Source organism: Microcoleus sp. FACHB-672 (assembly GCF_014695725.1).
Classification (GTDB): Bacteria; Cyanobacteriota; Cyanobacteriia; order Cyanobacteriales; family Oscillatoriaceae; genus FACHB-68.
On sequence record NZ_JACJOU010000022.1, the window covers coordinates 57,672 to 115,342 of the forward strand.

The following is a 57,671-nucleotide window of genomic DNA, read 5'->3' on the forward strand; positions in this document are numbered from 1 at the left end:
TACAGTGAGACTGTCTTGCCAAATGGTTTTAATCAGCGAAGGTTTCAGCGAGGTATCAAAGTTCACAGATGCTAGAGCGTTGAGATTGTTGATCCGTATTGTTACATTTCTCAATGCTCCAACTTAAAACTTTTAACTCAACACTGACGTTAGAACGGATGTTGAGCTAGTTTGCCACTCATATTTTTTTGTACTTGTCAATAATTCCCCTTTTCTTCGCCCTTGTGAGAACGCCTTTACTCAGCACTCCTTATTAATTCAGCCAAGGAGGATTGGTAACATTGTGAGGATTTGAGAGCCACAAATCATAGCGAGTGAGTGTTTCTCCTGTTTGTAGGTTCTTGATGAATGGCTTAGCCATCCAGATTTGGCAGCCGCACAGAGGTTTCGGTTCCTTAATTTCAAAGCCGCCGGCTGCCGGTTGCACCTGAAAAAATTCAATATGCCAGTGAGCCGGCTCAACGGCTATGTGGGTCGGGGTTTGCGTCCCAGCGGCAACGCCTGCCTGACGGTTATCGGCTTTAATGGCGGTTGTAAAAAAGTCAATATCGAGCAAATAAGATTCAAACCCTTGCTTGCCGGCAACTGCTAAAATCTGCTGCCAATCATAAACAATCGGTTGCTCACCCTCCCAGCACGTATCTGTGGTGAAGCAGTAGCCCCCCAGAAGCCACACCAATTTTGACAAAATGCTTTCGACTCTGGATCGGTCGCGTTGCAGAAGTTCCACATCCTCAGGTAGTAGCAGGCGACCGGGTACGCACCACCAGTATTCCCAAGCAACTAAGGCGTCTAGCGGAATAATCCGTTTGACGATGCCGGGAACGCGATCACGTAACTGAATTTTCTGAATTTCTGCCGGCGTTGCTTGTCGCGGGTCAGGAATCGGCAGTTCCAGGTTTTTGGCTAGGGGATGGGAATGAGCGATGGCCATTTCATTTGGGATGAACGAGTGCATATCCAATAGCAGCGCGTCAGTATCTACCATGATCCATCCCTCAAGTAATGATTACCTAATTCATAGATAAGTAGGCGGAAAAAATTCAACCCTCCTAAAGAGGGAAAAAGGCTTTTGATGTGATCATCATTACACCCGTAGCTTGCTTAGTGCGAAACGCTGGAATCGGGCAAGGCTGCACCATCCTAAATATATGATGACGAGGTGAAGCAGTTGCGTTTATCGATATCCGCCTACTTAACTTATGATTTTAAGTTTAGAACCTTATTAGAGAGCAATCTTGGAACTTTATGACAATTTAAAGATTTTTATAATTGATTTACCAAAATAGATATTGCTTTTATATAAAACTTTGGCGTCCACCGGCTTGGAAGAGAAATATCTCTAGCACCCTTCACCTTTGAGGGAGCGCATAATGGCTAATTTTTCGGTATTTTATCTGCCTAAGTCGTATCTTTTTCTGAATTTTATACCCTTAAAACCGGCAATGGGGTGATGACAGGTTTCACCTCCTACCCTATCCTGACTTCCCAGGCTTCCATTTTATGGATAGATTAATGCAGTTATTTGCACCCAATTTATTAGGGCAACTCATAACGGTTTTTTTAGATTTAATGGCAACTTCACCGTAAATGTTGTGCCGCTTCCAGGTTCGCTCGTCACTAAAATTGTGCCCCTGTGTAAATCTGTCGCTCGTTTCACAATAGCTAAACCCAGACCCGTTCCTGGCATTTCGCTAGCATTTTGGCCGCGATAGAAAGGTTCAAACAATCGTTCTTGGTCTTCTGGAGTAATGCCAATCCCCTGGTCTTGAATGTGAAAGACTGCCTCGCCGTCCCACTCTGCGAGTTTAAAATAAACCTTGCTATTGGGTGGCGAATACTTCAGCGCATTTGAAAGTAAATTACTGAGAATATGCCGTAACAATTTCTCGTCCATACAGGCTTCGCAACTTTCCCCTTGCCGAATAAAGGAAATTGTCGTGTTATTGACTGCACCCATTTGAATTTCTTCAACCAAATTGCAACAAAAATTATCCAAATCTATAGGTGCTGGATTAAACGCTAGTTTATCCACATCTGAGCGCCCGACGATTAGAACATCCTCTAACAAATCGGTCATTCTTCTAACCGCTTCCTTAATTCGACCGAAATATTTTTTTTGTTGCTTTTCAGTCAATTGTTTGCTGTGATTTTCGAGTAATCCTGTAAAACCTAAAACGACTGTTAGGGGGTTGCGAAATTCATGGGTGACCATGTAAACAAAACGAGATTTAAGTAAATTGAGTTCTTTTTCTTTAGCTAGCGCTAAGCGAATTTCGGCTTCTAAGCGCTGGCGTTCGGTAATTTCATAACGGAGTTGCTCATTTACCAGAGTGAGAGCGGCGGTGCGTTCCTCAACTTTGGTTTCGAGCTGTTCATTGAGGTGTTGCAGTGCTGCTTCAGCCCGCTTGCGCCCGCTAATGTCTCGCACGATTGCTAAAGCCGAGCCATCGGTTTCGATCTCTACATCTTCTGTATTAACGATTCGCACCTCGTAATCGCGCAGATTGTTATTGAGGGGGATCTGGTACTCAAAGATTTGCGTCTCGCCGGTTGAGAGCGCTTGCGTCGCATAGTGGGTGATGGCACTCGCTACTTCCACCGGCAGGATCTCCCGCACATTTTTACCTAAAACGTCACACTTGGACACCATCGGCTGAAAATCATCTGCCGGCAAAAAATCCAAAAAAGTACCATCTTGACTGATGCAAAACATGGTATCCGGGATAGCGCTAAGAATGGCGCGATTTTTAGCCTCGCTGTTTTTCAGTGCCGCCTCTGCCTGCCGGCGTTCCCGTCGCCCTGCTGCCTCCCGTAACTCGCGCTCAATGGCGGGAAGTAGTCGGGCAAGCTTGTCCTTCATCACATAATCATGGGCACCGGCTTTCATTGCGGCAACCGCTACTTCCTCGCCAATTCTGCCTGAGACGATAATAAATGGCAGATCCAGCCCTTTGTCACGCATCAGATGCAAAGCGGCTAGGGCGTTGAAGTGAGGTAAAGAATAATCCGCCAAAATAATATCCCAGTGTTGCCCCTCAAGGGCGGCGCTCATCGCCTGTGCTGTTTCCACCCGTTCTACAAAAGGCTGGTAACCGCCACGTCTGAGTTCGCGCAGCATCAGAACCGCGTCGTTTTCCGAATCTTCTACAATCAAAACCCGCAACGACACACTCATAGGGTTTACAGCCGCACCGGCGGGGCTTCGTTGAGCAACAACCAATACAGCCCCAACTGTTGCACGGCTTGGGCAAATTCTGTAAAATCAACAGGTTTGCGGACGTAGCTGTTAGCACCCAAGCTGTAACTCTTGATCATGTCTTGTTCCTCACGCGAAGTCGTGAGAACCACCACCGGCAGCAGTTGTGTGCGCTTATTCGCCCGCAAGCGTTGCAGCACTTGTAGTCCATCCAGTTTCGGCAGCTTTAAATCTAGCAAGATCAGCTGTGGCATGACGCTAGGATCTCGCCCCGCATAATTGCCAGTGCTAAAGAGGTAATCTAAGGCTTCAACCCCATCATTAACAACAATTACCTCATTAGCGATATTACTTTTTCTCAGGGCACGAAGGGTTAAAACTTGATCGTCCGGGTTGTCTTCTACGAGCAGGATAATTTTGTTGTCCATTGTTTCGTTGTTTGCTGTCTCTTGTGTGGGGGCGGATGCCGGTCAAGATAGATTGTCTAAAGTTAAGCCAAATGTGAGCTGTCTAGTTGTCCTTTCCAGTCTCTAGTCCCAGTGCCTCTTGCCCTGTATTCCTTTTTGGCACTAAGTTTTAAAATTTAAGCAGTAAAAAGTCGTGTTAGCCTTGCCCTTGCGTTTCTGCACAAATCAACCAGCCGGTTAATTTTGAGAAATATCGTAAAGTAATCGCACATCCCTGAAAAAGTACAACAAAAGTAACTGAGCTTTCAGTTCAGTAAGAGCCAGCTTGGCAGAATCTACAGATGGCCGGCTGGCAAATCTTCTAGACTACTTGCTGGTAGGTTAACATCTGCCTTACCCCGAATGCCAACCCTTTGTAGAGTTTGGTTGCTCAGATGGCCATAAACTGGCAAATATGAGAGCTAGCCATTTGGCTGATTGCCGGTGTCATGATTTTTTTTGCCGGCACTACGCTCACAATCGAAACCCATCAGGCAACAACTCGGCTGCCGGCATTTCTGTGAAACTTTCCCGTCCTTGAAAAATTACAAGCGCATCTACCCCAAACTCAAAAATAACTTGCCGGCACGCACCGCAAGGAGAGCAAGGCACCTTTTGTTGATTAACCACAGCAATTGCGTGAATTTCCATTTCCTCACCTTCCGCCGCAACCGCCGAACCAATCGCCACCCGTTCCGCGCAAATCGTTAAACCATAAGAAGCATTTTCAACATTGCAGCCGGCAAATAAATTTCCCTTTTTCGTGAGAACCGCCGCCCCAACCTTAAATTGAGAATAAGGAGCATAAGCCCGTTTAACCGCCTCCAAAGCTGCCGATAACAGTCGAGAACGATCTTCAGTCGAAAGACTTAAACAAGTCATATTAATAAATTCAATAAACCTTCCAAAAAAACCTTAAAAGTCGGCAAATCTTGTATTTTAGTAGCTAATAACAACTAACCGCAAAACATACCCATTCCCTCAGTCATTAAACCCTTACAAAAATCCAAAATAATCTAAATTCTTATAAAACAGCCCATAACCCATCTGTGTTTATCTGTGGATGCAGGTGGAACTTGAATAACGAGCAAAGCAAATTCCAGTTTCACCTGCGGAATCTGTGGGTAGAAAACTCTTTCACTAATTTCCAAACTCTTTCCCACCACTTTTGCGCTCAGGCGATCCTGCCGGCACCGGCATCACCAGCACCTTATCAACCCGGTTGCCATCCATATCCACCACTTCAACCCGTAAATTATGCCACACAAAATGATCAGCAGAATTGGGAATACGCCCCAACTGCGTAATCACAAACCCCCCCATTGTGTTATAATTTTCGTCCTTCTCTTCCCGACTATCCTCAATTCCAAATAGTTCAAAAAACTCATCCACTGATAACATCCCATCCAGCAACCAAGAACCATCCTCACGTTGCACAATTTGCGGATCATCCGACTCATCAATAGAGGGAATATCCCCAACAATCTCAATTAAAATGTCATTAATGGTCACTAATCCCTGGATAATGCCGTATTCATCCACAACGAGTACGATGTGAGTGCCCGTTTGCTTGAATAACTCTAGAACTTTCAATCCTCGCGTGCTTTCTGGGACAAATAAAGGCCGGCGCAACAGCATGGTCAAATCGAGTGGTTCCCCAGCCAAACAACGAGATAATAAATCCGTCACTTGCACAACACCCAGCACATTGTCAAGCTCGCTCTGACAAACTAAAAGCCGAGAATGGTTGCTGTTGATCATCTTTTGTCGGTTTGCCTCAGCCGAGTCCTCCAAGTTCAGCCAGACAATTTCTGGTCTCGGTGTCATCAGCGCACTGACAGGGCGATCTCCTAGGCGAAACACCCGTTCCACCATGTCTTGTTCGGCTTCCTCAAACGTTCCCGCCTCAGTGCCTTGCTCAATTAAAACTTTGATCTCTTCCTCTGTCACTTGTGGCTCTGTAGAGGGTGTAATGCCCATCATCCGCACCACAATATCTGTCGAAGCGCTTAACAGATAAACAATGGGAGAAGCTAATCTAGCCAGCATCCGCATCGGAATGGCGACTACAGCAGCCAGCGGTTCCGGGTTATTCAGCGCCAATCGCTTGGGCACGAGTTCACCAATAATCAGTGTCAGATAGGTGATAATCAGCACTGAAATGATAGTCGCGAGTAATTCTCTGTATGGATTCAGGAAGGGAACAAGACTGAGCAGGGGCGTTAGTATTTTAGAAAATGTGGTTTCACCGAAGGCACCGGAGACGATCGCCAACAATGTGATCCCCACCTGAACCGTTGGCAAGAACTGATTCGGGGCATTTGCCAGTTCTAGCGCTGTACGGGCCTTAATATCACCTTGGTTGGCTATCTGTTGCAAACGTGCTTTGCGGGAAGAGACGATGGCCATCTCTGACATAACAAAGAGGCCATTTGCCAAAATTAGCAGGAGAATAATCAGAATTTCAATGGTTGGGGACATTGCTAAAGGTGCCGGGGGTTAGGGGCTAGTTTGACGTGAAGAGTGTAGAGCCGATCTTTAATTTCACTGTTTACTCGTTACTGTTCACTCTCCAGACTCCTGACTTCTGAGCTTGCAACTAAATTAGCATTTTGTGCCCAACAGTAAATATGTCACAAGCTCTGTTGCGCTGCGAACCGGCTTCTAAAATGAGGAAAGTAGGCAAATCACCTCCTCCTGTGTTGTCCCTTACCTGTTAAACAATTTCTACCACTGCTTTAATATCCGATTGATTCGTGATAAAAAAACAGTCCACCAAAAGCTAGAACCTAAATCTATCAAGGATTTCAACAATTCTCTTCATCTAGAATCTAAACTGTAAAATCGAGACTATGGCTTTCTCTTCTATTATTCGTGCCCTTGGGCGAACCCAGCTAAGTACAGAACTCCTGAACAAACTGCACCGGCAGCGTTCCCTTGCCCTCAATGGCTTCCCTCGCTTGCCCAAAGGCATGGTGGCTTCAGCCTTGGCACAGCAAGAAGGGCGTAATTTGTTGGTTGTGGCAGCAACCTTAGAAGAAGCCGGTCGCTGGGCGGCTCAGATCGAAGCAATGGGCTGGCAAACGGTACATTTTTACCCCACCTCGGAAGCATCGCCCTACGAACCATTTGACCCAGAATCCGAGACGACTTGGGGGCAAATGCAGGTGCTAGCCGATTTGGTGCAAGGAGAAAAAAATTTAGCTATTGTCGCCACAGAAAGGGCACTGCAACCTCATTTACCCCCTGTTGAGACGTTTAAACCCTACTGCCTCACCCTAAATCGAGGCATGACATGGGATTTAGCCACCTTCAGCGAGAAGCTAGCGCAGTTGGGCTATGAGCGCGTTCCCCAAGTGGAAACAGAGGGACAGTGGAGCCGGCGTGGGGATATTATTGATATCTTTCCCGTTGCTGCTGAATTGCCGGTGCGCTTGGATTGGTTTGGCGACGACTTAGAGGATTTACGCGAGTTTGACCCCGCAACCCAGCGATCCCTCGATAAAGTTGACCGGCTGGTACTCACCCCCACAGATTTTGCGCCCATTGTTATCGAAGCGCTGCCCAGCAATTTTAAATTTTCCAGCGTAGATTTAGAACTGGAGGAATCAAACGGGCAATCGAAAAATTCCAAACCTTTAGAAGGGGTTCGCCGGCTCTTGGGTATGGCGTTTGATGCGCCGGCATCCCTCCTCGACTATTTACCTGAAAATACTTTAGTTGCCATTGATGAGCCAGAACAGTGTCAAGCGCACGGTGATCGCTGGTATGAACACGTCGAAGAACACTGGCAAACCGTAGGCGCACCCCTATCACTGCCCAAAATTCACCGCTCTTTTACAGATTCCCTGGCAGCCGCCGGCAGCTTTGAATATTTAACCTTATCTGAACTCGCAGAAACCTCTGCCACCCAGCAATCCGCGCTCAACTTGGCCAGCCGGCCAGTGCCGGTGACGCCCCACCAATTTGCGAAAATCGCCGATATTGTGCGGCAAGAGCGAGATCGCGGCTTTACCGTGTTCCTTGTCTCCGCACAGCCTTCGCGCTCCGTTTCTCTGCTGCAAGAACACGACTGTCCCGCCCAGTTTGTCCCCAATCCCCGCGACTATCCCGCGATTGATAAGTTAGCGATCTCGCACACGCCGGTGGCGCTGAAATATAGTGGACTTGCAGAACTCGAAGGATTTGTTTTACCCACGTTTCGCTTAGTTGTTGTTACTGATCGGGAGTTTTTCGGACAGCATTCTTTAGCGACACCCAGCTATGTTCGTAAGCGCCGGCGTGCGACATCCAAGCAAGTTGATCCCAACAAGCTCAGTCCCGGTGATTATGTGGTTCACCGGCATCATGGCGTCGGCAAATTTCTCAAGCTGGAAAGTCTCAGCATCAACAAAGACACCCGTGAGTATTTGGTGGTGAAATATGCAGACGGCTTGCTGAGAGTTGCCGCCGATCAGTTGGGTTCCCTGTCGCGCTATCGTACTGCTGACGGAAGGGCACCGGAACTGAATAAATTAACCGGCAAAGCTTGGGAATCGACGAAAAACAAAGTCCGCAAAACTGTTAAAAAGCTGGCGGTTGACTTGCTCAATCTCTACGCCAAGCGATCGCAGCAGCAGGGAACTGCTTACCCGCCAGATATGCCTTGGCAGCAGGAATTAGAAGATTCTTTTCCCTATCAACCGACAACGGATCAATTGAAGGCAACGCAAGATGTGAAGCGGGATATGGAAAGCGCTCGCCCGATGGATCGCTTGGTGTGCGGCGATGTCGGGTTTGGTAAAACAGAAGTGGCGATCCGCGCAATTTTTAAAGCCGTGACTGCCGGCAAACAAGTCGCCCTCCTGGCACCGACTACGATTCTGACGCAGCAGCACTATCACACGCTCAAAGAACGTTTTGCCCCTTACCCGATTCATATTGGTTTACTCAACCGCTTCCGTAGTGCTGAGGAACGCCGCGAAATTCAGCGCCGGCTGGCGACGGGCGAACTGGATGTGGTTGTCGGCACTCAGGCAATTTTAAGCAAGGGTGTCAGCTTCAAGGATTTGGGGCTGATGGTGGTGGATGAGGAACAGCGTTTTGGGGTGAACCAGAAGGAAAAGATTAAATCCCTGAAAACGCAAGTGGATGTGCTGACGCTCAGTGCAACGCCAATTCCTCGCACATTGTATATGTCTTTGTCGGGAATTCGGGAGATGAGTTTGATTACAACGCCACCGGCTTCTCGGCGTCCGATTCAAACCCATTTAGCCCCTTATGATGGGGAAACGGTGCGAACTGCGATTCGTCAGGAGTTGGATCGCGGGGGTCAGGTGTTTTATGTGGTGCCGCGTGTGGATGGCATTGAAGAGGTTGCCGGTCAGTTGCGGGAAATGCTGCCGGGAAGTCGGATTGCGATCGCACATGGGCAATTGGATGAGTCAGAGTTGGAAGCGACGATGCTGGCGTTTAGTGCCGGCGAGGCGGATATTTTGCTTTGTACAACCATTATTGAATCGGGTTTAGATATTCCCCGCGTGAATACGATTCTGATTGAAGATGCCCAGAAGTTTGGTTTGGCGCAGTTGTACCAGTTGCGAGGACGGGTGGGACGTGCCGGCATTCAAGCTCATGCCTGGTTGTTCTATCGCAAACAAAGTCAACTGACGGATAGTGCGCGGCAGCGTTTGAGAGCGATTCAGGAGTTCACTCAGTTGGGTTCTGGCTATCAGTTGGCAATGCGGGATATGGAAATCCGGGGCGTTGGCAATCTCTTGGGTGCTGAACAATCGGGGCAGATGGATGTGATCGGCTTTGATCTCTATATGGAAATGCTGGAAGAGGCGATTCGCGAAATTCGCGGTCAAGAAATTCCACAAGTGGACGATACGCAAATCGATCTGCACTTGACTGCGTTTATCCCGGCTGATTATATCCCGGATTTGGATCAGAAGATGAGCGCTTACCGGGCTGTGGCGTCTGCCGGCTCTAAGCAGGAATTAAAGCAAATTGAGGCAGATTGGCGAGATCGCTATGGTGCCATGCCACGCGCTGCAGAGCAGTTGGTGCGGGTGGTGGAACTGAAACAGTGTGCCAAAAAGCTGGGCTTTTCGCGGATTAAACCGGAAGGATCTCAGCACGTTGTTTTGGAAACGCCAATGGAGGAACCGGCTTGGAATTTACTCAAGGCGAATTTACCGGAACATTTGCAGTCGCGATTTGTTTACAGTGCCGGTAAAGTGACGGTTCGAGGCTTGGGTATTTTAAATGCCGATAAGCAACTGGAACACTTGATAGATTGGCTGGGCAGAATGCAAGGAGCACTACCAGAGCCGGCACTGGTTTAAATATTGAGGTTGAAGCCGCAGTTTTTTTGCCGGCTTCAACCTCTGCGCTCAACTTTTTGCCACTTTCAAGGCGTCTGCTTGCGCCTGAGTTGTAATCATTGCTTTTTCTGGCACTTGCGCCCCGTCGCGCAGTTTTACGCCAACCACAATTGCGCCGGTTCCAATCTTCACACGGTTTCCGACTTTAGATGTATTTAACGTTTAATTTTGTCTGTCTGTCAATCAAAATTCTATAACGTCCAGGTCAGTCCCTCAGTGTCTCTACACTGGGTTAGGTATCCGTTGTTATTTCGCCGGCACTTCTAAGCACTAAGAAATAACCTCTAAACCTCTTTGTTACCTTTGAAGTGATTGAGACGATTTCAATTGGTAGCAAAAATTACACTTTAAATTTATGAAGTGATAATAATTATATTATAACTTAAATATTTTTATGCTTCAAGGCAAGTCAATCTTAGGTTGTACTATTCATAGCTGTACTTTCAAAAAATCTGACTCTAGGTACTCCTGCTTTTAGTAAAAAAGGTTTTATATAAGATAGAGAGCTTCCTTCTAAGCTTCGGACGCAGTAGCCAAGTTTGATAACGACTTGTTTAAGCTCGGCTCAGAAATTCTAATCAATTGTTTTGAGCGGAAAACCCAACTGATTTTTCGCACAGTCTATATGCTAAATTATGGCTGAGTTTGCCAATTTTTCTCGCTTGACTGACACAGCTCATGCTGTGGCTCGTGTTACGGTGCAATAACCTAAATTTATTAAAAGGTTCGGATTTTTCTCTATCAGTTTCAGGAACAATCTATTGGTGGGTGTGTCAAGATAAAGAGGAATGTTACAAAACATTAAGCTCAATCCATCAAACCGATTAGGTGAAACTATGGGCACCATCTGGACAAACTCTCACTCAGCCTCTTTCTCTAGTTTAAAGGGAGCTGGAAAGCGCTTAAAAGCGGCCAAACACGCGAAACTTTCCAAACTAAAAATCGATCTGCTGCAACCTGTGCGTCAGCGGCTTGATCAATGGGAAATTCGCGATCCTGAACTTGCTAAGTTTCTGTATAAAGCGATTCCGGCACAGTGTCCCTTTGAGCGAGATATCAAGATTCTTGGCCATAAAGTTGGGCATATTCCTCCATTGTGCAAGCTCAATCCCCTGTACGATCAATTGGTTGGTTTGCGTTTTCGCGCCTTGTGCTATTTAGTTGATGAGTGCGGTGTAGATATTCAATCTTGCGCTTGAAACTAACGAACAAAACCACAAAATTAAAACCAACCACTCTTGAAACAGTTCAACTCATTAAGGATAGCCGGCATCCCAAAACCTTTGCACTTTCTTTTCCCCCGTTACACAGTTAAATTGTCCATTGGGGAATAGCGGGAGGGCCGGTAGAAAAATCGATAGAGTCTCTACAGTGATAAGGCTCTAAAAATATAAATCACCACACAACTGACTCCAGAATCGCTCACAACACGCAACGCGGTTCCCTGGCAAAATATTTCTACTAGCAATCATATTTCACCCATTTGGGTGATGCAAAAGCATGACTTCAAAATAAGGGAAGTCGAGAGACAATCATTGCAAAGGAAGTGAATCACATCACACTATTTCACTTCTGCCATAAACTCTCTTCAGACATGGGAACTTCTTAAAAGCGATTCTCCTCAAATATAGAGAATCAAGCAATAATTAGCCTTAACCTTTTGGAGTGATTTAAATCATGAAACGGTTTGCTAGCCTTCTCTCACTTACAATGCTGTTGCAATTCTTGCCGGCTATCGCTCAAGCTCAAGAAACGTCTGATCCCATCCAAGAAGTAGTTGCGGCTGGGTTAATGACGAACTTCCAAGATGGAAACTTTTACCCAGAAAAACCTTTAAGCCGCGCCGAACTCGCAACGATTTTGGTAAAAACCTTTAAGCTGGATAAACGCGCTGCCGCCCAAAAAGAAACAGTGCTGGAAGTTCCTGATGTTCCCACTTCTCACTGGGCATCTAACGACATTCAAGTTGTTTTAAAAACCGGCATTATGAACGGCTATCGGGATGGAATGTTTTTCCCGAACCAAAGAGTGAGTCGGGCAGAAGCCTTTGCAATTTTCGCGCAAGCGCATGGCGTCTTTCAGTTTCCGGATGAAAACGTTGCCGCCATTATGGGCAAATATCCGGATTCTGCAACGATACCGGCTTGGGCAAAAAAATCAATGGCGACAGCGTTGTATGAGGGATTTGTAAATACTGATGCGAGTAACAGTATTAATCCTTTAAATCCCATGACACGGGCAGATATGGCTTACGCATTAAGTCAATACTTGGAACGGCAACAAAAACCGGCTTCTGTTCCCAGCGCAGAGAGTTAAAATCGTGCCGGTGGGGTGATATTCTTCCTATGAAAGACCCGTAAAGGAGGCAGTGGAAGTGAACCAGACGATGGAAATTAAAGTTGATCGTCAACCTAGTGAAGAACACCTCAACCGGCTGGGTGCTTTTAGCTGGGGAATTTGGACGAAAGAAGCCTCTGAGTTTCCCTGGACGTATGACGAAGCGGAAACTTGCTACTTCTTAGAAGGAGATGTGGTGGTGACACCGGCAGAAGGTGAGCCGGTTGAAATGGGCAAAGGAGATTTAGTCACATTTCCAGCTGGAATGTCTTGCATTTGGAACATTCGCAAGGATGTGAAAAAGCATTATCGATTTGGATAATTTGCTTTAAAATTTAGCACTCTGCCGGCATCCGCCAAAAACAATAGTAAGGCGGTGCCGGCAAAGCGCTTTAAGCTTTTTGACTGTTGTAGTAATTCATACTGCTCCTAGACTACAGCATCTCAGTGGTTTACCATTATCTTATCAATTTAGAAAATCTTCCTAGTAAGTGCAGAAATGAAAAATTTTGAACTTCCTCTTGGTTTAGAAAGGTTTAGAAGTCAATTTGAAGCAACTGTCAAGCCCTATATTGAAATCCAAACTCACGTGACAAGAGAAGTGAATCCTTGGCAAAGTAAATTTGCTGGATTTCCCTACTTGCCCAAAAACTTTGATTATCCCAAAACTCCAGAGGGTGAATATCTCTACCTCCTTGCCCAAATTAACTTCGAAGAGGTTCCGCACTTGGAGGGATTTCCCAATAAAGGAATTCTCCAATTTTATATCTCTGAACCAGGAGAGTTTTACGGTTGTGATTGGGACAAACCGACGATTCAGGAAGGTTTTCGCGTTCTTTATTTTCCCGAACCTGACTTTAACGAGAATAACCTTCTCACAGACTTCAGTTTCTTACCAACTTTGTGGCATAGAAACTATAGTCCTTTCGGCAGCTATTCTTCATATACGCCAGACAGAAAAGACTGCTTTGCTTTAACTTTCAAATTAAACTCTTCTCCTATCACACCCGAAGATTTTAATTTTAACCAATTAATTAAAGGTGAAATAGAGGAGGTACTTAAAGAGAATAACTTCTTGCTATGGAACGAATATCATAATCAATTTGAGTTAGGACATCGGTTAGGAGGTTATCCTGAATTTATTCAAAGCGATCCCAGAGAAAACTTGCCAGAAGAAGCAGATCCGTACATTCTACTGTTGCAAATTGACTCTGATGATAGCGGCACTGACAAAATTTATATCCACTGGGGAGATGGGGGTATATGCAACTTTTTTATCAAAGAATCAGCCTTGAGAAATCTTGATTTTTCTAGCGTTTTGTATAATTGGGATTGTGCATAAATTGGACTTTTATACAGGGAAAGGGGAAGAAGAATTCAAGATTTTGATTTTTTGCCTAAAATTGCGAATAGCGTTCGCCTTAGCTGTCAGCCAATTTCTGATCAAAACCAACAGGGGTGACTTAGAGGTTCAAAACCCACACTTGTATACGTTAAACGATCTTGCGTACCACACCCTCAAAAATACAGCCGTAGCAGTCATTCCAGCGATTTGCCAAAAGATGATAACCGCGAAACCACGGGCGCAATCGTAACAAAGGCTACCAAACAGAAAATTTAGTTTATCAAAGCTTCACAATCTCAAGGGGACTTTTCTTTCTTCCTTTACCCAACTATTTATTGAAATTTGTATCGTTGTAAGTAGAAACAGTAAAGAAACAAGCGACAGCCCACTCACTGGTAGGTGAAGTTATGACTCAACATAGATTCGATCTCCTGAACCCCCTGCGTCAACGGCTTGACCAACTGGAGATTCGCAATCCTGAGGTCGCTCAGTTTATTTATAAAGCGATTCCCGCTCAGTGTCCCTTCGAGCGAGATATCAAAATCTTGGGTCGCACCCTGTTTCACATTCCGCCAATGTGCAAGCTCAATCCTCTCTACGATCAACTGGTTGGCTTGCGATTTCGAGCAATGTGCTATCTCGTGGATGAGTGTGGTATTGATTTACAAGTCTGTTCTTAATTTCAGATGGCTCTGATTTTAGATTTTAGATTTCAGATTTTAGATTCACCACAAAATCCAAAACCCAAAATCCAAAATCTAAAATCGAACATTCAACGAGCCTGTTTCAGAATTTAATCGGCTGTGACTAATTCGGTGCTGCCACGAGCGCGGCGGCGCGTTAGAGAATTAAAGAGCATGAGACCAATTGCTTTGATCAAATTGCCTTCTAATTCTTGGAAAAGCTTCATATTCATGCCAAAGGCATCATTCGCTTCAGTCACAATGCGCTCTGCCGTGGCTTCATCAATCGGCAAGTCGTTCATTGCCTGCCGGTAGGTGGCTTTGAACGCTTTTTCGTCAGGAATTTCTGCAAACTCGTAGAAAGCGGTGCCTTCACCCTCTGTTAAGTTCATTCCCCGTTGGGCAATCCCTTTGAGGATTTGGCCACCAGACAAGTCACCTAGGTAGCGAGTGTAGGAGTGAGCGGCTAAGAGTTCAGGCGCAGAATTAGATACGTTGCGAATTTGCTGCACGTAAGCTTGAGCTGCCGATGAGGGAGCCACTTGTTCGCGCCAATTCGGGCCGTAGTAGTATTGCAGATCCTGCTCTAAGCTGGCCTTGCGGTTCAACTCAGGGAAGTAAAATTTAGAGACGATCGGGTGCTGCCGGTTGCGCTCCATCTCTTCTTCCATTGCGGAGTAGACGAAGTAGAGGTTGCTAACGAGCTTCCGATAAGAGGTTTTCTCAACGGTGCCTTTTAAGAAGCACTTGATAAATCCGACATTTTCTGCCATCGTGTGGGACTTCTTAGTGCCCTCACGCAATTTGGTCGCTAGATTACTGCTCATGCTAAATTTCTCAACAAAATTGACGGTGCAGGACGTTTGATGCGGCCCAAAGTCAAAAAGCCACCCCAAATTGTTAGGTTAAAGCGATTTGATGAGAAATTTCATTAAGATTTCTGAAGCAAATGCTTGGGGAATCTGGGAAAGGCTGCCGGTGCTTGGAAAAGAGCGTTTGCTGCCTATTTACAACTACGAGCGAACTCGTCTGATAGTTTGGTTTCACCCAGAGCGAATATGCCAAGTATTGCTAGCCTGTTATGGCGAATTTTTGACTTGCGCCGGCACTTCTATGTACAGCCGAACTTCAGCAAGTTTAAAGTTAACTGTTTTTGGTGTTGCTAAATGACTCATGATTTAACTAGGCAGAGGAACCGCCCCATACTTCAAATAGTGCCGCATTAACCGCAGTGAACACTTCAAGATCAAGCGCCAACTTGGAATAGCACAAGGTTTTGCGAGGTCATCGGCTCAGGTAATGCCTCAGTATTGTATTTTCCCCTTCGATACGAATCATATTGGTCTTGCTAACGATCTCGCAAAAGCTTTCGGTTTAGCGACGAACACTAGATTAAATTGGAACATTTGCGCCTTAAATAAGTGCAAATCCCCTCAAAGACATTTTTCTGCTGAGGGGATTTGAGGTGATCGCGTAGCAAGAAACTGACAGCTTTTTTTGAAACCTAGTCAATAATTTGTGGGCTGGGAGTTTGGGCATTGACATCTGCCTGAGACAAGCTAGGAATTGTCCAATTTGTCTCACCGGCTTTAAACACCTGAGCAGGAACCACATTCACTTCAATTACACCTGTCGCAGAACTTGTTCTTACAATCGACTGAGTGCCATCTACAAACTTGATCGCTACCGGCTCTGTCAACACTTGTGCTTCCGCATTGGGGCCGAGAACTACCTGAGTTCCCGCAGGTAGATAATATCCATCGCAATCCCAATCATCATCGGTTTCCTCACCCGCAGCCAGGTAATAGAGTTGTGTGGGAGACTTCTTCGGCTTGTTGGCATACACCGCTAGCGTCCCGGTGGTTTCGTTATGGCATTGTGCCCGCTTTTGAGCTGTTTCCATCACGTACTTCTGCTGTTGCAACTGGCTAAGTTTTTGCTGATAGGTTTCAGGTGTGTAACCGGCTTGCTCTGGATTGTTCTTAGCTTGCAGTAATTGATTGATGGCTTGCGTTACTTCTGTGTAATCCGTTCCCTTCGTGAAATCCTTGCCGGCCCAAGAAGGAGGGGCAATGATGAGGTTGGCCAGAAGCACCAGTGCGACGAGAGCAAGTTTGAGAAATTTCATGGAATACTCCTTCCTTTGAGATTACTGGACATTTCTACTAAAAATGTGGGGCAAAAGTTAGAAATGAGCTTGTGACTTTTGCCAGATGTGCAAGAAAGAAACATAGGTTTAGACTCGCACACCACTTGTCTACTTCTGAACTTTCAATAGTGATGCTTGGGTTTGTAGCGTTTGACTGATCGTTGTTATTACCTTCAGCAGGTAAAGACCACTAATCACGAGTGTCAGTACCGCTAATCCTGGATTTTCTAAAGTGCGGCTATCAACGAGAATCAACACACCTAAGCTAATCAAAACAAAGGGGACTAGATGATTGCCGTGACGAGTTAGATTGTCGGCGATTGCAGGAATTTTGGTTAATTGGTAGGCAGCAAGACACCACACACCTACTAGCGAGAAAAACACTCCTAGAATGATAACTAGATTTTGCCAGGTACAGCTGGCAAACAAGGGCATATAGATTCCAATGTTGTCACCGCCATTAGCAAAGGTTACCGCTGCCACACTATACGCCTGGGGTGAGATGAAACTGCTAAACCAAGAAGGCTGCGCTGGCGTTTCGTCTGATTCAGCATCATTTTCTGTATTGGCATTTACTAATCGGCTGATGCCGATTGCAATCGGAACCAATCCTAATAGCCCAATACAGGGACGCGGCAACAACAAACTCCCAAAGAAACTGGGAAGGCTGGCTCCAACTAGGGCGGCAAAGCCAAGATACTGTCCGGCAACGATGTGGCGCTTGCGAAAGATGGCGTTGACCTGGGAAAAGAACAACATCAAAATCAAAATGTCATCCAGGTTGGTTGCCGTGAAGGCGGTAAAGCCGGTTGAAATTGCCGTGATTAGTCCGTTCATGTTAGTTGATGCTCTAAATTCTGTTGTGCCTAAAGTCCGGACTCTACATCAACGTTGTAAATGTTAAGGGCTTCTTCTGTGGTGGTTGAATCTTTGCAGATTGTGGCTGTTTCAGAACGACAGGGGCTTGTTGCTTAGCGTTGATACCGGCTTGCGTGGATGCAACTGAGTTCATGTGTTACCTCTTGCACATTCAAATTCGTTTCATGCCTGTATGAGTGCGACCCTTCGTTTGTTTTATCTGTGCTGCACTCGGTATAGTTTCACAATACGCAGGTTATTCAATAAAATCAAATATTCTTATTTGTTCAATCGATAAATTAAAATAATGACTTGAATTGGCCTTATGCTCTGTAATTTTTAACCCCCAGTCCCCATAAGAGCATTGCTCCGATTCAAGGGTATTCCAGCCCCCCAGTTTTCCATCAACTCAGTTTATCCATTTAAAAAAAAAGAGTATTTGCTCTTATCAGTGGAGATGCATAGGATGAAGTTATGCTTTTTTGATGGATTCTTGTCAAGCAAGACCATCACTTGGGATAAAAGACAGAAGAACTTTTGGCAAACCTCTCTAGTTATCACAAGAGAACAACATGAAGAATCTTTTCAAGATGGTGCTAGTCCTACTAATTTTTGTGGTAAATCTAGCGATCGCCCAACCCTCTCTAGCAGATCGACCTAAGGTTTCTAAAAATCCTGACTATGTTCAGGTGACAAGAACACTAAACGGTTTGTCAGCACTTCAGGAAACTCAGGATCTTACTCCAGAATTGCAACAGCGAATTGAGGAGTTGACTTTGCAAAAAGCTGCAATCGAGTCGGGTGTCACCTGGGGGCAATGCAGTAATGAAACCGGCAATACAATCGCTATCATTGGCCCCGCCTCGGAGGAATCGAACACTGGTAATAACAATCTCTACTTCTTGGCAAACGGTGAGACAACTCCTGAAGGCTGGGATTGCCAAGGAATTTACCTACCCAGTGGTATCAACGTTGCAGGTATTGAGTCAACACCAGCTGTGTTCAAAATTCTGGATGGTACCCGTTTAGTCGCGAGCATTAATCCTGACAGCTCTGCGATTGAATTTAATCTGCCGGCGCTCAAGTCGTCCCAGGAGAATGAGCTGACAATTCCCAACGTATCGCAGAGATTTATTGAATCCCGCATTCCCAGTACGTTTACAGCAGTGGAACTTGACGATTAATGGGAGGAGTACAGGTGGGTTGACCGGCAAGCTCTTCAAATCAACCTGCCGTACAAAAAGGTATTTATTCTCCTAGCGCTCGTTGCCCTAGAAACAGTTCTCTCGGCTGATAATGCGGTTGCACTAGCGGCATTTATGCAACCCTTATCACGCCCAAAACAGCAAGGACAAGCGTTAAACTGGGGATTAGCAGATGCCTTCGTTCGACGGATTTCGTTGCTTTTCACGGCAACCTGGGTCATGCAATTCTGGCAATTTGAATTTGTTGGTGCGCTCTATCTTCTCTGGTTAGCCGGCAAGTATTTCTGGGAGCAATTTCGCACCGCACAGGAGATGATCTACATGGAGCCATCTCTAGAAGCTGCACCCACCTTTTGGCGAGTCATTTGGAGGGGTGTTTGCTTGGGGGTTCTCAAGACGAGCAGAGGCTCAAATGTCAGCCAAGCCATTCACAGTTTTGGTGGACTCAGTCACATTTAATTCCTTTGATTAACTAGCTCATTGTTACTCACTCATTAAGCATTATGGATTCTTTAATTGGATCATTAGATTCGCAAACTGTGTTAGTGGTTGCAGCGCTCGCTGTGTCATTTTTGCTCGTGATGTTGCTATTTAGAATGTTAAAAGCGGGTTTTGGGCTGATTTTGACAATTTTAGCGCTCGTAGTGGTATTGCAATCTGTCTTTGGCATCAGCCCCGGACAGTTGTGGGGTGAGATCGGAAATTTACCTCAAGATGCGATCCAGCTGGTAAAAAGCCTTGACTTGAATTCTCTGGTGTCTAGCTTCAATGGCTGAATACAGCATTCAATCACTTCTAATTATTAGCATTGCTGAAAAAGTAATGATATTTTAACCAAACTATTGCGTGGTTACATCATTACTCCTTCAGCAACACCCTGTTTTTCTCCGGTTTTAACCGTTCTGATGTCGTTATTCGTTCGGCTGGGGAGAATCTGGCTGTGGGGACTCGACTGGAGGAGATTTTTCCGCATTCCCATCAGGATTTTTAACAGCGCCTTCAGCATTATTTTTAGGGCTATTTTTAGGAGTGATAGAAGCACCGGCAGGCGTTTTATCTGGAGAAGTGCCTTGCGGTTGCTTATCCTGAGAAGGGTTCTGCGGTTTTTTATCCTTAGGGGTGGTTTCAGGTGGTTTAGAGTCTTTGTACTCCTTTTTCCATTCTAAGAGCGGTCGATCAACAGCATTTTCAAAATCTGTAGGCACCAGCAGCACCTCAATCGCTTCAAGCCGGTTCTCTGAGGGATTGGCTTGGGCGTACAAGAAGCTTTGATTGAAATCCGGCTTGCCCAAGATTAAGCGATGGGTTTGCTGATTTTTGAGCTTGACTTCTACAGTCCCCACCGGCTCATCTAAACCAAAGTCTTGGCGCTGCTTGGCTGGGTTCGTCATCACAATCGTGCGAGCGCTTTTACTACTGCTGAGCAAACTTAACAAGTAAGCCACTGATGCGTCACTTGCCGGCAATTTAGCCCCAGGCTTGGGTAAGGCGGCAGGTGTGGGAGAGGCTGTTGGCTTGGGAGAGGCTGCCGGCGAAGTTGTTGGTGCCGGCGTAGGTGAAGTTGTTGCTGTCGGTGAAGTTGTTGGTGCCGGCGTGGGTGAAGTTGTTGCTGTCGGCGTTGGTGAAGTTGCCGGCGTGGGTGTTGGTGCAAAAACCTGACCGGCAGTCGGTGGCTGACAGGTGGCTGGATTTGGGCTTGTAGCGGGCGTTTGAGTGGCGGCTGGAGTTTGTCCAGGTTTTGCGGCTGGGGTTAGAGCCGGTGGCAGGCAGGCTGCAGGAGCCGGCTGAGGTTGATCGGCCAAATCTACAACCGTCATCATCCAGCTTGTCTCTCCTGGTTTTGCCGGTTCTTTGTGACTCACTCGCTCAAACGCTAGGGTTTGTTTTGCGGTTTTTACCCTCAGAGATTGCACGTCATCTTCTTGAAAGGAAAAGATTTGCTGCTGCTTCGTCTTTGCCGCTTCTCGTTTAGGAGCCTCTTGAACCTCATAAACGTAAACAACCCCGCCCAAAAGCACTGCCGAGAGCATCAGAATTAGAGTAGATCGCTGCAATTTCATGGTGAATTCTGACGGTTAAAATGTTAGGGTTTAGTAAGCTTTTTATGTACAAATATAGTTAAATATCAAGTTCAGATTTTAGAATTTTAAATGGGATAAAAAGTCTCGCATCTAAAATCTAAAATCTAAACTTGTTAGCGCCGGCTCCACCACAAAGCCCCGGCAGAAAGCAAACCGACTGCCGGCAAAATCCTCCGAGACAACCAATCCAGTAAGGAGGCTTGCTCTGCAGTCATTGCGATTCTGCGGTTGGTTGTTTCTTTTGGGCGAATGGAAAGCGTTTGTGCATCCTGCTTGCTCAACCAGCTAATGGAATTGAGGAAAACATCTCCATTTAACTGCTGCTCGAACACGCCATCTGTAGCAAATTCAGAGTTACCGAAGACAACCATTCGAGCCTCTGTATTTGTCTGCGCCGGCTTACCTGCTGCCGGTGTTGGGGTTGGCGTTGGGGTCGGCGTTGGACTTGCCGGTGATACTGTTGGCGTTGGGGACGCTTCTATTGCCGGTAATGCCGTTGGGGTTGGCGATGGGGACGCTTCCGTTGCCGGTGATTCTGTTGGTGTTGGCGATGGGGACGCTTCCGTTGCTGGTGATGCCGTTGGCGTCGGCGATGGGGACGCTTCCGCCTTTGGCTTGTCTGTGGCTGCCGGCGAGGGTTGAGCTGCCGGCACCCCATCTTGGGCGATTTTTCGACTCAATGCCACTCCCAACATGAGTGGGCCTTGGCCATCAGTTTCAGCATTAAACTTTAATGGCTGGTTCTTCGGGTTGCTTTCCGCCCAACTGCGCTCATTGGTGATTAGCAGGGGAGTTTCCTCAATCCCCGGCACCTCGTTGGTTTGAATGGATCGTGCCCCTCGGTAGAAGGAGTAGCCCCCACTAAAATCTTTGGTGATGGGATGATTGCCATAATTCGTAATTAGAGGTTCAGCCGGCCCGAGTCCCACCAACTGTCCCTGTCCGGAAGCATCAATGACTAAGCGATTATCGAGGGTGACGCCCCAATCTTGCAACAGTGTATTTAACTTGGGATCGGTCGAGGGATCTACCATAACCAACACACTGCCACCCAGTTGCAGATATTGCCGCAGGGCTTTGCTCTCACCTTCAAACAGTGCCCGTTTTGGGCCGGCGATCACCACCACTCCCGCATCTGCCGGCACATCCTGCTGCTCAGCTAAATTGAGCGGTTCAATAATAAAATTTCTGTTTTCTAAAGACTTAACCGCTTGGTAAATTCCCCCATCTGCGGGCTTTAGAGAGCGCTCTCCGTGGCCTTGAAGGAAATAAACTTTAGTTTTTTCATCGCTGATAAGTTGGGCGATCCCATTGGTCAGTTTTACTTCGGTTAAGCGACTTTGTGGGTCAACATTTCCCAGAAACTGCTGCCGTTCGTTTGATTTGAGATGTACCTCTCCAAAGCGTGTCACGCCGTACTCTTGCGCTATCGCCGGCTGCAGTTGGGGATCAACATACTCATAACTAAACTTTGAGCCTCCCGAACGTTGGTAATTTTGTAGCAATAATTGGTCTGAAGGATTCGGCACACGATCAAAGATCGAAACCTTCACAGGTTGCTCTAAATTACTCACCAATTGCTGAGTTTGAGGGGCTAAGCTAAACAGTTGATTTTCTGTTAAATCCACTCGCACTAAATAGCGATTGGCTAAAAAATTCATTAGCCCCAAAATCACTAGCACTGACAGCGTAGCCGCCACAGCATTCGTACCGGCTTGGGTGGAGCGCTTACCCAAAAAGCTCAGTACCAAACGGCCTTGAAACAACAGCCACAACCCTAAAATTACAATGCCGGCAATTGCCAGTGCTGCCGGCACCGGCAGCCAACTGCCTGAAACAAAGGCAGCCGATAAGCCCATTACAATCAAAAACGGGCCTATCCAAAAACCGCCTGATTTCCAAAAATTTTTTAACTGTTTCATCGGGTGTCAATCCACCTAAAGTTTCAACTGCCCCATCCTAAATCCCCTAATTTTGGGGCAAAACTAAGAGCGCTGAAATCTCAACGTTTCAATCGATTGAGCCGTTAGAAATACGCCTAGAATAATGTAACTTGCAAATAGAACCAGATTGCTAGTATCAACGACCCCTCGCACCAAATTTGCGTAGGGCTTGAGTAAGGATAGCGATCCCAGTACCTGCCAAACTGGGCCACCTACTCCGCTTGCGAGCAAATCGATCACGGATAGGAACACAACCACAACAAATGTAATAATTGCCGCCAAAATCGTGCTGTCTGTCAGAGAAGAAATGAACATTCCCAAGGATAAAACACTGGCAGCTAGCAACAGCAGCCCTAAATGCCCTAACAAGGGAACGCTCAGTGGCATAGGTGGGTTGGCAGCACTCAGGGCGATCAACTCACACGCTAAAATCGGCAGCATCATGGTGGCAAAAAAGGTCAGCACTCCTAGTAATTTACCTACTGCTACTGCCCAGTTCGTAATCGGTGAAGTTGCCAGCAGCTCTAAGGTACGGCTTTTGCGTTCTTCGGCATATAAACCCATTGATAGAATGGGCAAGATGTAGAGTGACAGCTGCCCCATAAATCCTAAGAAGAACTGCAAAAATTGATAGGGCACATCGACTGGCGGCATGACAACGCCGGTTTGCTGTACCTGAATATCCATTAAAGCCGCTTGCCGAATTACGCCTTCTTGCCCCAGTAAAATCGCTGTAAAAAATACCCCAGCGATCAGCCAAAAGAAGCCGGCGATTGCATAAGCGACCGGCGAGACAAAGTAGTTCTGTAACTCTTTGCGGTAAATCGCGATAATATTTCCGAGCATTACTTTCATTTACAGCCCCGCTCTCACAGTCAAAATGCAGCTGGGCAAAATCAATTACCCTTGTCTGAGCTTTACACCGGCATCACGCCCACAAGTCTGAGCGGACATCGTCATTCTCATTTTCTGGTGTCTTGGGCGCTGCTTCAACACCGGCAGATTCACTTTCTGGCGTTTCTTCGGCGATTTTCCCACCCGAATCTTGGACAGACGACTCCTCGCCCGTTTCTAAGACTTCTGGCGTTTCTGGCGCTTGTTCACCCCCGGAAAATAAAGATGCCGGTGGTTCTTCTTCTCTGGTCACTTCTAAAAATACATCTTCCAGGCTGCTGCGCGTGCGTCGCATTTCGTATAAATTCTGCCCTGCTGCCACTAACGCTGCGACAATATCTGGTGCCGGTTCAATCCCAGATCGCGATAATACGCGCAGCCGGTGGCGATTTTCCAAGGCGCGTTCAGTACGGATTGGTTCGACCGAAATCACGCCTGGGATAGCTTGCAGCCGCTGCTGAGCTTCCCCCATATCTCCTTTTAACTCCAATTCATAACCGGCGGCACTGTCCGAGGTATCAGTTGCCACGACGCGCCCACGATTGATAATGGCCCACCGGCTGCACGTCATGCTAACTTCCGGCAAGATATGGGTGGAAAGAATAATCGTATGTTCGCCGGCCAGACTTTTGATCAAATTCCGCATATCGATAATTTGGCGGGGATCAAGTCCGACTGTGGGTTCATCTAAAATAATCACCGGCGGATCATGAACAATGGCTTGAGCGATGCCGACACGCTGCTTGAACCCTTTGGAAAGCTTGCGAATCAAAACTCTACGCTTTTCAACAAGATTGCAGCGCTTTAATGCTGAGTCTACTTGCCGATCCCGATCTCCTGCCGGCACTTGTTTGAGCCTTGCAACCAAATACAAAAATCCCTCAACCGTCATTTGCGGGTAAAGCGGCGGGAGTTCCGGCAAATATCCGATCCGCTGCCGGACTGCCATTGAATCTTCATGCACTTCAAAGCCGGCAATTCGAGCGGTTCCAGTTGTGGCCGGCAGATATCCAGCCAAAATCCGCATCGTTGTTGTTTTTCCGGCTCCATTTGGCCCTAAAAACCCTAAAATTTCTCCTGGCGGCACGGCAAACGTGACATCTTGAATTGCCGCTGTCGAGCCGTAGATTTTGCTTAAATGCTCAACTTCAATCATTTAGAGTCTAGCTTTTAAATTGTCATTTGTTTGCGGCTAATGACTCTACGCTAATTGTGATCAACGATGAGTGATTCGCCCTTAAAAATTAACAAAATGAGGTTCTTGTTTCTTTGCCGCCAGTTCGGCAATCGGCTTCCAGTTAAGAGCATCTTGCAGTAAGGCTTGATAGCCGGCGACATTTGGATGCAGTCCATCCGCACCTAAACGCGATCTCTGCCATTCCTCGCCACGAGCCATCCACTGCTCGAAAATGTCTAGATAGGGGATTTGCCGGTCTAAACAAGCTTGCCGCGTGGCTTCTTTGTAACGGTACTGATCGGTGTGATTGTAGTAGAAACAATTTAAAAATGGCATTTTTGTTTCATCCACCGGCACCATGCCAACAAACAATACCGGACACAGCCTTTGTGACAGGTCTAGCAAGTTGGCCAAATCTTCTTGAAACACATCAAACTCAATATAATTTCGCCCATTCGGTCGGGATAGCCGAGCGCAATCATTCAAGCCGACAGATAGAAGCAGCACATCCGGTAATCGATTGCGGAGTTCGCCGCGATGCCGGAACTCCATTTCTAACCGTCCGGCGACTTGACGGACGCTATCACCGCGCACGCCTAGATTATAAAGCACGTGGCCGGCGCTGTCGGGGAACATCCATCGTCGGCGTAACCGCTCTACCCAGCCGCCCCCTTCCGGATCGCCGAATCCATAGACTATACTATCCCCCAAAGCCACGATCTTGAGTGGGTGGGGATTGGCTTGGTGTAAGGATTTAGAAACAGGAATTTCTAGGGTTTGCATGAAAAAACTACAACTTTAACGCAACAACCAATTGAATGAGACTCTAACGTTGGATTGTATCGTTTTCAAATCTTCATTTAACTATAAAAATCTATATAAAATCTGGGGGAAAAAGTGCTTTATCCCACAAATGTCCCTCGATTTAGTCCTTCATCGCCTGTTTCCTAAAAGTGTATGCACCTAAATTGCATTGTAACTTGACCTTTTCCAAGAAATGCGCTCCTTGCATTTTAATCATGCAAGCATAGCATGGGATGCGCGATGAGTTATAAAATGCAAACTAAGTGTCAGGGGCAGAGCGGTTTTTATAAGGGCTTCATAAGAAATTCAAATAAACAGCCCAAATCTGAGTGAGAATGGGGCGGTGATGTCAGGAACCCTCAAAATCTTCTTGAAAACACCTGATAAAATGGAGCGAGCGTCCAACAACTCAAAATTTTTATGCTTAAGCGTTCTCCCTTTGATACCACTCAACTGATGCGGCGGGCTGAAGAGCTGATTGGTGCGGCATCCAATCGCTACCGGATTACAGTGCAGGTTGCTAACCGCGCTAAACGCCGGCGCTTTGAAGACTTTGATAATCCAGATGACCCGATGATGAAGCCGGTGCTTCGAGCGATTATAGAGATGTCGGATGAGCTGACTCACGACGAAATTATTAGCGACTCGACGAAATTATCGGCGACTCGACACAGAAGCGATTGAGAAAGCACGCGCTACAACCGGAAAGTGGGGATCGAGTGAGGAAAAGCATCAGCAAGCAATGCATGAAAACCAAATGGCTGCCGGCTTTGAACACTCAGCAGCGAAGGTGGTGTTTGGCGCTTATGGCGGTGCTTGCTGTAGCTGTAACGTTTATGACACCGGCACTGAAGGAACTGGGAAACTTTGGGATGCTGCGCCCCCAGCCGGTTTTTGCTCAGCAAGCTAAATCAGTTGAGGCTGGGGCGCAAGTATACCAGCGCCTGCCAGATTTCCCTCTAGAAAACAGTTACGTCAACAAGGAGACAGGACAAGTCGATCCGGATAACACGCTCGTCAGTCGCTTGATCCGGTATCACATATATGTAAAAGGGCGTCCTCCTAACTATCGGTTGGATTGGAAACTCACGCTGGCAGACTATTTAGGTGCAAATGAGTTGATCGAAGAGACGCTGTATCCGGGACGGGATGTTTTGCAAGAAAACCCGATGGATAAGGATCTCGCTGCAATTAGCCGGTTGAATCGCACCCAGCGGGATGCGTTGATTCAAGCTCTCGTGACGATCTTCAATCCCAATTATGAAAATATTGCCGAACCGTCACCGACTCTGAATCCAGCACCCGATCCTCCACAAACACCGAGGCGCAAACCTCTTCCTCAAGCGGGAGATGCCGATCTGCTCAAGCATCAAAAATAACCGGCAGCCAAATCTGTAGGGGCGCTAGCGCAGCGTGCCCCTACAGAGGTTCGCCGCTTTACCCTTCCGGATTGCCTGAGCAATCGATTGAAATCACTACAGACTTGAGGGGGCACCGGCATCTCAATAATTAAACCCTCAATATCTCTTAGCTATAAGTAAATTTAATTTCTACAGATGAGAGCAGGGTGCCCCGAATCATACATCCTTAATTTGTCGCCTCAACGGGGTGATTTTCCTCTACCCATTCTGTAGCAAGCAAAATTATGCCCACGCTTTACGTCAACCCAGCCGGCGGGAACGATTCGGCTGCCGGCACACAGTCTGCCCCTTTAAAAACGCTTTCTAAAGCCCTTAAGCAAGCACCAACCGGCACCACCGTTCAGTTAGCAGCCGGCGCTTACAGGGCTGCCGGCGGTGAAGTGTTTCCCCTTCTTATCCCATCCGGGGTTACAGTTGTCGGCAACGAAGCCAAAAAAGGCAGCGATATTTTAATTGAAGGCAGTGGAGTTTATAAAAGCCCGACATTTTCAGATCAAAACATCACACTTCGGCTAGAAAATCAAGCCCAACTGCGGGGAGTAACCGTTACAAATTCCGCCTCTCGCGGCACCGGCGTCTGGGTGGAATCGACAAATCCCACAATTGCGAACAATACCTTTACTAATTGCGCCCGTGAAGGGGTCTACGCCACCGGCACAGCGCAGCCCCTCGTCATTGATAATATTTTTGTCCAGAATATCGGCAATGGTATTTCCTTTGTGCGGACTGCTAAGGGGGAAGTGCGGCGCAACGTCTTTAAAAAAACAGGTTACGGGCTAGCAATTGGTGAAAATGCGGCCCCTTTAGTGGCAGATAACCAAATATTCGAGAATCGCATCGGTTTGGTACTGAATGGTGAAGCCAGGCCGGTACTCCGCAAAAATTTAATCGAGAAAAATCAGCAAGATGGTCTCAATGTCTCGGCTAAATCCTTCCCTGACTTAGGCAACAGTCAAGACCCCGGTGGCAATATCCTGCGCGGTAATGGCCTATACGATCTGCAAAATGCCACATCAACTCAGCTCATTTCTGTAGGGAATCAGCTAAATCCGACGCGAGTTAAGGGATTGGTGGATTTTGTGTCTAGTACCGTGCCCACTCCCACCCCGACTCCAACCCCAACGCCGGCACCCGGATCTGTCAGCTTAAAAGATATTGCCGGTCACTGGGCACAAGCTTTCATCCAGGCAATGGTCAGCAAAGGGTTTATCAGCGGGTTCCCCGATGGCACCTACAAGCCAGAAGCGAATATAACTCGCGCCCAATATGCCGCCTTGGTTGCCAAGACTTTTAACCTCCCAGCGCAGAAACCGGCGATCACATTCTCGGATATCGGGATTGATTTTTGGGGCTACTCTGCGATTAAAAAGGCAAGTGAGATGGGCTTTATCTCTGGGTTTCCAGATGGTACGTTTCGCCCCAATGATAATTTGACTCGCGTGCAGGCGATTGTGTCTTTGATGAGCGGTTTGCAACTGGGCGGCGGCAATCCGAATTCGCTGTTAGTTTACAGTGATCGCGCCCAGATTCCCAGCTACGCCACAGACAAAGTGGCATCTGCGACTGAAAAACGCATTGTGGTTAATTATCCGCAAGTGAAGCAACTCAACCCAATGCGGGATATAACCCGCGCTGAGGTTGCAGCACTTGCTTATCAGGCGTTGGTTGCCACCGGCAACGCGAGTGCAATCAACTCTAGCTATATCGTCACCGCTTAATTAAGGGGTGGGACTGCTCACTCCTGTTGATCCCACTGAACCGGGGATCGAGAAATTAAGGGCGTACTGTTGTGTGCGCCCTTGAGTTTTATCATGGAAAGATACTTACATTGCCCTTCTATAAAGTTTGATTGCGGAATTATGGCTCACATACAATTTTCAAAGGGAATCACAGAAGACGCGGTGCCTGATGTGCGGCTGACTCGTTCTCGTGATGGCAGCAATGGGGCCGCTACCTTTTATTTTCAAAATCCGAAGGCGCTCAGTCAAGATAGCACCGATGAGATTACGGGGATGTACTTGATTGATGAAGAAGGCGAGCTTTACACGCGGGAAGTCAAAGCCACATTCGTCAATGGCAAACCTGAAGCCTTAGAGGCGATTTATGTGATGAGATCGCCGGCTGATTGGGAGCGGTTTATGCGGTTCATGGAACGCTATGCTGAAGAAAATGATTTAGGTTTCACAAAATCTTGATTTCTAGGTGAACTTAAGGGCTATTTGCCTGAGTTCCCAGGACAATTAAGAATGACGAAAAAATTCTTAATTCTTACGTCTCAACGTTTTATTCTGGCTTCGCGCTAGTAAATGCGATGGTGGAAATTCCTCACCCCGACTCAGATAAAATGACAGTGAATTGTGCTGTCATTACGGTTAGTGATACACGCTCCCTAGAAACTGACAAAAGTGGCCAGTTGATTCAGCAGTTGCTGATTGATGCCGGTCATACAGTGGGAGCGTACACCATCGTTAAAGATGAGCCTGAACAAATTCAAGCGCGGCTGCAAGCGTTAAGCGCTCGCGCTGATTTGGATGTTGTAATTTTTAATGGGGGCACCGGCATCGCTAGGCGAGATACAACGTATGATGCGATTGCCGACTTATTAGAAAAAACTTTGCCTGGATTTGGCGAGATATTTCGCTGGTTAAGCTATCAAGAAATTGGGTCGCGTGCCATCGCTTCGCGTGCGATTGCTGGGGTTTTTCAATCTAAATTAGTGTTTTCGATTCCCGGTTCGTCCGGTGCGGTGAAGCTCGCTGTTGAGAAGATAATTATACCTGAATTAATTCATTTAGTCAAACAATTGCGGCAACCTTCTTGAGTGTTCAAGCCATTAAAAATCGCCGCGATAGAATAGTAAGATATCCCTCATCGATTCTGTAGACAGATTCAGAAACCTGGCTTGCCGGCTAAGCTCTGCAATTTTATAGAATTAGTAAAACTTGCATAGTTTATAGATTATGTTATAATTACTACAGAAATTAATTTTCAGAAACCTTTAAAATTACCGGCGCTTCGAGAGCGGTAATGATTTCTGAATAATTGATGACAGTGTGCGTCTGCCTTTCAAAAACTAACCGTTTTTAGGCAGAAAAGGTCATTTCTTATGAGTCAAGCGTTTATTGATCGAATTGTAGAACTCACCAACCTTGAGCGCAGTAAAGCAGGGTTGCCGGCACTACAATTAAACAGCCAGTTGACGAGTTCCGCTCAAGGTCACAGCCAGGAGATGGCGCTGCAAGACTATTTCAATCATACAGGATTAGATGGTTCTACAGCATCGACTCGCACTAAAGCCGCAGGGTATCAAGGTTCCTATAGTGCGGAAAATATTGGGGCCGGCTACTCCACACCCGAAGAAGCGATACAAGGCTGGATAAATAGTTCGGGGCATGCGGGAAACATTCTCAATCCTAATATTAACGAAATTGGGGTTGGTTACTACTATCTTCCCAATGATACCGGCAGCACAAATGGGAACTACTACTGGACACAAGTTTTTGGGAAAAGTGTCGGGGTTTCTCCTACACCCTCGCCGACTCCGATACCCATTCAAAGGATCGGAACTAATGGCAGTGAAGCGCTTACAGGCAGCACCGGCAATGACATCATTTTGGGATTAGGTGGCAATGATACCGTGAGTGGTGCTGCCGGCAATGACTATGCAAATGGCAATATTGGCAACGATACTGTGAAAGGCGATGCCGGTGACGATACAATTCTTGGGGGTCAAAATGAAGATTTTGTGATGGGAGGTGCCGGTGATGATCAGATGGTAAACGGCAACAAAGGTAACGATCAAGTCTATGGGGGAGATGGCCACGACATCGTACATGGAGGGCAAAATAATGACTCGGTTTTTGGAGAAGCCGGGGATGACGAGCTCTATGGAGACTTAGGTGCAGATACTTTAATTGGGGGTGCCGGTGCTGATACCTATGTTTTGCGAGCGGATGCTACTGATATTATTTACTTCACCGATGGAGAAGATTTTATTCGTTTGCCGACCTTTGTATATTTTGATGAGCTCCGGTTCAATAAAGGCTCCGATCAATACGTTCAAGATAACCAATTAGAAACACAGATTCTCAATACGACGACGGGTCAAGTGTTGGCTGTACTCCCCGGCATTGACCCTTCTTCGCTCAATTGGAGTGATTTTCAATAATAGGGAGTGATTTTCTCCTAGGAGTTTAAACCGCCTTTTTCTGAGTGCCAGGGCGAACCTTAGCTTCGCCCTGACTCATTACATCACTGAAACCAAACAAGTTTTTGCAGCACAGAATTTTCAGGAGTACAAACATGAAAAGCTTAAGCAAGTTTGCCGGCAGGAATGTGAAGCACTCGCCTTTATATTTTTGATGCCCGAAATTCGTCTAAACGCGGCACAAAAAGAGCGACTTTTTCTGCCGTTTCCAGGTGAATGACCTTAAAAGATGTAAGTTTGCCAAGCATGGCATTTTCTAAGAGTACTTTTTGGTTTTTTTGATTTAACCGGGAAAAATCGCTGAAATTTTAAGCAATTTTAGCGATTATCAACCATCCACTTAAATCTCAAAATGCTATGAATCAGCCGGCTTCCCCACAAACTGGCGCAGTGCCTCAATAATCTTCACATTCGCTGTGGGAAACGGATATTGATCAATCTCATCCAACGTTACCCAGCGAATTTCATCACACTCCAAAGGCTGGGGAATCCCGCTAAGGTGCCGGCAGTGATAAACATTTAGCGTCACCCGAAAATGAGTGTAGGCGTGTTCAATCGTTATTAAATGTTCGCCTACTTCAATATCAATCGCCAACTCTTCCTGAATCTCGCGCTGAATACAGGCTTCCAGCGTTTCCCCTTCCTCTACTTTACCGCCCGGAAATTCCCACAAGCCGCCCAGCAGTCCAGTTTGCCGGCGCTTATCAATCAGAATCTTTCTTTCGTCATTCCAAATGACGGCAACACCAATAATTTTATGGGGGATAGGAGCAGAAACTTCTCGCATGGGTAGCTCAGATTGCATCCCTAAATTATAAGCCTCACAGTGCGACTGCCAAGGACAAAGTAGGCAAGCGGGATTGTGCGGCGTGCAGATCGTTGCCCCTAAATCCATCAATGCTTGGTTGAAGTCTCGCGGATTTTCGGGATCAAGAAGCGTTTCCGACATCTGCCATAATTGCTTGTTTGCCTTCGCCGGCGGCACCGGCAGCGCCATTAATCTTGCCAAAACTCGCTTTACATTCCCATCCAGAATTGCCACCGGCAGATTAAATGCCAAGCTGAGGATGCCGCCGGCAGTCGTGCGCCCAATTCCTGGTAAAGCTAAGACTTCCTCCAGCCGGTGGGGAAACACGCCCCCGTGATGATCTACAATCTCCTGAGATGCCTTGTGTAGATTCCGCGCACGGGCGTAGTAACCCAAACCTTGCCAAGCCTTCAAAACATCTTGCAAGTCTACGGCTGCCAGATGTTCAATGCTGGGAAACTTTGCCAGCCAACGCTCATAATAAGGAATCACCGTCTTTACCTGCGTCTGCTGGAGCATAATCTCCGACACCCAGATTTTGTAGGGTTCAGGGGTGAGCCGCCAGGGTAAATTTCGATGGCTGTAATTATACCATAAAAGTAGCGATTTTCGCAAATCTAAAACAGTAGAATTCGGCAGACTATCTTGCGTGTCTGCCGAACCCTTGGGGGAATAGAATTTTAATGGGGCTTTTGGCAAGCGCACCTTAACCTGAACTCTACTTACTCTTCGTCAGAAATACTGCTTTCAGCCAACTGTAATGACTTCTCAAAAGTCATTCTTTGCTCAGCGTTGCGGAGAAAGTAGCCGCTCATCATCGCTGAAGCTAAAAGTCTGCCGAGGTGTTCGCGGCTAGTCGTTACGTTAACATCGAAGTGTTCTGAAGGTAAGTTCCCTAACAACCCGACAATGTTGCGTTCCATTACCTGAAACACTTCAGTAGAGCTAGGTTTAGATAGCTGAGCAACGATTTCAGGATTCATCGATTGCACATAGTGCCACAGCAAATTGCCAACTTCAGGCTCGCCAGTGTAATTTTCGGGAGTGCGATTGGATTGGTTATTCACCTTAAGTACCTCCTAGCAGCAGAAGCTCCCGTTTCTCTCAGTAAAGTCGTTGATGTCAGGAACTTCAATTACGTTAACTTTACTTTTCTACATACTAATGTAACAGTCTCAATGAAGCTGGGCAGTGGGTGCAACCGAACCTAAAGAGACGGGTTCCTCACCGATTTTCAAATTTTAGATGAGTGGCTTTAAAAAAGCGATCCCCCCTAGCACTGAGCGAGGGGGGATCTACAACCTAAAATCGATTTAGCTGGCTACATATTCGCCCATATCGGCTTTGCGCTTGCGAAGCTTAGTCAGCGCCTCGCGTTCGATTTGGCGCACCCGTTCTCGGCTAATATTGAGCCGATCGCCAATTTTTGCCAGCGTCATCGCTTGTCCATCTTCCAACCCAAAGCGCATCGACAGCACTTGCCGCTGTTGGGGTGTCAGATCAGCCATAATCGACTCTAGATCAGCCCGCAAAGAAGACTGTACCGCGAAATCTTCCGGAGAAGGGCCGGTGTCTTCCAACAAGTCGCCAAGTTCAGTATCTTGGTTATCGCCAACGCGTAAATCCAAGGATAGCGGTTGACGTGCTCGTTCCAGGTATTCTCGAATTTGCTTAGGCGTTAATTCAAGTTCCTGAGCAAGTTCAGTAACTGTTGCGGCGCGTCCCAAGTTTTGGGCGAGATAGCGCTGCGCCTTTTTAATTTTGTTGAGTTTTTCGGTAATGTGGATGGGTAGGCGAATGGTACGGCCTTTTTCCGCAATGGCGCGGGTAATGGCCTGACGAATCCACCAGTAAGCGTAGGTGGAAAAGCGATATCCTTTAGTAGGATCAAATTTTTCCACACCCCGCTGCATTCCGATCGTGCCTTCCTGAATCAAGTCCAGGAGATCCACATTGCGCTTAATATATTTCTTAGCAACGGACACGACCAAACGCAAATTAGCCTCAACCATCTTGCGTTTTGCGACTTCACCGACTGCTATCGTCTGCTGCAAGTCTGCTTCAGACACTCCAGCATACTGCGCCCACTCAGCCTCTGTTGGCTCATAGCCCAGGTTAGCAGCCAGTTCTTCTCTTTTTTCTTGCAGTGCCGTGGAGCGCTGAACCTGCTTCCCCAGCAAAATTTCCTGCTCGTGAGTCAGCAGGGGCACCCGGCCTATTTCTCGCAGGTAAGTGCGGACTAAATCCGTGGAAGTCTGAGCAGTCTTCATGGCAGTATGTCGGAGTGTAGATAACGAGGGGTTGGAGTCATGATGCTAGTGTAGCCAGCCGATTGGGGGTATTGGCAAGCTTTCCGACAGCTAAGGAATATCCGGCAACCCATCCGCTGAATCAGGGGCGCTGAACTCCAGCTGACATTACGACCGTTCGTGGATCTTAACAGGAATTGGAACGAGTTCAGATTGAGATTCAGCCTGAGCTTGAGTCACTGACTGGATTACAAGCGCAGCCAGAGCAGCTGCAGCGACCAAGATAATTGCGAATGTCATATAGTTTCTTAACTGGAATTGTACTATGTTAACTATTGTAACATTTCTGAAAGGATTGTCTACTCCCCCGGATCAATTTTCCGGATCGACCCTTTAAAAGAGCGTGTAAAGAATTTATTTGTAGAGATTAGCCAAAAATTTTTTTTCTGAGTGCATCAAGGGAAACAAAATAGTAGCAATTTTCTCCAGGCGGCTGTATCTGCCTAAAGATCGGTTATGTTAACTTTTCTAAAAATCTACCGATCTCAAAAAAAAAATCCCCTGCTATGGATGGCAGGGGAGAGGAGTTTGGGAAGCTTTTGAAGAATTAATTAAGAAATTCTTCCTTTATGATATTTTGTGCTAGTTAAATGTAGTCTTGCAAAGCTTTGACTTCTAGCGGTTGAGAGGTGAGAGAGCGGATGCCAGAGGCGGTTGCTTTGGCACCGGCAATGGTGGTGACGATGGGAATTTTGTAATTTAAAGCAGTGCGGCGGATCAACCGGCCCTCGGCTTGGGCGTCTTCCCCAGAAGGCGTGTTAATAATCAGCTGAATCTGCTGGTTTTTAATCGCATCGAGGACATTAGGCCGGCCTTCATAAAGCTTAAGCACCAGTTGCACCTCTTTCAGCCCGTGTTCTTGCAAAACGCGACGGGTGCCGGTGGTTGCCAAAACCTTAAAGCCCAACTCCATTAAATCCTTAACAACCGGCACAACGGCAGCTTTCTCCCGATCCGTCATTGACACAAACACAGTGCCAGACAGGGGCAAACGCTGGCCGGCTCCTAATTCCGCCTTCGCAAATGCCGTACCAAAATCGGTATCAATGCCCATCACCTCGCCGGTGGAGCGCATTTCTGGACCCAAAATTGTATCCGAGCCGGCAAACTTATCAAACGGCAGCACCGCTTCTTTCACAGAAATATGCTGGGGAATAATCTCCTCAGTGAACCCTAAAGACTCCAGGGTTTCACCAGACATCACCCGCGATGCCATCTTAGCTAAGGGAACGCCAATCGCCTTCGAGACAAACGGCACCGTGCGAGAGGCGCGGGGGTTAGCTTCCAGAATGTAAACCTGTTCGCCCTGGACGGCATACTGGATATTCATCAAACCCACCACCTTCAGTTCCTTCGCCAGTTCCACTGTCCAAGTCCGAATGGTGTCTAAGACATCCGACGAGAGGGTGATGTAAGGAATTGAGCAAGCCGAGTCCCCAGAGTGAATGCCGGCCTCCTCAATGTGTTCCATGATGCCACCGATGACCACACGCCCTGTATGATCCGCGATCGCATCCACATCGACCTCAATCGCATTCTCCAAGAACTTATCAATTAAGATCGGGTGATCTGGCTCCACCTGAACCGCAAAAATCATGTAACGTTCTAGCTCAAGGTCAGAATAGACAATTTCCATTGCCCGTCCACCTAACACATAGCTAGGACGCACCACCACCGGATAGCCAATTCGCTTGGCTACCACCAAAGCATCCTCAAAATTCCGGGCCATCCCATTCGCAGGCTGCTTAATATCGAGGTGGCGCAAAATTTTCTCAAACCGTTCCCGATCTTCAGCAGTGTCGATCGAGTCGGGAGAGGTGCCCCAGATTTTAGTCTTCACTCCTGAATCCGGGTTGCTGAGTGCTTCAGTCAGGAACTTTTGTAAGGGAACCGCCAGTTTCAGGGGTGTTTGGCCGCCGAATTGGATGATGATGCCTTCGGGGTTTTCTGCCTCGATGATGTTAAGTACATCTTCTTTGGTCAGGGGTTCAAAGTAGAGACGATCACTGGTGTCGTAGTCGGTGGACACGGTTTCTGGGTTGGAGTTGACCATAATCGTCTCAAACCCTTGCTCCCGTAAGGAATACGAAGCATGACAGCAGCAATAGTCAAACTCAATTCCTTGGCCGATGCGGTTAGGGCCACCACCCAGGATCATGACTTTGCGTTTGTCAGAGGGGATGATCTCGGTTTCTTCTTCGTAGGTGGAGTAGTAGTAAGGCGTTGTGGCTTCAAACTCGGCGGCGCAGGTGTCTACCAGTTTGTAAGCCGGCTTGATTCCCATCTGTTTTCGATAAGCGCGAACTTCGTCCTCATGGGTTTTGGTGGCGTAGGCGATTTGCCGATCACTGAAGCCTTTTCGCTTAATTTCATAGACTTGTTCTTTTGTCAAGTCCTTTAACTGAGTCCGCTTCAGGAATTTCTCCGTTTGCAGCAAATCCTCCAACTTGTCTAAGAACCAGGGATCAATGCCTGTGAGTTCGTAGATTTCCTCAACCGTCATGCCCATTTGCATGGCGTGGCGGACGGTGAAGATGCGTTCGGGATTGGGGGTTCGCAAACCGGCCCGAATTTGCTCTAAGCTGGGCAAGACTTCTTGCCGGTCGCAACCCCAGCCGGCGCGTCCAGTTTCCAGGGATCGTAGGGCTTTTTGCAGAGATTCTTGGAAGGTGCGACCCATTGCCATCGCTTCTCCCACGGACTTCATCTGGGTTGTGAGTGTCGATGTGGTTCCGGGGAATTTTTCAAAGGCAAACCGGGGGACTTTTGTCACCACATAGTCAATGGTGGGTTCAAAGCTTGCCGGGGTTTTCTTGGTGATGTCGTTGGGAATTTCATTGAGGGTGTAACCGACGGCGAGTTTGGCGGCAAACTTGGCGATCGGGAAGCCGGTGGCTTTGGATGCCAAAGCAGAGGAACGGGAAACGCGGGGGTTCATCTCAATGACGATGAACTCGCCGGTGGCTGGATTAACGGCAAATTGAATGTTTGAGCCGCCGGTTTCGACGCCGATCTCGCGGATAATTTTAATCGAAGCGTCTCGCAGCCGTTGGTATTCCTTATCGGTAAGTGTTTGCGCCGGCGCAACGGTAATTGAGTCGCCGGTGTGAATCCCCATCGGGTCGATGTTTTCGATGGAGCAGATAATGACCACATTATCCGCCAGGTCCCGCATCACTTCCAGCTCGTATTCTTTCCATCCCAAGAGCGACTGCTCAATCAAGATTTGCGACGTCGGCGACGCATCGAGGCCGGCTTGGGCCATTTCTTCAAATTCTTCTTGGTTGTAGGCAATGCCGCCGCCACTGCCGCCGAGGGTAAAGGCCGGTCGAATAATGATGGGATAGTAGCCAATTTGTTTGGCAACCGCCTTAGATTCGTCGAGCGTCTTGGCAATTCCCGAAGGACAGACGGCTACGCCTATCCGCGCCATCGCCTCTTTAAACAGCAGCCGGTCTTCAGCCATCTCAATCGCCGGCAACTTTGCGCCAATTAACTCTACGCCGTACTTTTCCAGAACGCCATTATTAGACAAAGTCACCGCCAGGTTCAACGCCGTTTGACCTCCCATCGTAGGCAGAAGGGCGTCAGGTCGCTCTTTGGCGATGACTTTTTCTACCATTTCTGGCGTCAACGGTTCGATATAGGTGCGGTCTGCGGTTTGCGGGTCTGTCATAATGGTGGCCGGGTTAGAATTAACCAGCACCACCTCATATCCTTCTTCGCGCAGCGCTTTGCAAGCTTGGGTGCCTGAGTAATCAAACTCACAAGATTGGCCAATCACAATGGGGCCAGAGCCAAGCAGCAGAATTTTGTGAATGTCGTCGCGGCGGGGCATACCTGATTTTAGATTTTAGATTTTAGATTTTAGATTAGCAGTAGCAACTGAGGACTTCGCACTCCCAGAAGATCAGGGAAGACGTGACCGCTGATTGCTAAATCCAGTTTATTTTAAGAGGTTTCTACTAGGAGTTGCCGGATTTTATCTGCGAGTTTGCCAATTTTTGATGACATGGCGCATGGGGAAGAATCCAGCCGGTTCCCCTAATCCCTGTGTTGCCGGCATTAATGCTCAATTTTTAAGGCACAATCCTCGAAGCCACCGCAGATGATGAGTTGCAGTGATATCGGGAATCTTTGATCAAGCAGCTAGTTGTTCCATAACCGGCCCTGGCACCGACATTTTTCGGGAATTGTTGTACCAGGGCTAGTTTATGGCAGGCAAGATGCCGGCAAAAGACAGATGGATATCTATCGCAAAGTGACGAACTCCTCTGCCGTTGAGGGATGGATGCCAATAGTGGCATCGAAGTCTTTTTTGGTGGCACCCATATTAATCGCAATTGCCAGACCTTGCATGACTTCAGCACTGTCTTTGCCAACCATGTGAGCGCCCAGTACACGATCAGTGGTGCTGTCAATGACTAATTTCACCATTGTTTTCTCATCAGCGCCGGTGAGACTGTGGAACATAGGGCGGAAACTGGCGCGATAAATCTTCACCGCATCTCCCAATTTTTCCCGTGCTTCGGCTTCTGTTAAACCGACTGTGCCGCCTTCTGGTTGAGAAAACACGGCAGTTGCCACATTGGAATGACTTATATAGCGCGGGGTATGTCCGAATACGGTATCTGCAAACGCCCGCCCTTCGGCAATGGCAACCGGCGTTAAATTCAGCCGATCTGTGCAGTCACCGACGGCAAAGATATTGGGTTGGCTGGTGCTGCTGTCGGATTTGACGGCAATGGCATCGTTGATGATTTCGACACCGGCATTCTCTAAACCCAGCTTACTGAGATTTGGCTTGCGTCCGGTGGCGCACAAAATTGTGTCTGCCATAACGGTTTCTTCTTTACCGCCGACTGATACGGTTACCTTCAGCCCGTCTGGTTGCTTTTCGATGCTGAGTGTGTGATCGGTGATGCCAGAGATAAAGCGAATCCCGTGTTTGCTCATGCCATCCTGAATGCCGGTGCGAAGATCCTCATCAAACCCGCGCAATATTTTTTCTTGCCGGTTGATTAGAGTGACTTCTGAACCCAGACCGTTCATAATACAAGCGAATTCCACCGCGATATAGCCGGCACCGATGGCAACAAAGCGTTTGGGTTGTTCCGGCAGGTGGAACATCTGATCAGAACCGATTGTATATTCAATGCCCGGGCTGTCAGGCTTAACAGCGTGTCCCCCCACGGCAATCAGAATTTTGTCAGCCGTGATTTTGCGATCACCCACTTCTACTGTATGGGCGTCTAAGAGTTTGCCATAGCCTGGAAATAGCTCTACGCCGGCTTTTTCTAGGAAACTAATATGCAGCTGGCTCAACCGGCGAACTTCTTTGTCTACCACTTCAGTCAGTTTTCGCCAGTCGAAGCTGGGTTCAACTTTCCCCCAGCCGTAACCCAGCGCATCTTCATAGAGGTGAGAGAAGCTTGAGGCATACACCATCAGTTTTTTTGGAACGCAACCTCGAATCACACAGGTTCCGCCCACTAAATCGCCTTCTGCAATCGCTACCTTAGCTCCATAGGAGGCTGCTCGTTTGGAAGCTGCCAGCCCCCCAGAACCCGCACCAATCACAAATAGGTCGTAATCAAACGTCATAGTTAAATCTGCTCCCTTTGTGAGCACTCACAATAACAGGGTGACACACTCTCATTGTTAAGTAGAGCGTTTCCAGTATCTTAACTGGGAGGCCAGCGCGTTTCCCACTGCCGGTGGCAAGGCTTCAGGTTCCTGGGTAAATACTTATAACGTTTCAACCTCCTTTGAGGTTGCCTGTATTTACACTGAAACGTCTCTTCGTATTTCTACTGTCTTCTCCATCCCCTCAATTCGTATTTATACAGATACATTCAGTTCTAATTTCTAGATGAACACTGATGTGCCCGTGACCAATCGTTCTTAAGATATGTAAAAAAATAATAAGACTTTTTTTCTCATAGCTATCTTACAAAGTTAAATGATTTATTAAATAAAGAAAATGAGCAAGAATTAAGGGTAGCGGCTTCTGCCCATAAACAGCTCTTGGCTATTTTAATGATTGAATACCATTTTCTCTAATTTAGTAAATTAAGATTTTTATATAAAATAGTTGCTTGCAATACAAATATTTGTTAGCTATTATGATAAAATAAATAAAATTAAATTGCTGTGTTGTAAAAAATCAAACTATAATTTCATTTTGTAATAACTTACAACTTAGTTAGCTGCAAAAATAAAAAGCTTGATTTAAAAATAAATTAACAATCAATAAAAACCTAACATAATCGATTGAATTGTGATAGCAATAAAAAGACAAATGACTCATACCGCTAGCTGCGATGACTTATACAAATACCCAACCAGGCCGAACACTGATAAAAATTGTGCCGGTGCTTAAAGAAGAGAGCGGAAAAAAAGTAAAGAAAAATTTAGTTTTTACTTTCTTTCATTCTTTCTATCTAATTATGGTAAAAGACTATTTTCGTATCCAGCTACGGCAATCTGTACAATTAGCAGTGCCCTTAGAGAGTGTTTCCGAAGTCATGACTTTAACAGTGAGCGATATTTGTCCGGTTCCCGGAGTCACCTCGGCTTTATTAGGTGTGGTAAATCAGCGCGGACAGTTGCTATGGGTGCTAGAGTTAGCAGATTTACTGACTGATTTACTCGGACTTATGCCCTCATCCATTCAGTATCGAAAGCGAGAGCGTTTAACACTGTTGGTGATCAATCCAAACCCTGCCGGTGCCAAGGCAGAACACGCCTCACCCAGGCTGGCTTGCGTAGTATCAACGCTCAAAGGCATCGTGTCGCTCAACCCAGAAAAACTTGACCCGATACCCGCCAGCTTTTCACCGGCTTTTAGTTCATTTCTAACAGGTATCATTCAAATCGAGGGTTTACCCGTTGCAGTGCTGAATGTATCAGCAATTTTCGCGGCTTTGCGTATCGTAGAGAATTAATTCTAAATTCTAAGTCCTATCTAAGGCCAGGATTCGATTATCTTGATGAACTCGCGCTTCCCTTGCTTAAAAAAAGAGGTTACAGGCACAAATTCAGTATAAATTATTTAGCGAATAAGTTAGGGATATTTACCAGTAGTCAAGCGGCGTTGAAAAACATAAAATTTAAAATCTAAAATCTAAAATTTAAAATCTAACATGATCGACAAAAATGGCGATAGCCCTGCTCCAATTCTGCAAGAGGTTGAGACACTCAAAGCACAAGCAGAACGTGACCGGATAGATTGGGCCGCTAAAATACAACTGGCAGAAGCTTTGAATGAAGAAGGTCGCTTTGAGGAAGCCCGGATGCTTTACCAGGAAGTGGTTGCTGCCGATCCTGGGGGTGTATTTGGCAGCATTACCGACAGCCCCGAGAACCAGGGGAAAAAGGGCCGTAGGGGCTTTGGTGGAGCCAGTTTAGATGCCATAACGGTGTCTTCGTCTGAATCAAGGGATAAGGAGAACGGGGGAACACAGGATCACTCTTGGTTAGCGCTTAGCCATTCTTCAAAAATTCAAAATTTTACGTTTAACATCCCCAGATGGTTTTACAATCAGCCCATTCGCCGCAAGCAACTCATTGTATTGCTATTTTCAGAATTTGTGACCGTAGTGGCAGTAGTGGGAGTCACGAATTTTTTACATAATTCACAGATGCGTCATCAGCTCGGTAACCAAGCCGAATCAGAGCTAGCCATGACGCAAATGGCTTATGACATGAAAAATAACCAAATCCTGCTTAGGTTGCAAGGACTATCAGAAACGAGTGCCGTAATGGCGGCTGTCGGTGGCAATTTAACTCCGGCAGTCCGCGAACAAGTTCGGGTAGCTTTAGTCAATGAACTTAAAAGTTTAGATATTGAATCTGCTACTTTGATTGGGCGGGATTTTCGCATAATAGCGAATGCAAATGCTGATCGGCGCGGAGAAAATTTTAATTTTAACCAGATGGTCAGCCCCGTATTTATAAATGGCCAACCATTGCAATCAATTAAAATTGCTTTCAGTGAGAAATTAAAGGCGGAAAATGCCGTACAAACAGGAAACAGAAAAAATCAGGAGACTTTGATTCACTATACTGTAACGCCTGTTTACTCAAGCCAAAAAAATGTTATAGGAGCGGTCATTGTAGGAAAAGTAATTGATAAAAATTATTTTTTAATAAAAGAGGTAATGGAGACGTATAATAGCGGCTATAGTGGAATTTACTTAACTAAAAATTCAGGACAATTTACGCTGGTAGATTCCCAGGAAAAAATTAAAGATAGCATCCAATCAGGATTTGCTCTTCCTAATAACGCTTTGCTCACAAAAGCGGTGGAGGCGGGTGGTAAAACAGTAAGCGAACGCGTAATAGTTGGGGGTAAGACTTACACAATGGCTGCTAAAGCAGTGCCAAATCATGGCGGTGAACCGGCAGCAATTTTGGTGCGGGGCATTGAGGAAGCCGGCAAAAATCAGCTTTTGAGCAACAGTTTATTCTTGCAACTCATTTTAATATTGCTGGCTTTAGCGATTAATGTGTGGCTAGCGATCATACTTGATAAAACAATAGCTGATCCAATTAACCGGCTGCATCAAGCTGTGCGGCAGTTTGCACAGGGAGATCGCAACGCTAAAGCGCCGGTGTTGGCGCAAGATGAGGTGGGTGAGTTAGCCGGCACATTCAATCAGTTAACCTCCAGTGTCAATGCAGCAGCCGCTGAAATGGAAGAACAAGTGCGCCGGTATGGAACCGAAGCAGCTTTTCAACAGTGCGAAAAAGAACGACTGCAACAAGGATTAAACCAGCTATTACGAGAAATTGAAGGGGCGAAACGGGGGGATTTAACCGTAAACGTGCCGGTGGAGGCAGATATAGAAGCAAGCAACTGTGCGCCTCTGCGCGAACTCGCCGTTTCGATTAACGCCACCATTGGCAGCTTGCGCGAGATTGTCACTCAAGTTCAACTTGCTGCAAACCGGGTGCACGGATCGGCTTGTAACAGCACCCAAAAGGTGGAAACCCTCTCCCAGGGGGCAAATAACCAAGCGAAAGCAATTGCGGCAACTCTCAAGTCAGTGGCAGACTTGGGGCGTTCGATGCAGTCGATAGCCAGCGCCACCCTTAAAGCCGCTGTGATTGCCCGTCAAGGCGTTGTGGCAGCACAAGATGGTAACCGATCTATGAATCAAACGGTTAACAGTATTGAGCGGATTCATGACAGTGTCAACGAGGCTTCTAAAAAGATGAAACGCCTTGCGGAATCGTCGCAAGAAATTTCTAAAATTGTTAATATTATTTCTGGAATTTCAGAAAAAACAAATCTTTTAGCGTTTAATGCTTCGATTGCTGCAGCTCGTGCCGGCGAACACGGACAAGTTTTTCGGGTGGTTGCTGATGAAGTGCAGCGCTTGGCAGAACGAGTGACAGATTCAGCAAAAGAAATTGAGCAACTCATTACTACCATTCAACAAGAAACTACCGAAGCTCTACAAACAATGGAAGGAAGCCAGCGAAGCGTAGAAACCGGCACACATTTGGTGATTAAAACCCAGCAAACTCTCCGTAAACTAGCCGGGATTAGCCACAATACCAACCAGCTTTTGCAATCGATTTCAACAAGCACCGTATCTCAGGCGCAATCCTCACACCGAGTTAACCAAACCATGCAATCAGCAGCCGCAATTGCTCAGACGACATCAGCCGAATCCCAAGCGGTTGCCGACACCCTTCAAGAACTCGTCGCAGTCGCACAAGCTCTGCAAGATTCAGTCTCTCGCTTTCGGGTTGAGGACACCACCCTGTGAGGAAAAAATACATAAAGCGTTAACAATGGAACCTGAAAAAGAAATTTTTAATTCTCACTGTTCATCGATTAATAGCCCCACAAACAAGGAAAAACGAAAAGAATTCGCAAAATTTCTACTAGAAACCCAAGAAAAAAGTCTAAGTTTTACCACTGACGACAGATACACACAAACGGATTTTAACAAAATTTCGCTTTTAGTAGACTTAGAAAAATCCCTGCAAAAAGTTGAGCAACGGCTGAATTTAAAGCCTAATTTTCAAGAGACGAGCGAACGCGTTTCTGAAAAAATTCAAGAGTCACTCACTAGCTTAGCCGAAGAATGTCTTCTGCTAGGAGAAGTGCTGAACTTAACTTGGTTGAAGGACACGGCTGAATTACTTGAGCAGGCGATCAAACATCAAAAGATACCGCTCAAGCAGTTGGGAATGACTGTGGTTGCACACATCCGGCAGATGAGAGGGGAATTTCTTGGGGAGAAGCCGGCACAAAGGGACACAAAGGAAGAAATTCCGCAACCCTCAACTTCCGCTTCCCCACCAGAAATTCCAGAGCAATTTTTGAAATATTTGGTTTCCAAGGAAAGCAATTTAACTGAAACATCTAGTTTAAATTTGCGGATGCCGATGGCGCGACTGGATCGGATGAGCAACACCGTTGGCGAGTTATTTATTAATTATGAACAGTTGACTGTTTATCAGCAACAACTGGATCAAGCAAGTCGAAAGCTAAAAAAACATTTTCAAAAACTCATTCCAGTTTCTGAGCGAACGGGCAATTTTTTAGAGCAGCATTCACCGAACCGGATGAAGCAGGAAGAATTAAACTTGGAGAATGAAGAAATAAATTTAACTTCTCAATCTTCGACTTTTAATTTTAAAACGCCCTCTCAGAGGCAAGGGTTTCAAGAATTGGTCGTTCAGGTGCGTGAAACCAGAGCCGATGTCGATTTGATTGCCCATGAACTGCAAGAAACTCTGGAGCAGCTACACACCTCTATCGAACGGTTACATGAAGATTTAACCGAGTCGCGTTTAGTTCCTTTTGGGCTGTTAGCAGAGCGGTTTAAGGCTTCTTTACAAATGCTGAGACAGCAATATCACAAGTCTGTTGAGTTAGTGGTAGAAGGCAAAAAAACGTTAATAGATCAGGCAGTTTTGCAACAATTACAAGCACCTTTAGCACAGCTATGGCGTAATGCTTTTGTTAACGGCATTGAGCTGCCGGCGGAACGAAAAGCTCAAGGCAAATTGCCGCTGGCTAAAATTACTTTGTCAGCCGCGATTAGAGGCAGTCATGTTGTTATTTGCCTCGCTGATGATGGGCAGGGAATTGATCCTGAAAAAGTATACCGTCGGGCAGTAGAAATGGGGCTAATTTCACCTCTAGATTCAGAATTTGGTGATCAAAATCCGGCTCTGACGAGTGGTGAAATTCTTGAGTTTCTATTCGCCCCTGGATTTTCACCGGCAGCAACGCTCAGCGATCTCTCAGGAGACGGCGTGAGTTTAGATATTGTTCGGCATCAGGTTGGACATCTGCGGGGATCGGTGCAGGTTGAAACTGCTGTAAGTCAAGGTACTAAGTTTACGATAACGATTCCTTTAACTTTAAGTATTTTAACTTTATTACTTTGCCGGTGTGGGCAACAAACCCTTGCAATTCCATCAATTGATGTTTTAGAAGTTATTAGCTTATCAGGAAGCTCGTCCCCGACTCAACCTAGTTTTAATCCTTTGCTATCCCCTGTTTTAGAAGCGGATGAACGCGGTATGATTGATTGGCATGACCGATCTGTGCCGCTATTTTCATTAATAGAATTACTTCCCTACCGGCGCGTAGATTGGATGCCGGCAGCACCTGCCTTGCCATCTAGCTTAGGAATCGTTTTGGATGTGTGCGGTGAGCCGGTTGTGGTGGCAGTAGACGCACTGTTAGGAGAGCGAGAACTGGTTCTTAAACCATTTGATTCAACAGTGCCGGTGCCAATTTATATTGCTGGCTGTACGGTGCTGGGAACCGGCGAGGTTGTGCCGGTGCTGTCGCCCAATCAGTTAAATGAGTTAATTAACCACGCGAAACAAGCAAGGCTCTCTGAGAATTTAACCAGCTCCCAGAATTTTCAAAAATTTAAAATAAAAGATCAAGATAATCTTTTATATTCTCAAACGAGAACCGCTTCCGTTTTAATTGTAGATGATTCGATAACCGTGTGCCGAGCTTTAGATGAGCTACTAAGTAAAGCGGGATATCAAGTGGTGCAGTGCCGCAACGGTAAAGAGGCTTTGGAACAACTTCACCAGTTAGGTGAGTGTTTTGATTTAGTGATTTCGGATATTGAAATGCCTCGTTTAGATGGGCTTGCTTTACTGGCAGAAATTCGCGCTCATCCTAACACGAGGCATCTGCCGGTTGCCATTTTAACGTCTCGTGAAAGTGATTCACTGCGGCAACAAGCCATGAGTTTAGGTGCAACAGCTTATTTCGCTAAACCTTGGGAGCCGGCACAGTTACTAGATGCAATTTCTGTGCTAGTCACATCTTGAAATTTCCAATAACGGTGAGTCGCTTAATTTATTTTTTTAATCAAGTTAATTTTTAGGTTTTGCCAAACCTGCCGATTATTCTAAATATGTGTGAAATAATGCTAAGGGGAAGCTTAATTATTTGCTAGTTTTTTGAGAGAGCTAACAAGGTTATCACGATTTAATCTTCACCATCAGCAAAATTTACTTTTTCATAGATGTCATGCAAATTTATTTGAAACTTTAGAGAATTTAATTCTAAAAGCGCCGTTTCCGATTCATAGTCAGTTAAGATCCATTTTCCATCATTCGTTTGATTGTGCTGCATGACATGATATTTCGTTTGGTCAATCAAAATATATTCCTTAAATTCAGGAATTGAGCGATAGTAAATAAACTTATCTCCTAAATCATAATTCTTAGTATATTTAGATAAGACTTCAACAATCAGCAAAGGATTGGTTACAGTCGTTGTATTGGTTCCCGTATAGATGGGTTCTCCCTGGATTACCATCACGTCAGGATAGGTGTACTGACGATAACGAGGTATCCACAATCGCACGGCACCAATATAAGTATCGTAGTTCTGTCCTCTTAACGCAAACTTCAAGTTTGCAGCAAAATTAAGTGCAATCTTATTATGGTTTGTTGTTCCACCAGGCATCGGGATAATTTCTCCATCTCGGTATTCATTTTTATATTCAGCCTTTTCTTCAAGTGCTAAATATTCTTCTGGGCTGTAGTAGCGTGTTTGAGTTTGCATACAGTATCTGATTAATTTGGTGCTAAAAGTGTATTTTTTAACGGTTGCGGTAAAAACAAAGTTTTTTCTGAGGTGATAAAACTTATATCAGAAAATAAAGAAAGCCAATTTTTATGCTAATTTACCCAATTTTCACTTTAGTTAGAATTTGATCGGCTCCAACATGGGAATGCTGTATTTTTACCCATAAATTTCAACCTAATTTTACTCGATCTTGAATTAGATGTAAGTCTGGCGCTTAGGGTTCATTAAGCGTCTGTTTGTAAAGAAATATGAAGCAATAGCTCTATTCAATTGATCCGGATGGCCAAGCTGAGAGCCGGTATTAGACAGAGGAAGCATCAAGCGGGAAATCTCTTATGCGCGTTAACGCCTCTATCCTCTTATCAAGTTTGTTAATCACCGGCTTCGCCGTCAACTTTCTAGAAATTCAATACAGTTTTACCGGCTTAGATCAAGCGTATGCCGGCCATGTTGGAGTCGAGCAAGGAAGTGACCGACCTAAAAGCGGTGGACGACGAGCTTAAATATAATCAACAATAATCAACAATTTTTTTTTCCTGATGCCATAGGCGGGGTGCTGAATCAAGAAGTGGAAGCTCTGACACAGGACACCCCTTATGTCTTATTTTCTCCCCGTTGTTGTGTTATGTCCACTCTTTTTAGGTTTGGCTGTTAATTTTCAAGGAATGGAACGGAGTTCAGTTCAACAGCAACGCTTTGATGCGTCTCAAAATTTGCTGTTAGTTGTTCACCCGACAGAACCTGATTGTGATCGTCCAGGCAGTAAAGACTGCCGCCGAGACATGGTTCGGCACACTTAAACGACAAATATCCAGACCTTTAAGATAAAACTCTCATCCTTCAATCTGTTCCAGACAAAATCGATTCAACCTCATGAAAAGCAATAACTGATGAGTGGCAAGAAAAATCCTTGTCACTCATCATTTTTTCGATCTTTACAGTATTTCAGCAAATGACTTTATAATTGAATTTTAGAAGCCGGCGAGGATGCTTGCGCCACAATTTGGAAAATTAGAAAATTATTACCTTACCACTGTGGCTCAGATACCATTAACGCCTCAGCCGCTTCACTAGGTAACGGCTTAGAAAAAAAATAGCCCTGCCCGTATTCACATTGCAGCGCCCAGAGTTGTACCAGTTGCTTCTCAGTTTCCACGCCTTCTGCTACCACATACATTCCCAAATTATGCGCCAGCGTAACAATTGCCCGCACAATTTCTGAGTTTTCGTCATCGCCGGCCATCTCGCTGACAAAAGAGCGATCAATCTTTAAGGTATTAATCGGAAAGCGATGCAAATAACTCAAAGAAGAATAGCCGGTGCCGAAGTCATCAATACACAATCCAATATTTCGATTTCTTAGCTGCTCCAGCACTTCAGCCGCTGCGGCAGCATTTTCCATCAGCACACTTTCAGTGATCTCTAGCTTTAAACAGAGAGGATTGATGCCGGTCTGTTGCAAAATTTCATCGATTTGCGCCAACAAATGGGGTTGCGAGAGCTGTTTCCCGGAAAGATTAACCGTCATTGTTAGGTCGCGTGCGGAGGGAAACAGTTCTTGCCAATGATGTAACTGCCGGCACGCTTCTAGGAGCACCCACGCACCGAGCGGAACAATTAAACCTGTTTCTTCCGCCACAGGAATAAATTCTGCCGGTGAAATCAGACCTCGCTCTGGGTGTTGCCAGCGCACCAGCGCCTCAAAACCGGCAATTCTGCCCGTATCTAAGGCAACAATTGGCTGGTAATGTAATAGAAATTCACATAAAAAAGAAGAGATGGGAATTTCTTTCTCTTCACTCTTAACCTGTAATTTTTCACTTTGAACGGCTCGTCGCAAGTCATTTTCTAACTCCAATAGAGCCAAGGCGTGTTTGTGCATGGCCGAGTCAAATACCACATATCGCGCCTTACCCAAAGCCTTCGCACGATACATGGCGAGATCCGCATCGCGCAGAAAGTATTCGGGTTGCTCATAAGGGCGTCCATTGACCCCTTCAAGTTCGGGCTTCTGATGATATGAGCCGATCGCAATCCCAATACTGGCAGTGGTAAACACATCATGTTCGTTTAAATTAACCGGCAGCATCAGTTGTTGTTGAATGCGTTCGGCAAAACTGGTGGCATCATTTAAGTCACGGATCGTAGCCAGCAAAATGGTAAACTCATCTCCTCCCAGTCTGGCGACCACATCACCGCGACGCAAGGACGCTTCTAGCCGCCGCGCTATCGCTATCAAAAATTGATCTCCCAGCATATGCCCCAGACTGTCGTTAACCACCTTGAAGCGATCAAGATCCAGAAACAGCACGGCAAACAAACCATCTTGGCTCTGTTTCGCCCGCGCCACTGCCTGCTCTAGCCGGTGGATAAACAGGGTTCGGTTTGGCAGCCCCGTTAGTTCGTCGTGCCATGCCGCTTGCAACAATTGCTCCTCAGCCAACTGGCGCTCTGTAATATCAAGTGCATACAGATGTACGACATTGAGATGGGCAAGGGGATGATAACTCCAAGAGTAGATGCGCTCTTGAACTTTGACTTCGATGTGCCGCTCGCTCTGGTTAGTGTCCAGAGAGCTACGCACGAGCTGGCGATGGTTTGCCGGCAAAAAACTGGCTGGTTCGTCGAGATTCAGCTTGTCTATCACGCGCCGTGCGGCTGGATTGAGGTAAATTAGATTGCCATCTCTATCGGATGCCAGCACAGGATTCGGGTCATATCTGGGAAACGCCGCTAAACGCAGATTCTCTTCCTCAAGGGTCTTGCGCTCGGTCATGTCACTGATCGCACCGGCAATTGCAAACGCCTTGCCGGCAGCATTCCGAATCGCCATTCCCTGCGCTCGCACCCATCGGTAATTGCCGTCTTGATGCAAGATGCGATGTTCGTTGTGAAAATAAGTGGTGTGACCTGCTAAATGAACGGTAATCTCTGCCTTAACTCGCTCCATATCGTTTGGATGCACCCGCTTGAACCATTCGTCTGGATGAGTGCCAATTTCGATTTCGTCATAACCCAGCAAGGCTTTCCACTGAGGAGAAAAATCAAGCTCGTTCGTTTCTAAATTCCACTCCCACACAGCCTCAGCGCCACCGGCATCTGTGAAGCGATATCGCTGCCCGGAGGGTAAACCGGCTTGTGTCAAAGTGCTGTGACTATTGGCTGGTAAGGATAATGTTTTTTGCCGCACAAGTCGCTCTAAGTCGCCGGCATGAAGAATGGTTGCGTTGGCAAGCTGACGCAGGCATAGGATCGTGCCGGTGGTGCCGGCCAAAATCAACAGAAAAAGTGTACTGCCGAGAGAAACAATCTGGCGGTTAGCCGGCGCATATAGTTGGCCAGAAGGCATAATCACCGATAAACCCCAATCGCTTCCTTGAATAGGGCTGTAGGCGATGACCTGCGGCTCTTTGGCTAGGTGAGAAATGAACAGGCCGGTATCTTGATGAAGCGCTTTTTCTAAAGCTTGTGCCACCGCAGAAGTTTTGGGAAAAATTAAGGATGAGCGATCTTGAATAAATAAATTTTTAGGGTTCTGTATATCTGGGCAGGTTGGAATTAGCCAGCAATTCCAAATTCCGATAATATTATTTTTTAAATTTGCCTCTACTATCTGTGAGGAAGATTTAGTGTTTTCGGGGCTTCTCAAGGAAAAAAAGACCTCGACTCCATCGGAATGAAGGCTGCCTATGACTGTTTGGCCGGCTTCCCCAACACTCCTATTTTTTGATAAAAGTCGCTGCTGTACGGGGTCAAGCTTGAACACAACAATGTCTGTGCCGGCTCGCTGCGATAATTCATTCAAAATGGGAACACCGACGGCTAAATAGGCACTACCGCTTAGAATGACTGGAGCGTGAAGCATGACTGTTTGAGAACCGGCAGCCGGTACGGGCCAAAATTCTGCGGGAATTGGCAATCCCACGCTCACTACTTGCTTGCCGGTTCGATCAAGCCGACTGATGCCTGCCACGTCTGGAGATGTTTTGAGCGCTTCTCGCAGTTTTGGCGTGCTGAGGTTCTGTAATGCATTTAAGCTCAGCTTCTGCCGGTTATAAGCCTCTAGGTTCCTACGAAGTTGAGTTTCCCTTGCGATTTGCAAAGCAACTGCTTTTGTTTGCCCAATATATTCTTCAACGGCTGAAGCTTTACTTCTGGCGGCAATAAGCAAATTTTTGTGTTGATCTTGTTTGAGATGTTGGTACAGAGGCAAAATACTCACAACAGCAATGACTGTGCCGGTGGCCAAAATTCCCAGTGCACAATAGGCAACAATCAATTTATGTAAGCGTCCTAAAAAGCTTTTGCCACCCATGCTTGATTCCTGTGCTTCGGCCCATGATTGGCTCTGAAACTTCATCTGCAAGATAACTGCGCTGACGGCTAAAGTTCAAGAACACCTTTACCAGACCGACGCACCCTGAAAGGGACGGGGTCACACGATTACACCTATCTTTTGAGTCTACCCTCGATTCTCATCTGCACCCATCACAAAAAAAGTTCATCAGGAAAAGTTTTGTTGCTGTCAATTTTCCTAAAAGGTACTGGAGTTGAATTTTGGATGCCTTTAAGCAAAAAAGCTCTGGTCAAATCTTGCTAATTTGGGTTTTCTTTTATATTTTATTCCCCAAGCGTCGGCTGCAATGCGCTGCATCTTTTGCCGGCATTAAGCGGATTACTCTGTTTTTTCGGCCACCCTCATATCGCTGACTTGATGCGCCCGCAAGCAGCAAGTTTTTTTATTTCAAGTTAGCCAAAAGGGTTCGTACTTCCATTTTGTGCTAATTTTGTACTGCTAAAAAAAGCGATAAAGCTTTATCATTAAAAGTCTTTGAAGTTAAGCTGGAAGTACAAAAGACGCGATTTTAGTTGAGTTAACTTAGCATATCTTAAAAAAATCTGCAACTATCGAGAGTCGAGCAAGCTAAGGTGAAAGGGTGGTTTCTTAAAATTCTATTAATTATGGAGGATAAACAAAAAGCGAAAAATCAAATTTTGCATCGATTGAAAATGCACGGAGCGCAAACTGCCACAACTTTAGCAGAACAATTGCTAGTTTCTCCAATGGCAATACGCCAGCATTTACAAACGCTGCAAGCCGAGGGATGGGTGAGTTACCGAGAAGAACGGCGTCCCCAAGGCCGGCCCGTGAAGTTATGGCAGCTGACGGAGCGTTCTGGCAATTTCTTTGCCGATAGCCATGCAGAGTTGATGGTTGACCTACTGAGGGGCGTTGAGACAGTTTTTGGGCCGGCAGGTTTGGAAAAACTGCTAGCAGAACGCACCAACCGACAAGTGCAAAGCTACACATCTCGGTTAGAGGAAGTAGCCGGCAGCAGTGATTGGCGGCAGCGAGTTGTTGTACTCGCCCAGTGTCGCAGCCAAGAAGGCTACATGGCGGAAGTAATCGAACAGCCGGATCACAGCTTGCTTTTAGTGGAAAACCACTGTCCTATCAATGCAGCCGCCCGCACGTGTCAGATGTTGTGCCAATCAGAACTTGAGGTTTTTAAAACCTTGTTAGGGCCGGCAGTCAGCATTGAACGAATCGAACATATTATGCAAGGTGATCGCCGGTGCGCTTACCGCGTGATGAGTGAAACGTAAAGAGAAACCGCAATAAAACTAAACAAGTTTCTTACGTTTCCTTTTGTACATTTGTCTTCATCGGCAGCCGTCTAGAAAAATCTCTTTCAAAATCAAGCTTGGACGCTCTTACACAAGGGCGGCCCTTCCCCAAAACTATTATTTAAACACTGAAACCCTAAAGTTAGATGAGCGTGCCAGTGAGACGGGTGTCACAATTTTAACCTGCCACCCAATAACTCATGGCAGATTATAAGGTAGATTACACAGCCGATCTTTAGAAAGAGAAGAGGCCATTCAAGATGGTTTCAGATAAGTTTCGTCATCAGCTACGCCATGAAACAAAACTGTGGCAAGCTGAGGGATTAATTAATGCCGAATTGTATGAGCAAATATCAGAACGCTATCAATTTGATAGCCTGGAAACTTCCGCTCGCAATCGCTTTATTGCAATTGTCATTGGCGTAGGAGGAATTCTCCTAGGCTTAGCCGTCATCACCTTTGTGGCAGCGAACTGGCAAGCCTGGTCGCGAGAGGTGAGAGTTGCACTGCTGCTGAGTTTATTCATTGGGGTAAATGCAGCCGGCTTCTATTTGTGGCGAACTCCTCCAACCTCTGGGGCACAACGAAAGCGAGGAGGCGGGAAACAGCGGTTGGGCGAGGCATTATTGCTCCTAGGGGCAATTATTCTGGGCGCGAATATGGCCCTGATGGCTCAGATGTTCCATATCGGTGGTTCCCCCTATGGGTTGTATTTAGCCTGGGGTCTAGGCGTGCTAGCAATGGCTTACAGCTTGCGTTTGACTTCTTTAGGCGTCTTAGCAATTCTGTTAATTGGCTGGGGTTATTGGCTGAACGTGTTTGATTGGTCAGCGAAAGAATTTTCTTGGCTGCTGCTGCTAGTCGAACATATGCCGGTGGTGGCTTGCTTGCTGTTTGTGCCACTTGCTTACTGGTGCCGGTCTCGCGCAATTTTTGCCTTAACGGCGATTTTGGTGATTTTTTCCCTAGAAATGTCTCTTGCTCAAGGATCAAGTGGCGCACCGGCTTTAATGGCTGCCCTGATGTGTGCCATGCCACCGGCTCTTTTATGGGGTTATGATGACACCCTTTGGCCCAATATCCATAGCAAATTGTTTCAGCCAATCGCCCGGAATTTAGCACTATTTTGCCTTGCTATTTTGTTTTATGTTTTAGCCTTCCAGTGGCCTTGGCAATCTTCCTCAGCAACACCCATTCATACCCAAACATTATTGGGTTGGAGTTCTCTGCTGGATGTTGCGCTGCTGGGTGGTTTGATTGTCTGGCAATGGCTGCGTTTAGGCCGGCAGGGAAGAAAGCACCCATCTCGTCGGGGAGTGGATTTGACAACCAATGTGATTGCCTGTTTTATTGCCATTAGCGCTTTAATTCCCTTATTTCATTTGAGTTTTACCCCAATTTCTGTGCTGGCAATCTTTCTATTTAATGTGTTGCTGTTTCTATTAGCCGGCGGTTTGCTTCGGGAAGGACTTGCACTTGGAAATCGTGCGACTTTCTGGGCCGGCATTACGCTATTGGCGCTGCAAATTGTGAGCCGACTGCTAGAGTACGAGACCGGCTTATTATTTAAAGCATTTGTCTTCTTCTTGTGCGGGATAGGGGTAATTGCTGCCGGACTTTTGTTTGAGCGCTACTCTTCTGCGTTAACGCCTTCTCAGGAGAATTCTTAATGACTTCTAACTTTGATAAATCTGAGCAACCATTGCTCGAGGAAAAAATACCGGCAGAGGTCAACGTTGAAAATCAGCGAATGACCAGTTGGGAGGCACCAAAAAAGCCGTTACGTGGTTGGCGGCTGTGGGTTCCTTTACTATTACAAACTGTGCTGATTGGTTCTGTGCCGGCACAAGCAATTTACACTCACCTCACCGGCACCACTGTAATTTTGCAAACAGCGCCGGTTGATCCTTACGATCTTTTGCGGGGTTACTATCAAACACTCAGCTACGATATCTCGAATCAAAGTAACCTGAAAAAACTTCCCGGCTGGAATGACTTACCGGGTGGCACGACAACTTGCCCAACGGTAAAACCGCCAGCTAAAAACACTTGCAAGCCAGAGAAATACTTAAACTCACCGACGGAGCTTTATGTCATTTTAGAGGCACCCAAATCGCCGACAGCTTCCGGACGCCCCCAACCTTGGAAGCCGGTGCGCGTCAGTCAGGAACTTCCAACTAAATTGCCGGCGAATCAGGTGGCACTGAAAGGGACATATAACGGTGGAATTCAGTACGGTTTAGAACAGTATTTTATGCCGGAAGACCAAAGGGAGCGGATTAACGACGACATTAATCAAGCTCAGCGAAACCAACCGGGACAGGCTAGACAAGCGCAACCTTTTGTAGTTGAAGTTAAGGTTAACGCTCAGGGTCATGCCGTGCCGGTGAGCCTTTGGGTGCGGGAACGAAATTATCGGTTTTAGGAGAATGGGGCATGGGGGATTTCTCTCCCTCTCCCGTAGCCCCTAGTCCCTCAAATTACTCAATGCGAAAGTTGTAAGGCAAACGAGCGTAAATGCCGCGAGGATCGTTGAGGCTGGTGAAAATGGTTAGCTCTTGCTGAAGTTTCTTCCATTCTAGGGTGAGTGGATCGGGCTTGACGGGAGTTGAGGAAATATGAGCGCCAATTAGTTTTTGCACAATTCGCTGTTCAAATGTGCGAGTTTTAGGATACTCTTCCACTTGCCATTTATCTCCCAGCTTGGCGAGTTTAGCTGCCTCAGCGATCGCATCTTGGATGCCCCCCATTTGATCAACTAAGCCTATTCTCTTGGCTTCTAAACCCGACCAAACGCGCCCTTGAGCAATTTCATTAACGGTTTGTTTCGGGATTTTCCGCGATTCGGCTACTTTTGTAAGAAATTGATCGTAAACTTGCTGCACCATCTTGCGATAAACCGCGAGTTCTTGCTCAGTTTTAGGACGGGCGTTGGTTCGAGAATCGGCATAGCGGGCAGTTTTTACAACATCCCAAGTGATGCCATTGTTATTAGCAAGTTGTTGAACATTTAGCAGCATTCCAAATACGCCGATTGAGCCGGTGATGGTTGTTGGTTCGGCAAAAATTCGGTCGGCATCGGTTGAAATCCAGTAGCCACCGGAGGCAGCGACGTTTCCCATCGAAACGACGATCGGCTTTTCTTTGCGGGTGAGTTTGACTTCTCGCTGAATGACTTCGGACGCTGTGGCGCTGCCACCGGGACTGTTTACGCGCAGCACAACGGCTTTAACATCTTTATCGAGTCGCAACTGCCGCAATTGTTTTGCTAAGCGATCTCCGCCAACTTCTGTCACTCCGCCTTGTCCATCGACGATTTCACCTTCAGCGTAGACGATGGCAATCGTATTTTTAGAGTTGTTTGTCAGTTCTTTACGGGTTTCATTTGCTTTAGCGTAGGTCGTCAGGTTAATTTGACGAAAGGTTTTATCTTCTTTGTCTGTACCACCCAGTTTCTTAAGTTCTGCGACGACTTCATCAAAGTAAGCGACTTTATCAACGAGTTTGCGTTGTTGGGCTTCCTTTGGCATGAATAAGCCTTGGGTGTCGGCAAGGGTTTGTATTTGGTTTGGGGTTAATTGCCGGTTTTTACCCACACTCGTGCGAAACTCACCCCAAAAGTCGTTCAAGAATTTTTGGGTTTGCTGTTTGTTTTCTGGACTCATCTGGGTGCGTTCAACTGGTTCAACAGCAGCTTTATATTTGCCAACCCGCACCACTTGCACGCCAACGCCGTATTTATTTAAGGCACCTGTTACGAACATGGTTTGGGAACTGAAACCGTTGAGTTCCATTGTGCCGAGGGGATTGACGACAACTTTATTGGCAACGGAAGCGAGGTAGTATTCTCCTTCTGTCCAGTCGTCGTCATAGGCAATAATTTGTTTACCGGCAGCTCGAAATTTTTCTAAGGCTTCTCTAACTTCTCTGAGGGTTGCTAAGCCGTTGCTATTGCCGTTGCTACTACCTTGCAGGTAAAGCGCGACGATGCGTTTATCCTTGGTGGCTTGATCTAAACTGTCGAGAACGGTACGCAGGGTAATTGAGTCGCTTTCTTCATCAGAAAGTGCTTCTTGAATCGCTTGACTGGTGGAGGAACTGGGCTTAGTATCTCTAATCTCTGTAGACAAGTCGAAAACTAACACGGATTTGTCTTCGATTTTTGGCCCGGATTCTTGGGAGGAGGCGGCAATGATTAAAAATATCAGTCCCCCGATCCCCAAACTGGAGAGCAGCACGAGTCCTAGCAGGCTTCCTACTAAACTCGCAAAGGTGTACTTTAGGAAATCGCGCATTGAGGTGTGAGGTTTGAAGTGGAAAGTGAGTGTGGGAGGTGGGAGAGAAGTAAAAATTTAGAAAATTTTCAATTCTCAATTCTTACTTCTGCGTGCGCCATTCGCTGTTACCTTTCTATCCTAATCGCTGCAAAGCACCTGAGTGTTTCAAATCAAATAAGGTGGCGTTGCCGGTGCAAAAAAGTACGGTGGTAATTTCAGCGATTAAGATATCTACAAGGGTGTAAAGGGCGTTTTCTGATTCGGCTGCTGCCTGTAAGAATGGCCATGCTAAACCGGCCAGATCGGCACCAAGTGCGATCGCTTTAGCGACTTCTAACCCATTACGCAATCCTCCGGAGGCAATCAAGGGGATGTCTGGGGTAATGGCGCGAATGCCGGTGATGCACTCAGCGGTTGGCAATCCCCAGTCGGCAAAGGTGTT

The 57,671-nt window shown here is 46.5% G+C and carries 49 protein-coding genes and 1 pseudogene (2 of these 50 cut by a window edge); 24 read left to right on the forward strand and 26 right to left on the reverse strand.

Features of this window, described 5'->3' with window-relative positions; genetic code table 11:
- The 6 genes from H6F56_RS17955 to H6F56_RS17980 form a co-directional block, all read right to left on the reverse strand.
- Window positions 1-66, reverse strand: the start of a protein-coding gene (locus H6F56_RS17955; protein WP_309236568.1) for an ABC transporter permease. Its footprint begins 747 nt before the window's first position; the window shows 66 of its 813 coding nt (coding positions 1-66); its start codon is at window positions 64-66; its stop codon lies off the left edge, out of view.
- 187 nt (window positions 67-253) lie between these two features.
- Window positions 254-988 (reverse strand): hypothetical protein, encoded by a 735-nt coding sequence (locus H6F56_RS17960; protein WP_199313027.1) that lies wholly within the window; start codon window positions 986-988, stop codon window positions 254-256.
- A 561-nt stretch (window positions 989-1,549) separates the two neighbouring features.
- Window positions 1,550-3,178, reverse strand: a complete 1,629-nt coding sequence (locus H6F56_RS17965) for a sensor histidine kinase (RefSeq protein WP_190670866.1) — start codon at window positions 3,176-3,178, stop codon at window positions 1,550-1,552.
- Between the two features lie 5 nt (window positions 3,179-3,183).
- The gene (locus tag H6F56_RS17970) at window positions 3,184-3,627 is read right to left on the reverse strand and encodes a response regulator (protein ID WP_190670868.1); all 444 of its coding nucleotides are present in this window, start codon (window positions 3,625-3,627) and stop codon (window positions 3,184-3,186) included.
- A 492-nt stretch (window positions 3,628-4,119) separates the two neighbouring features.
- The gene (gene cdd / locus H6F56_RS17975; protein ID WP_190670871.1) at window positions 4,120-4,527 is read right to left on the reverse strand and encodes a cytidine deaminase; all 408 of its coding nucleotides are present in this window, start codon (window positions 4,525-4,527) and stop codon (window positions 4,120-4,122) included.
- Window positions 4,528-4,785: 258 nt separating this feature from the next.
- On the reverse strand, window positions 4,786-6,126 hold the full coding sequence (locus H6F56_RS17980) for a hemolysin family protein (protein ID WP_190670873.1): 1,341 nt from the start codon (window positions 6,124-6,126) through the stop codon (window positions 4,786-4,788).
- Between the two features lie 371 nt (window positions 6,127-6,497).
- Here H6F56_RS17980 and mfd point away from each other — a divergent pair, with 371 nt between their 5' ends.
- A complete protein-coding gene (mfd, locus tag H6F56_RS17985; RefSeq protein ID WP_190670874.1) occupies window positions 6,498-9,974 on the forward strand; it encodes a transcription-repair coupling factor in 3,477 nt (1,158 codons plus the stop codon).
- Between the two features lie 48 nt (window positions 9,975-10,022).
- Here mfd and H6F56_RS26935 read toward each other — a convergent pair whose 3' ends face one another.
- The gene (locus H6F56_RS26935; RefSeq protein ID WP_255513740.1) at window positions 10,023-10,145 is read right to left on the reverse strand and encodes a hypothetical protein; all 123 of its coding nucleotides are present in this window, start codon (window positions 10,143-10,145) and stop codon (window positions 10,023-10,025) included.
- 704 nt (window positions 10,146-10,849) lie between these two features.
- Here H6F56_RS26935 and H6F56_RS17995 point away from each other — a divergent pair.
- The 5 genes from H6F56_RS17995 (at window position 10,850) to H6F56_RS18015 (ending at window position 14,375) form a co-directional block, all read left to right on the forward strand.
- A complete protein-coding gene (locus H6F56_RS17995) occupies window positions 10,850-11,212 on the forward strand; it encodes a Mo-dependent nitrogenase C-terminal domain-containing protein (RefSeq protein ID WP_190671202.1) in 363 nt (120 codons plus the stop codon).
- A gap of 478 nt (window positions 11,213-11,690) precedes the next feature.
- Window positions 11,691-12,329, forward strand: coding sequence for an S-layer homology domain-containing protein (locus H6F56_RS18000; protein WP_190670877.1), 639 nt, complete (start codon window positions 11,691-11,693; stop codon window positions 12,327-12,329).
- 58 nt (window positions 12,330-12,387) lie between these two features.
- Window positions 12,388-12,672, forward strand: coding sequence for a cupin domain-containing protein (locus tag H6F56_RS18005; RefSeq protein WP_309236569.1), 285 nt, complete (start codon window positions 12,388-12,390; stop codon window positions 12,670-12,672).
- Between the two features lie 177 nt (window positions 12,673-12,849).
- Window positions 12,850-13,692, forward strand: coding sequence for a YwqG family protein (locus H6F56_RS18010; protein ID WP_190670880.1), 843 nt, complete (start codon window positions 12,850-12,852; stop codon window positions 13,690-13,692).
- A 410-nt stretch (window positions 13,693-14,102) separates the two neighbouring features.
- A complete protein-coding gene (locus H6F56_RS18015) occupies window positions 14,103-14,375 on the forward strand; it encodes a Mo-dependent nitrogenase C-terminal domain-containing protein (RefSeq protein WP_190670882.1) in 273 nt (90 codons plus the stop codon).
- A gap of 113 nt (window positions 14,376-14,488) precedes the next feature.
- Here H6F56_RS18015 and H6F56_RS18020 read toward each other — a convergent pair whose 3' ends face one another.
- A complete protein-coding gene (locus tag H6F56_RS18020) occupies window positions 14,489-15,205 on the reverse strand; it encodes a heme oxygenase (biliverdin-producing) (protein WP_190670884.1) in 717 nt (238 codons plus the stop codon).
- A gap of 91 nt (window positions 15,206-15,296) precedes the next feature.
- Between H6F56_RS18020 and H6F56_RS18025 the strand changes: the two genes are divergently transcribed.
- Window positions 15,297-15,548 carry a hypothetical protein gene (locus tag H6F56_RS18025; RefSeq protein ID WP_190670885.1) on the forward strand — a complete coding sequence of 84 codons (252 nt, stop codon included), beginning with the start codon at window positions 15,297-15,299 and terminating at the stop codon, window positions 15,546-15,548.
- An 8-nt stretch (window positions 15,549-15,556) separates the two neighbouring features.
- Here H6F56_RS18025 and H6F56_RS26445 read toward each other — a convergent pair.
- The 4 genes and pseudogenes from H6F56_RS26445 to H6F56_RS26940 form a co-directional block, all read right to left on the reverse strand.
- Window positions 15,557-15,737 (reverse strand): annotated as a pseudogene (locus H6F56_RS26445) (IS1 family transposase); the annotation flags it as partial.
- Between the two features lie 145 nt (window positions 15,738-15,882).
- Entirely contained in the window at window positions 15,883-16,506 is a 624-nt protein-coding gene (locus tag H6F56_RS18030; RefSeq protein WP_190670887.1) for a hypothetical protein, read from the reverse strand.
- A 129-nt stretch (window positions 16,507-16,635) separates the two neighbouring features.
- A complete protein-coding gene (locus tag H6F56_RS18035) occupies window positions 16,636-17,364 on the reverse strand; it encodes a cadmium resistance transporter (protein WP_190670889.1) in 729 nt (242 codons plus the stop codon).
- Between the two features lie 43 nt (window positions 17,365-17,407).
- Window positions 17,408-17,539 (reverse strand): hypothetical protein, encoded by a 132-nt coding sequence (locus H6F56_RS26940; protein WP_255513741.1) that lies wholly within the window; start codon window positions 17,537-17,539, stop codon window positions 17,408-17,410.
- Between the two features lie 418 nt (window positions 17,540-17,957).
- On the opposite strand from H6F56_RS26940, the gene H6F56_RS18040 reads away from it, so the two are divergent.
- The 3 genes from H6F56_RS18040 to H6F56_RS18050 all read left to right on the forward strand — a co-directional run bounded on the left by H6F56_RS18040 (window position 17,958) and on the right by H6F56_RS18050 (window position 19,366).
- Complete coding sequence (locus tag H6F56_RS18040; protein WP_190670891.1) at window positions 17,958-18,569, forward strand: hypothetical protein; 612 nt, start codon at window positions 17,958-17,960, stop codon at window positions 18,567-18,569.
- A 66-nt stretch (window positions 18,570-18,635) separates the two neighbouring features.
- Entirely contained in the window at window positions 18,636-19,049 is a 414-nt protein-coding gene (locus tag H6F56_RS18045) for a TerC family protein (RefSeq protein ID WP_323798987.1), read from the forward strand.
- Between the two features lie 44 nt (window positions 19,050-19,093).
- On the forward strand, window positions 19,094-19,366 hold the full coding sequence (locus tag H6F56_RS18050) for a hypothetical protein (protein ID WP_190670894.1): 273 nt from the start codon (window positions 19,094-19,096) through the stop codon (window positions 19,364-19,366).
- A 135-nt stretch (window positions 19,367-19,501) separates the two neighbouring features.
- Here the strand turns inward: H6F56_RS18050 and H6F56_RS26450 are convergent, their stop codons facing one another.
- From H6F56_RS26450 to H6F56_RS18075, 5 genes are all read right to left on the reverse strand, one after another.
- The gene (locus tag H6F56_RS26450; protein ID WP_242032069.1) at window positions 19,502-20,650 is read right to left on the reverse strand and encodes a DUF4340 domain-containing protein; all 1,149 of its coding nucleotides are present in this window, start codon (window positions 20,648-20,650) and stop codon (window positions 19,502-19,504) included.
- A gap of 134 nt (window positions 20,651-20,784) precedes the next feature.
- Window positions 20,785-22,593, reverse strand: a complete 1,809-nt coding sequence (locus H6F56_RS18060; protein ID WP_190670896.1) for a GldG family protein — start codon at window positions 22,591-22,593, stop codon at window positions 20,785-20,787.
- A gap of 63 nt (window positions 22,594-22,656) precedes the next feature.
- On the reverse strand, window positions 22,657-23,469 hold the full coding sequence (locus H6F56_RS18065) for an ABC transporter permease (RefSeq protein ID WP_190670898.1): 813 nt from the start codon (window positions 23,467-23,469) through the stop codon (window positions 22,657-22,659).
- 73 nt (window positions 23,470-23,542) lie between these two features.
- Complete coding sequence (locus tag H6F56_RS18070) at window positions 23,543-24,664, reverse strand: ABC transporter ATP-binding protein (protein WP_190670900.1); 1,122 nt, start codon at window positions 24,662-24,664, stop codon at window positions 23,543-23,545.
- Between the two features lie 81 nt (window positions 24,665-24,745).
- Window positions 24,746-25,468, reverse strand: coding sequence for a GDSL-type esterase/lipase family protein (locus tag H6F56_RS18075; protein WP_190670901.1), 723 nt, complete (start codon window positions 25,466-25,468; stop codon window positions 24,746-24,748).
- Between the two features lie 441 nt (window positions 25,469-25,909).
- On the opposite strand from H6F56_RS18075, the gene H6F56_RS18080 reads away from it, so the two are divergent.
- The 6 genes from H6F56_RS18080 (at window position 25,910) to H6F56_RS18105 (ending at window position 31,078) form a co-directional block, all read left to right on the forward strand.
- Window positions 25,910-26,173, forward strand: a complete 264-nt coding sequence (locus H6F56_RS18080; RefSeq protein ID WP_190670903.1) for a DNA-directed RNA polymerase subunit omega — start codon at window positions 25,910-25,912, stop codon at window positions 26,171-26,173.
- 62 nt (window positions 26,174-26,235) lie between these two features.
- Entirely contained in the window at window positions 26,236-26,868 is a 633-nt protein-coding gene (locus tag H6F56_RS18085) for a hypothetical protein (RefSeq protein WP_190670904.1), read from the forward strand.
- 266 nt (window positions 26,869-27,134) lie between these two features.
- On the forward strand, window positions 27,135-28,628 hold the full coding sequence (locus H6F56_RS18090; RefSeq protein WP_190670906.1) for a DUF1565 domain-containing protein: 1,494 nt from the start codon (window positions 27,135-27,137) through the stop codon (window positions 28,626-28,628).
- A 141-nt stretch (window positions 28,629-28,769) separates the two neighbouring features.
- The gene (psb28, locus tag H6F56_RS18095; RefSeq protein WP_190670908.1) at window positions 28,770-29,105 is read left to right on the forward strand and encodes a photosystem II reaction center protein Psb28; all 336 of its coding nucleotides are present in this window, start codon (window positions 28,770-28,772) and stop codon (window positions 29,103-29,105) included.
- 116 nt (window positions 29,106-29,221) lie between these two features.
- Window positions 29,222-29,731, forward strand: a complete 510-nt coding sequence (locus H6F56_RS18100) for a MogA/MoaB family molybdenum cofactor biosynthesis protein (protein ID WP_190670910.1) — start codon at window positions 29,222-29,224, stop codon at window positions 29,729-29,731.
- A gap of 285 nt (window positions 29,732-30,016) precedes the next feature.
- Window positions 30,017-31,078, forward strand: a complete 1,062-nt coding sequence (locus H6F56_RS18105) for a CAP domain-containing protein (protein WP_190670912.1) — start codon at window positions 30,017-30,019, stop codon at window positions 31,076-31,078.
- A gap of 394 nt (window positions 31,079-31,472) precedes the next feature.
- On the opposite strand, the gene mutY is transcribed toward H6F56_RS18105, so the two are convergent.
- The 5 genes from mutY to gor form a co-directional block, all read right to left on the reverse strand.
- Window positions 31,473-32,624 (reverse strand): A/G-specific adenine glycosylase, encoded by a 1,152-nt coding sequence (gene mutY / locus H6F56_RS18110; RefSeq protein WP_190670914.1) that lies wholly within the window; start codon window positions 32,622-32,624, stop codon window positions 31,473-31,475.
- A 23-nt stretch (window positions 32,625-32,647) separates the two neighbouring features.
- Entirely contained in the window at window positions 32,648-32,992 is a 345-nt protein-coding gene (locus H6F56_RS18115; RefSeq protein WP_190670916.1) for a DUF760 domain-containing protein, read from the reverse strand.
- A gap of 246 nt (window positions 32,993-33,238) precedes the next feature.
- Window positions 33,239-34,195 carry an RNA polymerase sigma factor, RpoD/SigA family gene (locus H6F56_RS18120; protein WP_190670918.1) on the reverse strand — a complete coding sequence of 319 codons (957 nt, stop codon included), beginning with the start codon at window positions 34,193-34,195 and terminating at the stop codon, window positions 33,239-33,241.
- Window positions 34,196-34,820: 625 nt separating this feature from the next.
- Window positions 34,821-38,072, reverse strand: a complete 3,252-nt coding sequence (gene carB, locus H6F56_RS18125) for a carbamoyl-phosphate synthase large subunit (protein WP_190670920.1) — start codon at window positions 38,070-38,072, stop codon at window positions 34,821-34,823.
- Between the two features lie 413 nt (window positions 38,073-38,485).
- Window positions 38,486-39,838 carry a glutathione-disulfide reductase gene (gene gor / locus H6F56_RS18130; protein WP_190670923.1) on the reverse strand — a complete coding sequence of 451 codons (1,353 nt, stop codon included), beginning with the start codon at window positions 39,836-39,838 and terminating at the stop codon, window positions 38,486-38,488.
- 719 nt (window positions 39,839-40,557) lie between these two features.
- Here gor and H6F56_RS18135 point away from each other — a divergent pair.
- From H6F56_RS18135 to H6F56_RS18145, 3 genes are all read left to right on the forward strand, one after another.
- Entirely contained in the window at window positions 40,558-41,181 is a 624-nt protein-coding gene (locus tag H6F56_RS18135) for a chemotaxis protein CheW (protein ID WP_206753414.1), read from the forward strand.
- Between the two features lie 198 nt (window positions 41,182-41,379).
- Window positions 41,380-44,013, forward strand: a complete 2,634-nt coding sequence (locus H6F56_RS18140; protein WP_190670927.1) for a methyl-accepting chemotaxis protein — start codon at window positions 41,380-41,382, stop codon at window positions 44,011-44,013.
- Window positions 44,014-44,038: 25 nt separating this feature from the next.
- Entirely contained in the window at window positions 44,039-46,558 is a 2,520-nt protein-coding gene (locus H6F56_RS18145; protein ID WP_190670929.1) for a hybrid sensor histidine kinase/response regulator, read from the forward strand.
- A 160-nt stretch (window positions 46,559-46,718) separates the two neighbouring features.
- Here H6F56_RS18145 and H6F56_RS18150 read toward each other — a convergent pair whose 3' ends face one another.
- Window positions 46,719-47,300, reverse strand: a complete 582-nt coding sequence (locus tag H6F56_RS18150; RefSeq protein ID WP_190670931.1) for a Uma2 family endonuclease — start codon at window positions 47,298-47,300, stop codon at window positions 46,719-46,721.
- 359 nt (window positions 47,301-47,659) lie between these two features.
- Between H6F56_RS18150 and H6F56_RS18155 the strand changes: the two genes are divergently transcribed.
- Window positions 47,660-47,827 carry a hypothetical protein gene (locus H6F56_RS18155; protein WP_190670933.1) on the forward strand — a complete coding sequence of 56 codons (168 nt, stop codon included), beginning with the start codon at window positions 47,660-47,662 and terminating at the stop codon, window positions 47,825-47,827.
- A 93-nt stretch (window positions 47,828-47,920) separates the two neighbouring features.
- The gene (locus H6F56_RS18160; RefSeq protein WP_190670935.1) at window positions 47,921-48,124 is read left to right on the forward strand and encodes a hypothetical protein; all 204 of its coding nucleotides are present in this window, start codon (window positions 47,921-47,923) and stop codon (window positions 48,122-48,124) included.
- A gap of 227 nt (window positions 48,125-48,351) precedes the next feature.
- Here H6F56_RS18160 and H6F56_RS26455 read toward each other — a convergent pair whose 3' ends face one another.
- Complete coding sequence (locus H6F56_RS26455; protein ID WP_242032070.1) at window positions 48,352-51,684, reverse strand: EAL domain-containing protein; 3,333 nt, start codon at window positions 51,682-51,684, stop codon at window positions 48,352-48,354.
- 602 nt (window positions 51,685-52,286) lie between these two features.
- On the opposite strand from H6F56_RS26455, the gene H6F56_RS18170 reads away from it, so the two are divergent.
- The 3 genes from H6F56_RS18170 to H6F56_RS18180 all read left to right on the forward strand — a co-directional run bounded on the left by H6F56_RS18170 (window position 52,287) and on the right by H6F56_RS18180 (window position 55,377).
- Window positions 52,287-52,931, forward strand: coding sequence for a helix-turn-helix transcriptional regulator (locus H6F56_RS18170; protein ID WP_190670937.1), 645 nt, complete (start codon window positions 52,287-52,289; stop codon window positions 52,929-52,931).
- A 281-nt stretch (window positions 52,932-53,212) separates the two neighbouring features.
- Window positions 53,213-54,622: a DUF2157 domain-containing protein gene (locus H6F56_RS18175; RefSeq protein WP_190670939.1), complete on the forward strand. Its 1,410-nt coding sequence runs from the start codon at window positions 53,213-53,215 to the stop codon at window positions 54,620-54,622.
- The gene (locus H6F56_RS18180; RefSeq protein WP_190670941.1) at window positions 54,622-55,377 is read left to right on the forward strand and encodes a GDYXXLXY domain-containing protein; all 756 of its coding nucleotides are present in this window, start codon (window positions 54,622-54,624) and stop codon (window positions 55,375-55,377) included. Before H6F56_RS18175 ends, H6F56_RS18180 begins: the two co-directional genes overlap by 1 nt.
- A 55-nt stretch (window positions 55,378-55,432) precedes the next feature.
- On the opposite strand, the gene sppA is transcribed toward H6F56_RS18180, so the two are convergent.
- Together sppA and fni are read right to left on the reverse strand one after the other, a co-directional pair.
- The gene (gene sppA, locus H6F56_RS18185) at window positions 55,433-57,247 is read right to left on the reverse strand and encodes a signal peptide peptidase SppA (RefSeq protein WP_190670944.1); all 1,815 of its coding nucleotides are present in this window, start codon (window positions 57,245-57,247) and stop codon (window positions 55,433-55,435) included.
- Window positions 57,248-57,362: 115 nt separating this feature from the next.
- Window positions 57,363-57,671: the 3' end of a type 2 isopentenyl-diphosphate Delta-isomerase gene (fni, locus tag H6F56_RS18190; protein ID WP_190671213.1), read on the reverse strand. Its footprint extends 726 nt past the window's final position; the window shows 309 of its 1,035 coding nt (coding positions 727-1,035); its start codon lies beyond the right edge, outside the window — the gene reads right to left on this strand; it ends in the stop codon at window positions 57,363-57,365.

Excerpts from the sequence above, each read along its gene's own strand:
- H6F56_RS18015 (WP_190670882.1), top strand. The coding sequence starts at position 14,103 with ATGACTCAACATAGATTCGATCTCCTGAACCCCCTGCGTCAACGGCTT.
- H6F56_RS18025 (WP_190670885.1), top strand. The coding sequence starts at position 15,297 with ATGAGAAATTTCATTAAGATTTCTGAAGCAAATGCTTGGGGAATCTGG.
- sppA (WP_190670944.1), bottom strand. The coding sequence starts at position 57,247 with ATGCGCGATTTCCTAAAGTACACCTTTGCGAGTTTAGTAGGAAGCCTG.
- H6F56_RS17995 (WP_190671202.1), top strand. The coding sequence starts at position 10,850 with ATGGGCACCATCTGGACAAACTCTCACTCAGCCTCTTTCTCTAGTTTA.
- H6F56_RS18140 (WP_190670927.1), top strand. The coding sequence starts at position 41,380 with ATGATCGACAAAAATGGCGATAGCCCTGCTCCAATTCTGCAAGAGGTT.
- H6F56_RS17965 (WP_190670866.1), bottom strand. The coding sequence starts at position 3,178 with ATGAGTGTGTCGTTGCGGGTTTTGATTGTAGAAGATTCGGAAAACGAC.
- H6F56_RS18100 (WP_190670910.1), top strand. The coding sequence starts at position 29,222 with ATGGTGGAAATTCCTCACCCCGACTCAGATAAAATGACAGTGAATTGT.
- H6F56_RS18160 (WP_190670935.1), top strand. The coding sequence starts at position 47,921 with ATGTCTTATTTTCTCCCCGTTGTTGTGTTATGTCCACTCTTTTTAGGT.
- H6F56_RS18010 (WP_190670880.1), top strand. The coding sequence starts at position 12,850 with ATGAAAAATTTTGAACTTCCTCTTGGTTTAGAAAGGTTTAGAAGTCAA.
- H6F56_RS18135 (WP_206753414.1), top strand. The coding sequence starts at position 40,558 with ATGACTTATACAAATACCCAACCAGGCCGAACACTGATAAAAATTGTG.
- H6F56_RS26940 (WP_255513741.1), bottom strand. The coding sequence starts at position 17,539 with ATGAACTCAGTTGCATCCACGCAAGCCGGTATCAACGCTAAGCAACAA.
- H6F56_RS17970 (WP_190670868.1), bottom strand. The coding sequence starts at position 3,627 with ATGGACAACAAAATTATCCTGCTCGTAGAAGACAACCCGGACGATCAA.
- H6F56_RS18060 (WP_190670896.1), bottom strand. The coding sequence starts at position 22,593 with ATGAAACAGTTAAAAAATTTTTGGAAATCAGGCGGTTTTTGGATAGGC.
- H6F56_RS18170 (WP_190670937.1), top strand. The coding sequence starts at position 52,287 with ATGGAGGATAAACAAAAAGCGAAAAATCAAATTTTGCATCGATTGAAA.
- H6F56_RS18035 (WP_190670889.1), bottom strand. The coding sequence starts at position 17,364 with ATGAACGGACTAATCACGGCAATTTCAACCGGCTTTACCGCCTTCACG.
- H6F56_RS18075 (WP_190670901.1), bottom strand. The coding sequence starts at position 25,468 with ATGCAAACCCTAGAAATTCCTGTTTCTAAATCCTTACACCAAGCCAAT.
- cdd (WP_190670871.1), bottom strand. The coding sequence starts at position 4,527 with ATGACTTGTTTAAGTCTTTCGACTGAAGATCGTTCTCGACTGTTATCG.
- H6F56_RS18105 (WP_190670912.1), top strand. The coding sequence starts at position 30,017 with ATGAGTCAAGCGTTTATTGATCGAATTGTAGAACTCACCAACCTTGAG.
- H6F56_RS18070 (WP_190670900.1), bottom strand. The coding sequence starts at position 24,664 with ATGATTGAAGTTGAGCATTTAAGCAAAATCTACGGCTCGACAGCGGCA.
- H6F56_RS18080 (WP_190670903.1), top strand. The coding sequence starts at position 25,910 with ATGCTTAAGCGTTCTCCCTTTGATACCACTCAACTGATGCGGCGGGCT.
- H6F56_RS18090 (WP_190670906.1), top strand. The coding sequence starts at position 27,135 with ATGCCCACGCTTTACGTCAACCCAGCCGGCGGGAACGATTCGGCTGCC.
- H6F56_RS18150 (WP_190670931.1), bottom strand. The coding sequence starts at position 47,300 with ATGCAAACTCAAACACGCTACTACAGCCCAGAAGAATATTTAGCACTT.
- H6F56_RS26450 (WP_242032069.1), bottom strand. The coding sequence starts at position 20,650 with ATGAAATTGCAGCGATCTACTCTAATTCTGATGCTCTCGGCAGTGCTT.
- H6F56_RS18030 (WP_190670887.1), bottom strand. The coding sequence starts at position 16,506 with ATGAAATTTCTCAAACTTGCTCTCGTCGCACTGGTGCTTCTGGCCAAC.
- H6F56_RS17960 (WP_199313027.1), bottom strand. The coding sequence starts at position 988 with ATGGTAGATACTGACGCGCTGCTATTGGATATGCACTCGTTCATCCCA.
- H6F56_RS26455 (WP_242032070.1), bottom strand. The coding sequence starts at position 51,684 with ATGAAGTTTCAGAGCCAATCATGGGCCGAAGCACAGGAATCAAGCATG.
- psb28 (WP_190670908.1), top strand. The coding sequence starts at position 28,770 with ATGGCTCACATACAATTTTCAAAGGGAATCACAGAAGACGCGGTGCCT.
- H6F56_RS18120 (WP_190670918.1), bottom strand. The coding sequence starts at position 34,195 with ATGAAGACTGCTCAGACTTCCACGGATTTAGTCCGCACTTACCTGCGA.
- H6F56_RS18065 (WP_190670898.1), bottom strand. The coding sequence starts at position 23,469 with ATGAAAGTAATGCTCGGAAATATTATCGCGATTTACCGCAAAGAGTTA.
- H6F56_RS18155 (WP_190670933.1), top strand. The coding sequence starts at position 47,660 with ATGCGCGTTAACGCCTCTATCCTCTTATCAAGTTTGTTAATCACCGGC.
- H6F56_RS18175 (WP_190670939.1), top strand. The coding sequence starts at position 53,213 with ATGGTTTCAGATAAGTTTCGTCATCAGCTACGCCATGAAACAAAACTG.
- H6F56_RS18000 (WP_190670877.1), top strand. The coding sequence starts at position 11,691 with ATGAAACGGTTTGCTAGCCTTCTCTCACTTACAATGCTGTTGCAATTC.
- mfd (WP_190670874.1), top strand. The coding sequence starts at position 6,498 with ATGGCTTTCTCTTCTATTATTCGTGCCCTTGGGCGAACCCAGCTAAGT.
- H6F56_RS18020 (WP_190670884.1), bottom strand. The coding sequence starts at position 15,205 with ATGAGCAGTAATCTAGCGACCAAATTGCGTGAGGGCACTAAGAAGTCC.
- H6F56_RS18040 (WP_190670891.1), top strand. The coding sequence starts at position 17,958 with ATGAAGAATCTTTTCAAGATGGTGCTAGTCCTACTAATTTTTGTGGTA.
- H6F56_RS18085 (WP_190670904.1), top strand. The coding sequence starts at position 26,236 with ATGAAAACCAAATGGCTGCCGGCTTTGAACACTCAGCAGCGAAGGTGG.
- carB (WP_190670920.1), bottom strand. The coding sequence starts at position 38,072 with ATGCCCCGCCGCGACGACATTCACAAAATTCTGCTGCTTGGCTCTGGC.
- H6F56_RS18180 (WP_190670941.1), top strand. The coding sequence starts at position 54,622 with ATGACTTCTAACTTTGATAAATCTGAGCAACCATTGCTCGAGGAAAAA.
- H6F56_RS18050 (WP_190670894.1), top strand. The coding sequence starts at position 19,094 with ATGGATTCTTTAATTGGATCATTAGATTCGCAAACTGTGTTAGTGGTT.
- gor (WP_190670923.1), bottom strand. The coding sequence starts at position 39,838 with ATGACGTTTGATTACGACCTATTTGTGATTGGTGCGGGTTCTGGGGGG.
- H6F56_RS17980 (WP_190670873.1), bottom strand. The coding sequence starts at position 6,126 with ATGTCCCCAACCATTGAAATTCTGATTATTCTCCTGCTAATTTTGGCA.
- H6F56_RS18145 (WP_190670929.1), top strand. The coding sequence starts at position 44,039 with ATGGAACCTGAAAAAGAAATTTTTAATTCTCACTGTTCATCGATTAAT.